This is a genomic window from Mycobacterium hippophais, assembly GCF_027529605.1.
In the GTDB taxonomy this organism is placed as follows: domain Bacteria; phylum Actinomycetota; class Actinomycetes; order Mycobacteriales; family Mycobacteriaceae; genus Mycobacterium; species Mycobacterium arseniciresistens.
Genome location: NZ_JAPZPY010000009.1, coordinates 111,266 through 168,936, shown reverse-complemented (window position 1 = coordinate 168,936; position 57,671 = coordinate 111,266). Strand labels below are relative to the sequence as shown.

The 57,671-nt window shown below is 70.1% G+C and carries 51 protein-coding genes, 1 pseudogene and 2 riboswitches (2 of these 54 running past the window's edge); of the genes and pseudogenes, 25 read left to right on the top strand and 27 right to left on the bottom strand.

The window, feature by feature from the left end; genetic code table 11:
* From lon to O6P37_RS19320, 8 genes are all read left to right on the top strand, one after another.
* On the top strand, window positions 1-313 hold the 3' portion of the coding sequence (lon, locus tag O6P37_RS19355) for an endopeptidase La (protein WP_269895590.1). 2,018 nt of this gene lie to the left of the window's left edge; the window shows 313 of its 2,331 coding nt (coding positions 2,019-2,331); its start codon lies beyond the left edge, outside the window; the stop codon is at window positions 311-313.
* Between the two features lie 94 nt (window positions 314-407).
* A complete protein-coding gene (locus O6P37_RS19350; protein ID WP_269895589.1) occupies window positions 408-1,448 on the top strand; it encodes an LLM class flavin-dependent oxidoreductase in 1,041 nt (346 codons plus the stop codon).
* 22 nt (window positions 1,449-1,470) lie between these two features.
* The gene (locus O6P37_RS19345; protein WP_269895588.1) at window positions 1,471-1,803 is read left to right on the top strand and encodes a TfoX/Sxy family protein; all 333 of its coding nucleotides are present in this window, start codon (window positions 1,471-1,473) and stop codon (window positions 1,801-1,803) included.
* A gap of 39 nt (window positions 1,804-1,842) precedes the next feature.
* Window positions 1,843-2,481: an HhH-GDP family DNA glycosylase gene (locus O6P37_RS19340; RefSeq protein WP_269895587.1), complete on the top strand. Its 639-nt coding sequence runs from the start codon at window positions 1,843-1,845 to the stop codon at window positions 2,479-2,481.
* Window positions 2,482-3,255, top strand: a complete 774-nt coding sequence (locus O6P37_RS19335; RefSeq protein ID WP_269895586.1) for a DUF72 domain-containing protein — start codon at window positions 2,482-2,484, stop codon at window positions 3,253-3,255.
* A gap of 1 nt (window position 3,256) precedes the next feature.
* Window positions 3,257-3,850, top strand: coding sequence for a hypothetical protein (locus O6P37_RS19330; RefSeq protein WP_269895585.1), 594 nt, complete (start codon window positions 3,257-3,259; stop codon window positions 3,848-3,850).
* 135 nt (window positions 3,851-3,985) lie between these two features.
* The gene (locus O6P37_RS19325; RefSeq protein ID WP_269895584.1) at window positions 3,986-4,600 is read left to right on the top strand and encodes a hypothetical protein; all 615 of its coding nucleotides are present in this window, start codon (window positions 3,986-3,988) and stop codon (window positions 4,598-4,600) included.
* The gene (locus O6P37_RS19320) at window positions 4,600-7,752 is read left to right on the top strand and encodes an ATP-binding protein (protein ID WP_269895583.1); all 3,153 of its coding nucleotides are present in this window, start codon (window positions 4,600-4,602) and stop codon (window positions 7,750-7,752) included. Before O6P37_RS19325 ends, O6P37_RS19320 begins: the two co-directional genes overlap by 1 nt.
* On the opposite strand, the gene dctA is transcribed toward O6P37_RS19320, so the two are convergent.
* From dctA to O6P37_RS19300, 4 genes are all read right to left on the bottom strand, one after another.
* Window positions 7,739-9,127 carry a C4-dicarboxylate transporter DctA gene (gene dctA / locus O6P37_RS19315; RefSeq protein ID WP_269895582.1) on the bottom strand — a complete coding sequence of 463 codons (1,389 nt, stop codon included), beginning with the start codon at window positions 9,125-9,127 and terminating at the stop codon, window positions 7,739-7,741. The two genes, O6P37_RS19320 and dctA, sit on opposite strands and share 14 nt — an antisense overlap.
* 111 nt (window positions 9,128-9,238) lie before the next feature.
* Window positions 9,239-10,288, bottom strand: a complete 1,050-nt coding sequence (locus tag O6P37_RS19310; RefSeq protein ID WP_269895581.1) for a substrate-binding domain-containing protein — start codon at window positions 10,286-10,288, stop codon at window positions 9,239-9,241.
* A gap of 61 nt (window positions 10,289-10,349) precedes the next feature.
* On the bottom strand, window positions 10,350-11,387 hold the full coding sequence (locus tag O6P37_RS19305) for an ABC transporter permease (protein ID WP_269895580.1): 1,038 nt from the start codon (window positions 11,385-11,387) through the stop codon (window positions 10,350-10,352).
* The gene (locus tag O6P37_RS19300) at window positions 11,384-12,928 is read right to left on the bottom strand and encodes a sugar ABC transporter ATP-binding protein (RefSeq protein ID WP_269895579.1); all 1,545 of its coding nucleotides are present in this window, start codon (window positions 12,926-12,928) and stop codon (window positions 11,384-11,386) included. Before O6P37_RS19300 ends, O6P37_RS19305 begins: the two co-directional genes overlap by 4 nt.
* Before the next feature lie 235 nt (window positions 12,929-13,163).
* Between O6P37_RS19300 and O6P37_RS19295 the strand changes: the two are divergent.
* Together O6P37_RS19295 and O6P37_RS19290 are read left to right on the top strand one after the other, a co-directional pair.
* A pseudogene (locus O6P37_RS19295) lies at window positions 13,164-13,847 on the top strand (sugar-binding transcriptional regulator); the annotation flags it as partial.
* 264 nt (window positions 13,848-14,111) lie between these two features.
* On the top strand, window positions 14,112-14,876 hold the full coding sequence (locus O6P37_RS19290) for a GolD/DthD family dehydrogenase (protein WP_269895578.1): 765 nt from the start codon (window positions 14,112-14,114) through the stop codon (window positions 14,874-14,876).
* Between the two features lie 4 nt (window positions 14,877-14,880).
* Here the strand turns inward: O6P37_RS19290 and O6P37_RS19285 are convergent, their stop codons facing one another.
* Window positions 14,881-16,353 (bottom strand): acetyl-CoA acetyltransferase, encoded by a 1,473-nt coding sequence (locus O6P37_RS19285; protein WP_269895577.1) that lies wholly within the window; start codon window positions 16,351-16,353, stop codon window positions 14,881-14,883.
* 36 nt (window positions 16,354-16,389) lie between these two features.
* Entirely contained in the window at window positions 16,390-18,714 is a 2,325-nt protein-coding gene (locus O6P37_RS19280) for a CaiB/BaiF CoA-transferase family protein (RefSeq protein WP_269895576.1), read from the bottom strand.
* Window positions 18,715-18,824: 110 nt separating this feature from the next.
* On the opposite strand from O6P37_RS19280, the gene O6P37_RS19275 reads away from it, so the two are divergent.
* The gene (locus O6P37_RS19275; RefSeq protein WP_269895672.1) at window positions 18,825-21,209 is read left to right on the top strand and encodes a phosphoketolase family protein; all 2,385 of its coding nucleotides are present in this window, start codon (window positions 18,825-18,827) and stop codon (window positions 21,207-21,209) included.
* Between the two features lie 33 nt (window positions 21,210-21,242).
* Window positions 21,243-21,992: a CPBP family intramembrane glutamic endopeptidase gene (locus tag O6P37_RS19270; protein WP_269895575.1), complete on the top strand. Its 750-nt coding sequence runs from the start codon at window positions 21,243-21,245 to the stop codon at window positions 21,990-21,992.
* A 165-nt stretch (window positions 21,993-22,157) separates the two neighbouring features.
* Here the strand turns inward: O6P37_RS19270 and O6P37_RS19265 are convergent, their stop codons facing one another.
* Window positions 22,158-23,195 carry an alanine and proline-rich secreted protein Apa gene (locus tag O6P37_RS19265; protein ID WP_269895574.1) on the bottom strand — a complete coding sequence of 346 codons (1,038 nt, stop codon included), beginning with the start codon at window positions 23,193-23,195 and terminating at the stop codon, window positions 22,158-22,160.
* A gap of 340 nt (window positions 23,196-23,535) precedes the next feature.
* On the opposite strand from O6P37_RS19265, the gene O6P37_RS19260 reads away from it, so the two are divergent.
* The 3 genes from O6P37_RS19260 (at window position 23,536) to O6P37_RS19250 (ending at window position 26,640) form a co-directional block, all read left to right on the top strand.
* Complete coding sequence (locus tag O6P37_RS19260; RefSeq protein WP_269895573.1) at window positions 23,536-24,207, top strand: SDR family oxidoreductase; 672 nt, start codon at window positions 23,536-23,538, stop codon at window positions 24,205-24,207.
* A gap of 18 nt (window positions 24,208-24,225) precedes the next feature.
* A complete protein-coding gene (locus O6P37_RS19255; protein ID WP_269895572.1) occupies window positions 24,226-25,155 on the top strand; it encodes an LLM class F420-dependent oxidoreductase in 930 nt (309 codons plus the stop codon).
* A 99-nt stretch (window positions 25,156-25,254) separates the two neighbouring features.
* Window positions 25,255-26,640 (top strand): NAD(P)/FAD-dependent oxidoreductase, encoded by a 1,386-nt coding sequence (locus tag O6P37_RS19250; protein ID WP_269895671.1) that lies wholly within the window; start codon window positions 25,255-25,257, stop codon window positions 26,638-26,640.
* Here O6P37_RS19250 and O6P37_RS19245 read toward each other — a convergent pair.
* From O6P37_RS19245 to O6P37_RS19210, 8 genes are all read right to left on the bottom strand, one after another.
* Window positions 26,633-27,265, bottom strand: coding sequence for an urease accessory protein UreD (locus O6P37_RS19245; RefSeq protein ID WP_269895571.1), 633 nt, complete (start codon window positions 27,263-27,265; stop codon window positions 26,633-26,635). The genes O6P37_RS19250 and O6P37_RS19245 overlap by 8 nt on opposite strands.
* Window positions 27,262-27,963, bottom strand: coding sequence for an urease accessory protein UreG (gene ureG, locus O6P37_RS19240; RefSeq protein ID WP_264011832.1), 702 nt, complete (start codon window positions 27,961-27,963; stop codon window positions 27,262-27,264). The genes O6P37_RS19245 and ureG overlap by 4 nt, the downstream gene beginning before the upstream one ends.
* A gap of 22 nt (window positions 27,964-27,985) precedes the next feature.
* Complete coding sequence (locus O6P37_RS19235) at window positions 27,986-28,621, bottom strand: urease accessory protein UreF (RefSeq protein WP_269895570.1); 636 nt, start codon at window positions 28,619-28,621, stop codon at window positions 27,986-27,988.
* Between the two features lie 3 nt (window positions 28,622-28,624).
* On the bottom strand, window positions 28,625-30,346 hold the full coding sequence (locus tag O6P37_RS19230) for an urease subunit alpha (RefSeq protein ID WP_269895569.1): 1,722 nt from the start codon (window positions 30,344-30,346) through the stop codon (window positions 28,625-28,627).
* 28 nt (window positions 30,347-30,374) lie between these two features.
* Entirely contained in the window at window positions 30,375-30,689 is a 315-nt protein-coding gene (locus tag O6P37_RS19225) for an urease subunit beta (RefSeq protein ID WP_269895670.1), read from the bottom strand.
* A 2-nt stretch (window positions 30,690-30,691) separates the two neighbouring features.
* A complete protein-coding gene (locus O6P37_RS19220; RefSeq protein ID WP_264011829.1) occupies window positions 30,692-30,994 on the bottom strand; it encodes an urease subunit gamma in 303 nt (100 codons plus the stop codon).
* A gap of 55 nt (window positions 30,995-31,049) precedes the next feature.
* Window positions 31,050-31,454, bottom strand: coding sequence for a PaaI family thioesterase (locus O6P37_RS19215; RefSeq protein WP_269895568.1), 405 nt, complete (start codon window positions 31,452-31,454; stop codon window positions 31,050-31,052).
* A 152-nt stretch (window positions 31,455-31,606) separates the two neighbouring features.
* A complete protein-coding gene (locus O6P37_RS19210) occupies window positions 31,607-32,383 on the bottom strand; it encodes an iron reductase (RefSeq protein WP_269895567.1) in 777 nt (258 codons plus the stop codon).
* 225 nt (window positions 32,384-32,608) lie between these two features.
* Between O6P37_RS19210 and O6P37_RS19205 the strand changes: the two genes are divergently transcribed.
* The 4 genes from O6P37_RS19205 (at window position 32,609) to O6P37_RS19190 (ending at window position 36,973) form a co-directional block, all read left to right on the top strand.
* Window positions 32,609-33,025, top strand: coding sequence for a BlaI/MecI/CopY family transcriptional regulator (locus O6P37_RS19205; RefSeq protein WP_264011826.1), 417 nt, complete (start codon window positions 32,609-32,611; stop codon window positions 33,023-33,025).
* 14 nt (window positions 33,026-33,039) lie between these two features.
* Entirely contained in the window at window positions 33,040-33,987 is a 948-nt protein-coding gene (locus O6P37_RS19200) for a M56 family metallopeptidase (RefSeq protein WP_269895566.1), read from the top strand.
* Window positions 33,988-34,057: 70 nt separating this feature from the next.
* The gene (gene gndA, locus O6P37_RS19195; RefSeq protein WP_269895565.1) at window positions 34,058-35,512 is read left to right on the top strand and encodes an NADP-dependent phosphogluconate dehydrogenase; all 1,455 of its coding nucleotides are present in this window, start codon (window positions 34,058-34,060) and stop codon (window positions 35,510-35,512) included.
* Window positions 35,513-35,536: 24 nt separating this feature from the next.
* Window positions 35,537-36,973, top strand: a complete 1,437-nt coding sequence (locus O6P37_RS19190) for a GuaB1 family IMP dehydrogenase-related protein (RefSeq protein ID WP_269895564.1) — start codon at window positions 35,537-35,539, stop codon at window positions 36,971-36,973.
* Here O6P37_RS19190 and O6P37_RS19185 read toward each other — a convergent pair.
* Genes O6P37_RS19185 through O6P37_RS19175 form a run of 3 tightly spaced genes read right to left on the bottom strand, consistent with a single transcriptional unit; the run spans window position 36,926 to window position 40,595 of the window.
* The gene (locus tag O6P37_RS19185; RefSeq protein ID WP_269895669.1) at window positions 36,926-37,999 is read right to left on the bottom strand and encodes an ABC transporter ATP-binding protein; all 1,074 of its coding nucleotides are present in this window, start codon (window positions 37,997-37,999) and stop codon (window positions 36,926-36,928) included. The two genes, O6P37_RS19190 and O6P37_RS19185, sit on opposite strands and share 48 nt — an antisense overlap.
* A 17-nt stretch (window positions 38,000-38,016) precedes the next feature.
* On the bottom strand, window positions 38,017-39,546 hold the full coding sequence (locus tag O6P37_RS19180) for an ABC transporter permease (RefSeq protein ID WP_269895563.1): 1,530 nt from the start codon (window positions 39,544-39,546) through the stop codon (window positions 38,017-38,019).
* Window positions 39,547-39,566: 20 nt separating this feature from the next.
* Complete coding sequence (locus O6P37_RS19175; RefSeq protein ID WP_269895562.1) at window positions 39,567-40,595, bottom strand: iron ABC transporter substrate-binding protein; 1,029 nt, start codon at window positions 40,593-40,595, stop codon at window positions 39,567-39,569.
* Window positions 40,596-40,922: 327 nt separating this feature from the next.
* Here O6P37_RS19175 and O6P37_RS19170 point away from each other — a divergent pair, with 327 nt between their 5' ends.
* From O6P37_RS19170 to O6P37_RS19145, 6 genes are all read left to right on the top strand, one after another.
* Window positions 40,923-42,293, top strand: a complete 1,371-nt coding sequence (locus tag O6P37_RS19170) for a hemolysin family protein (RefSeq protein ID WP_269895561.1) — start codon at window positions 40,923-40,925, stop codon at window positions 42,291-42,293.
* Window positions 42,293-43,345, top strand: coding sequence for a hemolysin family protein (locus O6P37_RS19165; RefSeq protein WP_269895560.1), 1,053 nt, complete (start codon window positions 42,293-42,295; stop codon window positions 43,343-43,345). Before O6P37_RS19170 ends, O6P37_RS19165 begins: the two co-directional genes overlap by 1 nt.
* Window positions 43,346-43,421: 76 nt before the next feature.
* Window positions 43,422-44,306, top strand: coding sequence for a 3-methyladenine DNA glycosylase (locus tag O6P37_RS19160; protein ID WP_408633212.1), 885 nt, complete (start codon window positions 43,422-43,424; stop codon window positions 44,304-44,306).
* A 54-nt stretch (window positions 44,307-44,360) separates the two neighbouring features.
* A complete protein-coding gene (locus O6P37_RS19155) occupies window positions 44,361-46,559 on the top strand; it encodes a malate synthase G (RefSeq protein ID WP_269895559.1) in 2,199 nt (732 codons plus the stop codon).
* Between the two features lie 101 nt (window positions 46,560-46,660).
* Window positions 46,661-48,985: a substrate-binding domain-containing protein gene (locus O6P37_RS19150; RefSeq protein ID WP_269895558.1), complete on the top strand. Its 2,325-nt coding sequence runs from the start codon at window positions 46,661-46,663 to the stop codon at window positions 48,983-48,985.
* A gap of 104 nt (window positions 48,986-49,089) precedes the next feature.
* The gene (locus O6P37_RS19145) at window positions 49,090-49,743 is read left to right on the top strand and encodes a LysM peptidoglycan-binding domain-containing protein (RefSeq protein ID WP_269895557.1); all 654 of its coding nucleotides are present in this window, start codon (window positions 49,090-49,092) and stop codon (window positions 49,741-49,743) included.
* 1 nt (window position 49,744) lies between these two features.
* Here O6P37_RS19145 and gcvP read toward each other — a convergent pair whose 3' ends face one another.
* The 9 genes from gcvP to O6P37_RS19100 form a co-directional block, all read right to left on the bottom strand.
* Window positions 49,745-52,591, bottom strand: coding sequence for an aminomethyl-transferring glycine dehydrogenase (gene gcvP / locus O6P37_RS19140; protein WP_269895556.1), 2,847 nt, complete (start codon window positions 52,589-52,591; stop codon window positions 49,745-49,747).
* Between the two features lie 52 nt (window positions 52,592-52,643).
* Window positions 52,644-52,752, bottom strand: a riboswitch (glycine riboswitch).
* Window positions 52,753-52,851: riboswitch (glycine riboswitch) on the bottom strand.
* 77 nt (window positions 52,852-52,928) lie between these two features.
* The gene (locus tag O6P37_RS19135; RefSeq protein WP_264010833.1) at window positions 52,929-53,552 is read right to left on the bottom strand and encodes a MerR family transcriptional regulator; all 624 of its coding nucleotides are present in this window, start codon (window positions 53,550-53,552) and stop codon (window positions 52,929-52,931) included.
* 238 nt (window positions 53,553-53,790) lie between these two features.
* Window positions 53,791-54,285: a bifunctional nuclease family protein gene (locus tag O6P37_RS19130; protein ID WP_264010834.1), complete on the bottom strand. Its 495-nt coding sequence runs from the start codon at window positions 54,283-54,285 to the stop codon at window positions 53,791-53,793.
* 93 nt (window positions 54,286-54,378) lie between these two features.
* Window positions 54,379-55,122 carry a transcriptional regulator FtsR gene (ftsR, locus tag O6P37_RS19125; RefSeq protein WP_269895555.1) on the bottom strand — a complete coding sequence of 248 codons (744 nt, stop codon included), beginning with the start codon at window positions 55,120-55,122 and terminating at the stop codon, window positions 54,379-54,381.
* Window positions 55,123-55,124: 2 nt separating this feature from the next.
* Window positions 55,125-55,607 carry a glycogen accumulation regulator GarA gene (gene garA, locus O6P37_RS19120; protein WP_264010837.1) on the bottom strand — a complete coding sequence of 161 codons (483 nt, stop codon included), beginning with the start codon at window positions 55,605-55,607 and terminating at the stop codon, window positions 55,125-55,127.
* A 176-nt stretch (window positions 55,608-55,783) separates the two neighbouring features.
* A complete protein-coding gene (gene gcvH, locus O6P37_RS19115; RefSeq protein WP_269895554.1) occupies window positions 55,784-56,179 on the bottom strand; it encodes a glycine cleavage system protein GcvH in 396 nt (131 codons plus the stop codon).
* 31 nt (window positions 56,180-56,210) lie between these two features.
* Window positions 56,211-57,059, bottom strand: a complete 849-nt coding sequence (locus tag O6P37_RS19110) for a DUF881 domain-containing protein (RefSeq protein WP_269895553.1) — start codon at window positions 57,057-57,059, stop codon at window positions 56,211-56,213.
* A 2-nt stretch (window positions 57,060-57,061) separates the two neighbouring features.
* On the bottom strand, window positions 57,062-57,394 hold the full coding sequence (locus O6P37_RS19105; RefSeq protein ID WP_264010840.1) for a small basic family protein: 333 nt from the start codon (window positions 57,392-57,394) through the stop codon (window positions 57,062-57,064).
* A 25-nt stretch (window positions 57,395-57,419) separates the two neighbouring features.
* On the bottom strand, window positions 57,420-57,671 hold the final stretch of the coding sequence (locus O6P37_RS19100) for a DUF881 domain-containing protein (protein ID WP_269895552.1). It continues 660 nt past the right edge of the window; 252 of the gene's 912 nt are visible here — the last part of the coding sequence; its start codon lies off the right edge, out of view; the stop codon is at window positions 57,420-57,422.

The following is a 57,671-nucleotide window of genomic DNA, read 5'->3' as shown; positions in this document are numbered from 1 at the left end:
GGCGGGTGTGACGATGGTGACCGCGCTGGTGTCGATGGCCACCGGCCGTCAGGTGCGCGCCGACGTCGGCATGACCGGTGAGGTCACACTCAACGGCCGGGTGCTGCCGATCGGCGGCGTCAAGCAGAAGCTGCTGGCCGCCCAGCGCGCCGGGCTGTCGACGGTGTTCATCCCGCAGCGCAACGAGCCCGACCTGGACGACGTCCCTGCTGAAGTCCTGGCGGTGCTCGAGGTGAAGCCGATGACCGACGTGGCCGACATCGTGGCCCAGGCGCTGGAACCGGCGGCCCAGACGGCGGCCGTCGCGGCCTGACAACCGAATACCGCGAGCAGACGCAAATGCTCCCCAATGGCCGGCGTGTCGGGGACATTTGCGTCTGCTCGCGCAGAGAGGGGTGACCAGCCACATGCCACGACGCGGAGAGCCGCTGCGCAAGCTCGGCTTCCTGACCATCGGCCGCTTCGACGCCACCGACCCGCGGCCCGGCATCGAGGAGACCCTCGAGGTGATCGAGCGGGCCGAGGCGCTCGGCTTCGACAGCGTGTGGCTGCGCTGCAGGCACCTGCAGCCCGGCATCTCCTCACCCGTGGCGATCATGGCGGCCGCCACCCAGCGCACCCGCCGCATCGAGCTCGGCACGGCGGTGATCCCGCTCGGGCTGGAGAACCCGTTCCGGCTCGCCGAGGACCTCGCCACCGTCGACCTGCTGTCGGGTGGCCGCATCAACCCGGGCGTCTCGGTCGGCGCCCCGATGCAGTACGACCACTACAAGACCGCGCTGTACCCGGAATCGCATGACGTGCAGGACTTCTCGAAGGAGCGCGTGCTGCGGCTGCTGCGGGCGCTACGCGGCGAACCGGTCAGCGACTTCGCAGGCACCGTCGGCATCGAACAGTTCACCGACCACATCCAGCCGCACTCCCCCGGCCTGGCCGACCGCGTCTGGTACGGCGGCGGGCTGTCCTCGGCGATCTGGGCGGCCGAACAGGGCATCAACTACCTCACCAGCTCGGTGGTGAGCACGCAGGACATCTCCGGGGGCACGTCCTGCGTTGACTTCGCCACCATCCAGGGCCAGCAGATCGACGCGTACCGGACACATCACCCTCATCCAGAACGGGCAAGGGTGTCACAGGGTCTGGTGGTGATCCCGACCGACTCCGCCACCGACGAGCAGGTGCGGCGTTACCGGGAGTACGCGGCGGGCCGCCTCGAACGGACGAGGGCTCCGCAGGGGCCGCGCGGCATGCTGTTCTCCCCCGACCTCGTCGGCACCTCCGACGAACTCGCCGACCGCCTGTTCGCACACGCCGGGTTCCAGCGCGCCGACGAAGTGGCGTTCGCACTGCCCTTCACCTTCCGGCCCGACGACTACGCCCAGATCATCGGCGACCTCGCCGAGCACCTCGGACCCCGGCTCGGGTGGTCGCCTGCCGACGCACGATGACGAGCCGCGTTACCGTCATGGCGTGGCCTACGACACCGAACTGGCCGACCGCATCCGGGAACTGCTCGCCGCCGAGCCGGGCGTCGACGAGAAGCGGATGTTCGGCGGCCTGGCATTCCTGATCAACGGCAACATGGCCGTGGCGGCCAGCGGCAGAGGCGGCCTGATGGTGCGCGTCCCGCCGGAGGAGACCGAGCGGCTGCTGCAGCGTGACCACGTCGCACCGATGGTGATGGCAGGCCGCGAGACCCGCGGCTGGCTTCGGGTCGGCGACGACGGCATCAAGACCATGCGCCAACTCCAGTCGTGGGTGCGCCGCGGCGCGGGCTACGCCGCGAGCCTGCCACCCAAGTGAGGACGTTTCCCGACACGGCCGACGGGTAAGCCGGAACTGATGGGAGCGAAGCCAGATCAGCTGGTCCGGCGACTGCTGGACCGCGCGGGCACCACGTACGCCGAAGAGGCCGGTGTCCACCTGAAGGACACGCCGATGCCGCTGTTCCAGCTGCTGACACTGTGCATGCTGGCCAGCAAGCCGATCGACGCCACCATCGCCATGCGGGCGGGACACGAACTGTTCGCCGCGGGCATCCGGACACCCGACACGGTGCTGGAGGCCAAGCGACAGAAGATGATCGACGCATTCGCCCACGCGGGATACGCCCGCTACGACGAGAGCTCGGCCACCCGGCTCACCGACATGGCGACCGCGGTGCGCGACGGCTACTCCGGTGACCTGCGCAACCTCGCCGAATCGGCCGGCCACGACGTGGCAGCGGCGAAGAAGCTGCTGATGGAGTTCAAGGGCATCGGCGACACCGGCGCCGACATCTTCCTGCGCGAGGTGCAGGACACCTGGACCTGGGTGCGGCCCCACTTCGACGAGCGGGCCCGCGGCGCCGCAAAGGAACTCGGGCTGCCCACCGACGCCGCGCGGCTCGGCGAACTCTCAGCCGGCGGCAACGCCGCGCTGGCGGCCGCACTGGTGCGGGTGTCCCTCGACGACGCGCTGCGCGACGAGATCGCCGGTTAGATGATCCGGATCGGCACCTCGGGCTGGTCCTACGACCACTGGGCCGGCGTGCTCTACCCGCCGAAACTGCCGGTGGCCAAGCGGCTCGCACACTATGTCGCCGAATTCGACACCGTCGAACTGAACGCCAGCTTCTACCGGTGGCCGCGCGACGCCACGTTCGAGGGCTGGCGGCAACGGCTTCCCGACGGATTCACGATGACCGTCAAGGCCCACCGCGGGCTCACCCACTACCGCAGGCTCGCGTCCCCGGAGCCGTGGGTCGAGCGGTTCGAGCGCTGCTGGACCGCGCTGGGTGACAAAAGCGAGGCGCTGCTGGTCCAGCTGCATCCCGGCCTCGCGCGTGACGACGACCGGCTCGGCCACTTCCTGACGCTGATGCCCGACCGCATCCCGGTGGCGATGGAGCTTCGCCACCCGTCCTGGAACGACGACGCGGTGTTCGCGCTGCTGGAACGCCACCGCGCCGCCTACGTCGTGATGAGCGGACCCGGCATGCCGTGTGTGCCGAGGGCGACGAGTGACCGGGTGTACGTGCGGCTGCACGGCCCCGAGGACGGCCCGCTCTATGCGGCGTCCTACTCGGACGACGCGCTGCGGCTGTGGGCGGACCGGATCGCCGGATGGGCGGGCGAGGGCAGGCGGGTGGTCGTCTACTTCAACAACGACCTGGGCGGCCACGCCGTACGCAACGCCCGCAGGCTGCGGGAGCTGCTGCGTGAACGGCACCCCGACGTGCCGCCGGAATCGGCTTCCGGCACGCTGAGGCACTGACATGCGTGCCACAACTCTGATCGCGACGGTCCTCGCGGCGCTCGCCATGGCGGGCTGCACGGCCGACACCGTCGTCACCACCGAAGAAACCGCTGCGAGCTCGGCGGCAGCGGCGCCACCACCGCCGGCCGGGCCGCCGCCCAGCAACGCACACCTGGTCAACGCCTTCTACTTCGGGGCGCCGGTGGACGGCCGCACCCGCTATTTCTTCACCACCCCGTCGGGGCGCTGGCAGTGCGCCATCGTGGCGCGGGAGAGGGCCGGCTGCCAGGCCGCTTCGGGGTCGCTGAGCATCACCGGCGCACCCGAGACGGTGCCCGACGCCACCGGCGAGCCGGCCGCGCCCACGGCCGTCGTGGTCGAACGCGAGGGCGACGCCCGGTTCGTCGCGCAGGAACAGCCCGAGTTCGGGCTGGACCCGGGCCCGGCGAACGTGCTGCCCTTCAACCGGATCCTCGCCGTCGGCGGTTTCCGGTGCAACGTGCAGGAGGCCGTCGGGATCTCGTGCCTCTCCGAGCGCAGCGGGCGCGGATTCAGCTTCTCCGACGAGGGTTTCGCGCCGCAGTACACCGACGTGCCCGCGGGTGCGCCGTAGCCTCCACTTCGCCATCGCGCCGCGGGTGTGACAAGAATGAAGGCGACACCGTGGAGGGGGTATCCGGGTGGGGCGTGAATCGTTCGGCGCTGTCGCCGGTACCCGCACGAGACGACGGCAGAAAGGCGAGCGGACGTGACCGTGGCCCCCGACGAGCTGACCGGAACCGAGCAGGCGGTGCTCCTGGTGCTGATGGCCGAGTGCCGCCCGGTGCCCAACCCGGAGCTGAAGAACCTCGGACCGGCGCTCGACCAGTCGAGCAGGAACCGGCTGCAGCGGCGTGGCCTGATCGAGGTGACCTCCGGCCGGCCGATGGTGCTCGAGCTCACCGACGACGGTTGGGCGACATGCCGATCGCTGTTCGGTGCCGCCGTGCCTGCCCGGCCCTCGGGCCAGGGCAGGGCGCTGTACACGCTGATGAGGGCGCTCGATCGGCATTTCGAGCGGACGGGTCTCTCGCTGGCCGAGGCGTTCGGGCCGGCGCAGGCCGATGACGTCGACACCCGGGTCCGCGACAGCTACCGGCAGCTGTCGCGTCGTCCCGGCGGCTGGGTGGGACTCGCGGCGCTGCGCAGGCAGCTGACCGAGGTGCCGCGTGACGAGCTCGACGCCGTACTGCTGCGGCTCGAACGGCAGCCCGGGGTGCGCCTGATACCCGAGGAGAACCGCAAAGCGCTGACCGACGACGACCGGGCCGCGGCGTTGCGCATCGGCAACGAGGACAACCATCTGATCGCGATCGAGTCCTGATGCAGACACAGCACCGGGAGGCGCTCGGCGCGCTGCGGCTCAACTCTGTGATGAGTCTCGACGACATCTGGCATTCCCAGAGCACCCACATCGGTGGTCTGCACGAGGACGCACTGGCGGACGTGATGACCGCCTTCGACGAGGTCGCTCGCTATCCCGACGCCACGCCGCTCGGCGTCGTCATCCGCGGACGGGCCGGATCGGGCAAGACCCATCTGCTGGGCCAGGTCCGCGAGCGGGTGCAGGCCGGCGGCGGCTTCTTCTTCATGGTGGAACTGCTCGACGCCACCACCTTCTGGCAGTCCGCGCGGGGCGGCATCCTGGAGAGCCTCGGCAGGCCGGGCCGCGTCGAGGAGACCCAGCTCAAGGACCTGCTGTGGCAGCTGTCCACGCCTGCGAAGATCGGTCGCGCCACCCGGCGCGACGTCGTCCGCGGTGAAGACCTCGACCCCGAGATGCTCGACGAGTTCGTGGTCGCCTGCACGAAGGCCCACGGCGACACCGTGCGGCAGTGCCGTCATGCGCTGCGGGCCCTGATCCTGCTCGGCGCCACCGATCCGTCGCTGCAGGACATGGGTGAGGCGTATCTGACGTCGACCGACGACTCCGGCGGAGACGACCGGGCGGCCTGGGGTCTGCGCCGGCCGGGCAAGACACCGCAGGAGACGGTGCGCGACATCGCACGTCTGGTGGCACTCGCGGGGCCGGCCGTGATCGGCATCGACCAGATCGACACGCTGCTCGCCCAGTCGGCGGGAAGCACCGATGCACCGGGCAGCGTCTCGGACAACCGGAATCTCGAACACGTCGCGCACGGCTTGATGTCCATCAAGGAGGCGATGCGGCGCACGGTCCCGGTGGTGGCGTGCCTGCCCAGTGTGTGGGAGCTCATCCGCGAACGCGCCACCGCCTCGGTGCCCGACCGGTTCCGGGAAACCCATGTGCTGGAACGGGTGCCGAGCGCGGCGATCGGCCGGTCGATTCTCGAACGCCGCTTCGCGACGGGATACGCGGTGTCACGCTTCGACCCGCCCTACGCGAGCTGGCCGATCCTGCCGTCCGCGTTCGACGACGCTCCGCAGTACACGCCGCGCCGGCTGTTGCAGCGGGCCGACGCGCACGTCCGCGCCTGCCTGCAGAGCGGCTCGCTGACCGAACTCGCCCACCTCAACGACGAGACCCCCGATCCCGCGCCTGCGGCCGCGGGAGATGAACCGCAGGCCGCGGACAGCCATGAGCTGGACCGCCGGTTCGCCGAATACCGCGGCGGGGCGGTGGTGGAGGCGGCACTGGACCCCGACGGCGAGGACACCACGATGCCGGGCCTGCTCGCGGCCGGCCTTGAGGCGTGGATCACCGAGCGAGGCGATGCGGGCCAGGCCTTCCGGCTCGATCCGCCGCCCGGACGGCACGTCGTGCTGCACGGGCGGCTACGGCAGAGCCTCGACGACGCGACCGACGACGAGCGGCACTGGGCCTTCCGCGCGATCGCGCACGGGAACGCCATCGCCGTTCAGAACCGGGTCCGCAAAGCCTGGGAGGCAACGGGGATCAGCTCGGACCCCGACCGCCGAAAACTCCTGCTGCTGCGCAATTCGCGGTGGCCCGGCGGAGCCAAGACGGCGGCGCTGATCGCTGAGGTCGAGGCGGCCGGCGCCCGCACGATCCCGATCGGCCGTGAGGATCTGCGCACCCTGGCCGCCCTGCGCGACCTTTTCGACGACAACCATCCCGACCTGCCCGAGTGGGTGCGCCGTCGCCGGCCCGCGCACGGGATCACGATCTTCCGCGAGGCGTTCGGTGACCTCGCCGGCGATCCGCCGCCACCGGTGCCCGAACCCGTTGCGGCACAGCCAACCACGGCCACCACCGGGCCAGGCACGCCGACCTATGCCGCGGTCGAGGAATCGGCGGGCGACGTGCCGCTGGGGGTCGACGCTGCCGGAGCGGCGCTGACGGTGAATCTGCTGGCACTGCGCAAGCACACCGCCATCTTCGCGGGCTCCGGTTCCGGCAAGACGGTGATGATCCGGCGGCTCATCGAGGAGTGCGCGCTGCGCGGGGTGTCGTCGATCGTCCTGGACGTCAACAACGACCTGTCCCGCCTCGGCGAGGCGTGGCCGACGCCGCCGCCCGGCTGGAACGCCGCGGACGACGAGCGCGCGGCGCAGTACCTCGACGGCACCGAGGTGGTCATCTGGACGCCGCGCAAGAACTCGGGCAGACCGCTGTCGTTCCAGCCGCTCCCCGACTTCGCTGGCGTTCTCGACGACGACGAGGAGTTCGACGACGCGGTGGAATCCGCGGTGGCCGCGCTCGAGGTCCGGGCCCTGATCGCGGGCAAGACCGCCAAGGCGAACCTGTCCCGGGCGGTGCTCAAGGAAGCGTTGCGGCACTACGCCCGTCGCGAACCCGACGCGACGCTGCCGGGGTTCATCGCGATGCTCGCTGACCTGCCGCAGGGTGTCACCGAACTGGCGAAGGGCCCCAAACTGGCTGCCGAGCTGGCCGAGAACCTGCACGCCGCGATGGTCAACGACCCGCTGTTCGGCGGGCGGGGAACGCCTGTCGATCCGGGCCTGCTGCTCACCCCGTCACCGGGCCGCCGGGCGCGGGTGTCGGTGATCAGCATGATCGGTTTGACCAGCGAGCAGCAGCGCGAAGGCTTCGTGAACCAGCTGCAGATGGCGTTGTTCTCCTGGATCAAGCGTCATCCCGCCGCCGACCGGCCGCTGGGCGGACTGCTCGTGATGGACGAGGCGCAGAACTTCGCGCCGTCGGACCGGCACACCGCATGCACCCGCAGCACGCTGGCGCTGGTCTCGCAGGCCCGCAAGTACGGCCTGGGACTGGTGTTCGCCACACAGGCGCCGAAGGGACTGCACCTCAACATCCCGGGCAACTCCGCGACGCAGTTCTACGGCCTGCTCAACGCGCCCGCGCAGATCGCGGTCGCCCGGGAGATGGCCCGCGCCAAGGGCGGTGAGGTGCCCGACATCAGCAAGCTGCGGGCAGGCAGTTTTTATGTCGCGCTGGAGGGCAACGCGTTCCACAAGATCCGTGCGCCGTGGTGCCTATCGCACCATCCGCAGAGTCCGCCCACCACCGAAGAGGTGCTCGACATCGCCCGCCGCGGGCTCACCGGGAGCTGATCACCGGCTCCGGCTGTGCCGCCACCTCGTCGACGTCCTCGCCGCGCAGCACGCTACGCATCCGTTCGGCGTCGAGCTGCCCCTCCCAGCGGGCCACCACCAGCGTGGCGACACAGTTGCCGAGCAGGTTGACCGACACCCGCATGGAGTCCATGATCCGGTCGGCGCCGAGCAGCAGTGCGACGGCGGCCACCGGGATGGCGCCGTGACCGATCGCGGCGACGGTGGCCGACAGTGCCAGGAACGACGAACCCGGCACACCCGCCATGCCCTTGGAGGTCAGCATCAACACCAGCACCGCCATCACCTGCTCGCCGATGCTGAGGTCGACCCCGAGGGCCTGCGCCAGGAACAGCACGCAGATGGACAGGTAGAGCGTTGCGCCGTCGAGATTGAACGAGTATCCGGTCGGGACGACGAGACCCGTTGTGGTGTGCGAACACCCGGCGTGGATCAGCTTGTCCATGATGCGGGGCAGCACGACCTCGGTGGACGCGGTGCCCAGCGCCAGGAACAGCTCGTCCTTGATGTAGGTGACGAAGCGCCACAGGTTGACCCCGGCGAGAAACCACGAGATCGCCGCCAGGATGCCGATGAACAGCGCCGCGCCGAGATAGCAGGCGGCGATCAGCTTGGCGTAGCTGCCCAGCGACGAGATGCCGTACTGGCCGATGATGTAGGCCATCGCACCGAACGCCGCGACCGGCGCGAGCCGCATGATCCAGCCGATGATGGTGAAGAAGATGGTCGACAGGTGCTCGATCAACTCGAACACCAGCTTGCCGGGGCGAGCGGAGCGACGGGATGGGTCATCGCCGTGCTCGCCGAACTTGGCCAGCGCCAGCCCGAACAGCACCGCGAAGAACAGCACCTGCAGCAGGTGGTTCTCCGCGAACGCCGACACCACGGAAGCCGGGATGATGTCGAGTAGGAACTCCACCGTGTGCGGCAGTTCGCCGTCGTTGGTCTTGGCCGCGACCGCGTCGGCGCCGGTGGCCAGGGTGTCGGCGTCGATGTCGAACCCGGCACCGGGTTTCACCAGGTTGCCGATCACCAGACCGAACAGCAGCGCGAAGGTGGTGACGACCTCGAAGTAGATGAGCGCCTTGACCCCGATGCGTCCCACCGATTTGAGGTCGCCGACGTGGGCGATGCCGATCACCACGGTGCAGAAGATGATCGGGGCGATCAGCATCTTGATCAGCTTGATGAACGCGTCGGCCACCGGTTTGAGGTCGGCGCCGAACGCCGGCCACAGCCAGCCGACCAGGATTCCCGCCACGATCGCGATCATCAGCTGGAGGAACAGCGAGGAGTACCAGGGCTTGCGCGGCGCGTCGGGGCCGGCGTGATTCTGCAGGGCGCTGTCCGTCATCGACCTTTCATAGCGACAGCGGGTTTCGGTGCGGTGAGGGTCGCGTAACGGCGGCGATAAGCGGCAGCGGGACCGGCCACCGCAGTGACCGGTCCCGCGAGTTCGTGCCCGCTAGGGCTGCTTCTGGCCCGGAATGCCCTCGTAGGCGATGTCGCCGGTCTTGAGGTTCTCGTTGATCAGGTCCGGGAGACCTTCGAGGAACTTCTCCCGCTCGGTCACCACGTGCTGGATCGCGACGTCCACGTTGTCCTTGGTGATCGCCGGCATGACGTACACCGGATTGGTGTTGACCTGCTCGCCCTTGACCAGCTTGTCGGCGACCGCGAGGCCCGCCGCCAGCTCGACGGTGCCGTTCTGCAGCGACGTGCCGATGAACTCGCCACTCTTCACGGCGTTCAGGCCGTCCTCGATGCCGTCGATGCCGACGATGGGCACGTCGCTGCGCCCCACCTCCTTGAGGGCCTGCAGGGCGCCCAGACCCATGTCGTCGTTCTGCGCGACCACACCGGTGATCTGGTTGCCGAAGCCGGAGATCCAGTTCTTCATCTTGTTGACGGCCTCGTCGCGCTTCCAGTTGGCGGTGTCGCGGGCCAGCACCTTGATGTCGGGGTACTTCTTCAGTGTCTGCTCGATGCCCTCGCTGCGGTCGAGTTCGCCGGACTGGCCGAGCGGCCCCTGCAGGATGACGATGTTGCCGCGCCCGCCGAGGCGGTCGGCCATCATCTGCATCTCCTGTGCCCCGGCCGCCACGTCGTCGGGTTGGACGTTGCCCGCGATGTCCTTGCTCTCCAGCGCGGCGTTGACCGGTACCAGCGGGATGCCCTTGGCCTTGGCCGAAGCGACCTGCGGTCCCAGCGAGTCCGCCTGCACGGGCACCACGATGATCGCGTCGACGCCCTGATTGATGTACGAGTCGATCTGACTGGCCTGGGTGGACACGTCGAGATTGGCCGAGTTCCAGACCAACTCGATGTTGTTGGCGTCGGCGTAGGTGTCCATGCCCTCCTTGCCCGCGGTGATGAAGGAGCTCATGTCGTACACCGACACGCCGATCCTCGTGGCGTCGCTGTTGGCTTCGGTGTCGCCGGCCCCGCAGGCGGTCAGCCCCAGGGCCAGCACTCCGGCCGCGCCGGCGGCGGTCCACTTCGTTCCCAGTCTCATGACGTCTCTCATTCTCGTTGTGGTGGAGGGAAAACTGCCTGTGTGGTGCGTGCGGGCCCGGTCACGTCCGTCTTCGGGTGGACCAGACGTCGACGGCCACCGCCGCGACGATCAGCACACCCTTGATGACGTCCTGCCAGTACGCGGGCACCACGAGGATGTCGAGCCCGTTGTTGAGCGTCTGGATGATGAACAGGCCCAGCACCGTTCCCCACACCGTGCCGCGGCCGCCCATCAGGCTCGCGCCACCGATCACCACCGCGGCGATCGCGTCGAGTTCGTAGCCCTGCCCCAGGTTCGGCGGCCCCGAGATGACCCGCGAGGCCAGCATCACCCCGGAGATGCCGGCCAGCAGACCCGACAACGCGTAGACGCTGAAGAGGACGTTCTTGGCGTTGATGCCGGCGATCTCGGCCGCCGACCTGTTGCCGCCGACCGCATACACCCGCATGCCGTAGGTGGTGCGCTTCATCACCACCGCCAGCACCACGATGCCCACGATCATGACGAGCACCGGGATCTGCAGGCCGAGGATCTTGGTGTTGGCGATGGAGCCGAACTCGGCGGGCAGTCCGTTGATGGGCGCACCTCCGCCGATTACATAGGCCAAGCCGGAGCCTGCCGTCAGCGTGCCCAGAGTGGCGATGAACGGCGGGACGTTGAGGCGGGACACCAGGATCCCGTTCAGCGAGCCGACCGCGAGGCCGACGATCATGGCCACCAGCACCGTCATCCACACCTGGCCGGGGTTGGCCTTCGCCGTCGCCGCTCCCGCCATCGCCGACACCGCGATCACACTGCCCACCGAGAGGTCGATCCCCCCGGTCAGCACCACCAGCGTCTGTCCGAGCGCGATGAGGGCGAACGGCGCCGCCGCGACGAGGATGGTCACCAGGTTATCGACGGTGCCGAATCGCGCACTGCGGTAACTGAAGTAGGCGATCACCAGCAGCATGATGATGACCATCGAGTACCGCAGTGCCAGACCGCTCAGCCACGCCCGGGAGAACAGTTTGACCGGTTCACCGGTGATCGGCGACGTCACCGTCGGCGGTCCTGCCTGCCCCGCGTTCTCCTCGGTGCCGGTGGGCGTGCTCACGTGTCTTCCTCCGTTGATCGAGCGGGCGTCCGGTGGCCGGGTCCGTCCAGCGCGGTCGCCATCCGGAACACCGACTCCTGCACGGAGGGGTGGTCCAGCGCCTCCCGGTCGAGCTCCCCGACCAGCGCGCCGCTGCGCATGACGAAGGCCCGGTGTGACAGCCCGATGATCTCGGGCATGTCCGACGACGCCATCACCACCGCCATCCCGGCGGCCGCGAATTCGGTGATGATGCGGTAGATCTCACTGCGCGCGCCGACGTCGACGCCGCGGGTGGGCTCGTCGAGCAGCAGGACGTTGACGTCGCCGGTCAGCCAGCGGGCCAGCACCACCTTCTGCTGGTTGCCGCCCGAGAGCGTCCCGACCTGTTGGTTCAGCCCGCGACTGCGCAGGCGTACCGAGGACATCACGTCGGAGACCGCCTTGGTGCGCGCCTTGCCGCGCAACCATCCCGCGACGCTGAACGACGACAACCGCGGCAGTGATCCGTTGTCCAGCACGCTCATCGAGAGCACCACGCCGGAGAGTTTGCGGTCCTCGGGGACCATCGCCATTCCCGCGGCGATCGCGGCGGCGGGGGCGTTGCGCTTCACCGGCCTGCCGCGGACCACGATGTCGCCTGCGGCGGTGTGCCGGGCGCCGAAGATGGCCTCGAGGAGTTCGGTGCGCCCGGCGCCCACCAGGCCCGCGAGTCCGACGATCTCGCCCGCCGACACGGAGAACGACACCGGTTCGGCCGCACCGTCGACCTGGAGATCGCGGACCTCGAGCACTGTCTCGCTACCGGGTTCGGTGCGGTCGGGGAAGAGCGCGTCGAGTTCGCGGCCGATCATCGCGGTGACGATGTCGTCGTCGGACACCTCGGCGATCGGGGCGTCGAGGATGAGGCCGCCGTCGCGCAACACCACGGCGCGGTCGGCGATGGCGCGGATCTCGGCCATCTTGTGCGTGGTGTAGACCATCGCCACGCCGTGTTCGCGCAGCCTGCGCACGATGGAGTAGAGGCCCTCCACCTCGCGTTCGGAGATCGCCGAGGTGGGCTCGTCGAGCATCACCACCTCGGCGCCGGTGCGGGCGGCCTTGACGATCTCCACGATCTGGCGCAGCCCGACCGGCAGGCTGCCCATCCGGGCCGTCGGGGAGATGGCGACGTCGAAGACGGCCAGCGTCTCGCGCGCTTCGGCGATCATCGCCCGCCGGTTCAGGAAGGGGCCACGGCGGATCTCCCGGCCGACGAACAGGTTCTCGTAGACGGTCATGTCCTCGATCGAGGCCAGTTCCTGCGGCACGATGGCCACTCCGTGCCGCACGGCGTCCCTCGGATTGCCCGCGGCGAGGTGGGTGCCGCGCACCGACACCGTCCCGGCGTCGGCGTGGTACTGGCCGCTGATGATCTTCATCAGGGTCGACTTGCCCGCACCGTTCTCTCCGGCCAGCGCGGTGACGGTGCCGGGCTGCAGCGTCAGCGTGACCCCGCGTAACACGGGCACACCGCCGAAGCTCTTCGTTATCCCGGCACACTCCAGCACCGCGCTGCTCACGATGGCATCTCCGTCGACGTCGGACCGGACCGCGGAGGCGGCGACCCGCAGACCGCCGTTACCGTCATGCCCGCCAACCCTTTCCGAACGAACCGCACCGGGCTCCTCCGATGTTGTGAGCGGGGACATCCGCCCGCTCGCTTGTGAGGTGGATCATGCTCTGGCCTATGCTCAGATGTCAACGGCTCTGCACATATGTGCACGAGGCGTCCGCGGCTGACGTGGGAGGGGCGGGATGGGGCCCGACGAACTGTTCGAGCGTGCACTGGTTGCACGCCGCTACTACCTGGAAGGCCGCACCAGGATCCAGATCGCCGAGGAGCTCGGGGTGTCCCGCTTCAAGGTGACCCGCATGCTGGACGAGGCGCTGCAATCGGGCATGGTCGAGATCAAGATCCACAACCCGGGATCCGTCGACGTCGACCTGTCCACCGCCGTGCAGCGCCGCTTCGGCCTCCAGCACGTGTACGCGGTGGCGACCGACGCGCGCAACACCGCCGACCGGGTACAAGCGGTCGCCAAGGCGATGGCGGAACTGCTGCAGTCGATCCTGCGCGACGGCGACGTGGTGGGGGTCGACTGCGGCCGCACGCTCGCCCACATCGCGCCGCACCTGACGACGCTGCCGCGGTGCGACGTCGTTCAACTCAGCGGCATGGCCGGCGCCATCACCGGCAACGGCCTCGATCTGGTGCGGCGGATCAGCGAGGTCAGCGGCGGGCAGTCCTGGCCGCTCTACGCCCCACTCGTCGTCCAGGACGGCCGCACCGCGGCGGCGCTGCGGAGTAACCAGCAGATCCGGGACACCGTGAGCCGGTACCCGGACGTGACCTGCGCCCTGGTGTCGGTCGGGGCGTGGAAGCCCGGGGCGTCGCAGACCCACCTGTCGCTGACGGACCGGGAAGTCGCGCGATTCAACGAGGCGCGGGTGTGCGCCGAGACCTGCGCGCTGCTGCTCGACGAGGACGGCCACCCGTGCCTGGTCTGGACGACCGCCGGATGGGCATCGGGGAATCGGCGCTGCGGGCGATACCGACCCGCATCGCGATCGTCACCGGTGCCGAGAAGGTCGCCGCCACCAGGGCGGTGCTGTGCTCCGGGCTCGTCACGGCGATCGTCACCGACAGCGACATCGCCGCCGCACTTTTGTGAATACCGCTCGAATGAAAGGATGCGAAATCAGATGACCTCTCCTGCAGTGGATCTCGACTTCCGGCTCGACGACAGGGTCGCGTTGGTCACCGGCGGGGCGTCGGGCATCGGTGCGGCGATCGCCGCCGCCCTCGCCGCGAAGGGCGCACGGATCGCGGTGGCGGACCTCGACGCAGCCGGCGCGCAGGCAGCGGCGCAGGCACTCGGAGCGGACAGCAGGGGCTTCGGCTGCGACGTCGCCGACGCCGGTTCGGTCGGCGCGGTCGTCGAGGACGTGATGGCGGGCTTCGGGCGGATCGACGTGCTGGTCAACAGCGCCGGCATCGTGATGCTCGGCCCCGCAGAGGAACTCGCGCTCGACGCGTGGGACAAGACGATCGACGTCAACCTCAAGGGCACCTTCCTGATGTGCCAGGCGGTCGGCACCCAGATGCTGGCGGCCGGTCGTGGCGTCATCGTCAACATGGCGTCACAAGCGGCCAGCGTGGCACTCGACCAGCACGTCGCCTACTGTGCATCCAAGTTCGGGGTGGTCGGTGTCTCGAAGGTGCTGGCGTCGGAATGGGCGGGCCGCGGCGTCCGGGTGAACACGATCTCACCGACGGTCGTGCTCACCGAACTCGGGCGCAAGGCCTGGGACGGCCCGCGAGGCGAGGCGATGAAGGAACTCATCCCCACCGGACGATTCGCCTACCCGGACGAGATCGCGGCGGCGGCGGTGTTTCTCGCCTCCGACGCGGCGGCGATGATCAACGGCGCCGACCTGGTGATCGACGGCGGCTACACGATCCGCTAGTCCGCTACAGCAGCGCCGCTGTGCCGTCCTCGCGCACGGTGACCTTGACGCCGGCGATGTCGCCCTCGACGGTGGCGGCCGCGTCGCCGGCGTCGGTGATCACCGCGAGTGTGCGGGCGTCGTCGGGCGTCCGCACGGCGAGGTAGGCCTTCTCGGGTGCGCCGTCGCGGTCGAACGGGGTGGTCCACGCCTCGACCGTGCCGGTGCCGGACCACTCGACCAGCGAGGTACGGGTGGGCTCCCTGTCAACTTCGGATTGCACGTCCTGCCAACGGAATTCGTGCGCGGGCGGCTCGGTGCCGTAGATGCCGAAGCTGTGTTTGGTGAGGTAGCCGCCGTTGGCGGTGATCAGGGCGCGCCTGCCGCGTCCGGCGGTCAGCTGCTCGGCCATGGTCGCGATGGAGTGCGTGACGTAGTTGTTCCACGGGCCACCGGCGAAGGTCAGCCCGCCGGTGATGGTCAACGGTCGCGCGGGGTCTGCCACCGGCAATCCGAGTTCGGCGGCGGCCACCTGCACGGCGGACGGGAAGCACGAGTAGACGTCGACGAGGTCGATCCGGTCGAGATCGGTGTCCGCCAGCTCCAGCACCCGCCGCCCCGCGACCCGGATCGCCGGTGACCGGTGGAACTCGGCGCGCTCGGAGATCGCATACGTGTCATGGGAGTCGGTGCCGGCGTACGGGAACACCCAGCGTTCCTCGGGCACCTGCAGCCGCCGCGCTTGCTCGACCGAGGTCAGTATCAGTGCCGCGCCCTGGTCGACCATGTTGTTCGAGTTCATCAGCTTGGTGTACGGCCAGCTGATCATCCGATTGGTCGGGCCTGGCCGCCAGATATCCTCTGCAGCAACGGGTTCGCGGCTCCACGCGTAGGGGTTGTCCCCGGCGACCGCGCTGAACTGCGCCCACAGTTCGCCGATGCGGCGGCGGTGTGACTCCGGGTCCTCCCCCGCCGCGATCCGCACCGCCTGCTCGAACATCGGATAGACGTGGGCGGGCCGCCCCAGCTCGATGCGCATCTCGGCGTCGCCGGCCATCGGCACGTCGTCGGCCCCGGGCGGCGTGGGCAGCGATTCGTCCTGACGCGTCCAGTCCGCCTTCTCGCCGCGGCGCTTCAACCGGGAACGAGTACGCCAGGTCTCGGCGCCCGCGATCAGCACCACACCGGCGTTGCCGTCCTGGATGTCCAGGCAGGCCTGATTGACCAGTGTCTGCGGGACGTTGCCGCCGATGCCCGAGTAGCGGGTGGCGGCGCCGTCGGCGCCGATACGTCCGGCGAGCAGCAGCCCGGGATCGATGTACCGCCAGGACAGCAGGTTCACCACGCGCACCGAGTCGACAGCCGCGAGCACCCGCGGGTCCGCGGCGGACCGGGCCGCGGCGGCCATCAGATCGACGGGTTCGACCGCGGGATTCTCGTCGCGCTGGTTGACCTGGCCGTATCCGATGAGCACCGGCGTGGTGGAGGCGACAGGCATGGGGACAGCATGCCGGATTGCCGCGTCGATCCGGCGTCAGGGTCGTCCGGCTGTGGTGAACAGCACGCCCTCGGCGATCAGCCGGTCCACCTCGGCGACGTCGAGCCCCAGCACCTTCTGGCAGATCTCGCGGGTGTGCTCGCCGGGCATGGGCGCAGGACGCAGGTCGGCGGGCGGGATGTGCCGGTACCGGGTGGGGCCGGTCTCGGTCGGCATCGACATCGCGAACAGCGGGTGGGTCATCTCGGAGAACAGCGCGCGGTGCCGGACCTGGGGGTCGGCCAGCACGTCGGCCGCCCGATACATCGGTGCGGCAGGCACTCCCGCCGCCTGCATCGTCTCGGCCACCTCGTTCTTGTCGCGCCGGAAGGTCCACGCCGAGATCGCCGCCGGCTCCGCCGAGCCGACGACACCGGCCACCGCGTCACGGTCGGCAGCGGTGCGCATCGAGACGACACACCATTCGTCGTCACCGGCACACGGATGGACGCCGTGCACGCCGTCGTCGTCGTCGACCGGCAGCCCGGCCGCCCGCGCGGCCTGTGCGACGTACGTGACGGCCAGTTGGTTCACCGCCGCCTCCGCCTGCGAGATGTGCACGTGTGCACCGGTTCCGGAGCGGTCGCGGTCGATGAGCGCGGCCAGCGCCGCGATGGCCGTGATCCTTGCCGCGACGTGATCGGGGAAGATGGTCGTCGCATCGAAAGGAGTCGCGTCGGCAGAGTCCGCGGTGCCGTCACTCCAGAGCCGGGTGATGCCGGTGCTCGCCCGCACCAGCGGCCCGTAGCCCATGCGCGCACTCCACGGGCCGGTCGCGCCGAACGCGCTGCTCTCGGCCAGCACGATGCGAGGATTCAGTGCGCGCAGCCGGTCGTAGGAGAACCCCAGCGCACCGAGGGTCCCCGGCTTGAAATTCGCGAACACCGCGTCGGCCCCGGCCACCAGGCCGGCGAACACGTCGGCGCCCGCGGGATGCCGCAGATCCAGACCCAGGCTGTACTCGTTGCGGTGGGTCAGGGCCCACGACCGGCTCATCGGCTGCCCCGGCGCGGTCTGACGCAGCCCGTCGGGGTACGCCGCGCTCTCCACCTTGATCACCTCGGCGCCCAGGTCCGCGAACAGCCGGCCGAGCTCACCACCGGCCACGATCACCCCGAGATCGAGGATGCGCATGCCGTCGAACGGCCGCAGCGGCCGGTCTCCTGCCGCTGCTGCTGCCGAACGGGTTGCACTCCAGCCGTATTCAGCGTCACCGAGAGTCGGCGCGGGGCGCCGGTAGCCGACATGCTCTCCGTCGACGACGAACGGACCGGCGGGCACGTCGAGCTGCCGGCCGGCCACCGGCTCGATGACCGACAGCGCGCCCACCGCGCGGAAGTGCTCACACCGCAGCGCCTCGGCGGGGGTGAGCACCGCCGCGATCGGCACGCCGCGGGCCTGGCCCTGCTCGACCAGTTCGGCGACGGACCGGGACGCGAACAGTTCGGCGATCGCCGCGTTGAGTGCCTCCGACGCGGCGTAGCGGGCGGCGATGGTCTCGAACGACGGATCGGCGAAACGTTCGGGTTCGCCGAGCCACCGCCACATCCCGCGCCACTGCCGCGCCGAGAGCAGGCAGATCCGCACGTGACCGTCGGCGCATCCGAAGATCGGGTAGATCTGCTGGTTGCGGGGCCGGCCTCGCCACAGTTCGGCGGAGGGCTTCCGGCCCACCGCGGCCTGACCTTCCGAACCGAAGGGTGGATCGAGGGCCTGCACCACCGCCTCGAACCTGGCGAAGTCGATGTGTTCGCCGTGCCCGCCGCGCAGCCGGTGGAAATGGGCGACCAGAGCCGCCCAGGCCGCCTGCACGGCCGCCGTTCCCGAGGCCAGGCCCACGGGCGGCAGCACCGGCTCACCGCTGGTCGGTCCGGACCGCGACAGCGCCGTGGACAGCGCATAGAGCACCGGATCGGTGGCCCGCCACGCCGCGCGCGGGCCCGTCGCGCCGAAGTCGCTGACCGACAGCACCACCAGATGCGGCCATCGCGCCGCGACCGTCGCCTGCGGCAGCCCGAATGCTTCCAGCCTGCTGCGGGGTCCGCTGTCCACCACGATGTCCGCGTCGGCGAGCAGATCCGCGAACCGGGTCCGGTCGGCGGGCGACTGCGGGTCCAGCACGACGCTGCGCTTGTTGGCGTTGTGCACGGCGAAGGCGATGCTCGACCCGGCTGTCGACGGCCGCGCCTCCCGGTCGGCGGAGCCGCCGGGCGGTTCGATCATCAGCACGTCGGCCCCGAGATCGGCGTACATCCGGCCGATCCCAGCGGAGTCCGCGTCGCCGGCGTCGAGCACCCGCAGCGAGGCCAGCAGTGTCCGCACCGCCACAGGCTAGTGCGTACGCGGATCCGCTTGAAGATCACGTGTTCGGGTAGACGGTCGGCACCCGAAGTTCACCCGCCGTGACCAGAATGAGCCAGATGACCAGCCAGATGACCGACGAGTCGCTGTCCCCCACTCTCACCGACGACGAACTGGACCTGATCAACGCCTACTGGCGGGCCGCCAACTACCTGTCCGTCGGCCAGATCTACCTGCTGGACAATCCGCTGCTGCGCGAGGACCTCGCCGCCGAACACATCAAGCCGCGGCTGCTCGGGCACTGGGGCACCACCCCGGGGCTCAACCTCGTCTACGCCCACCTGAACCGCATCATCCGGGAACGCGACGCCGACGTCATCTACATCACCGGCCCCGGTCACGGTGGACCCGGACTGGTGGCCAACGCCTATCTCGAGGGCACCTACAGCGAGGTCTACTCCGGCATCGAGGAAGGCGTCGACGGGCTGCGGAAATTGTTCCGCCAGTTCTCGTTTCCCGGCGGCATCCCCAGCCATGTGGCCGCCGAGACGCCGGGTTCGATCCACGAGGGCGGCGAGCTCGGCTACGCGCTCGTGCACGCCTACGGCGCCGCCTTCGACAACCCGGACCTGGTGGTGGCCTGTGTGATCGGCGACGGTGAGGCCGAGACCGGCCCGCTGGCCGCCAGCTGGCACTCCAACAAGTTCCTCGATCCGGTGACCGACGGCGCGGTGCTGCCCATCCTGCACCTCAACGGATACAAGATCGCGAACCCGACGGTGCTGTCGCGCATCCCGCAGGAGGAACTCGAAGCGCTGTTCTACGGCTACGGGTACCGGCCGATCACCGTCGCGGGCGACGACCCCGCCAACGTGCACCAGCAGCTGGCCACTGCGCTGGACGAGGCGTTCGACCAGATCGCGGCGATCCAGCGGGCCGCCCGCCTCGACGGCGAGGCCGGCAGGCCGTTGTGGCCGATGATCGTGTTGCGCACCCCCAAGGGCTGGACCGGGCCGGAGAAGGTGGACGGCAAGAAGGTGGAGGGCACCTGGCGGGCGCATCAGGTGCCGCTGTCGGAGACCCACTCCAATCCCGAGCACATGGCCCAGCTCGAGGAGTGGCTGCGCAGCTACCGGCCTGAGGAGTTGTTCGACGACGACGGCCACCTGCGGCCCGAGCTGCGGTCGCTGGCGCCGGCCGGTGACCGGCGGATGAGCGCGAATCCGCACGCCAACGGCGGAGTGCTGCGGCGTGACCTCGATCTGCCCGACTTCGCCGACTACGCGGTGGACGTGCCCGCCCCCGCGGCGGAGTCCGCTGAAGCGACGAAGGTGCTCGGCACCTTCCTGCGCGACGTCATCGTTCGCAACCCGGACCGGTTCCGGCTGATGGGACCCGACGAGACCGCGTCGAACCGGTTGTCGCCGGTGTTCGAGGCCACCGACAAGGCGTGGGTCGCAGAGCTCGACCCTGATGACGAGAACTTGGCGCCGTCGGGCCGGGTGATGGAGGTGCTCTCCGAGCACCTCTGCCAGGGCTGGCTGGAGGGCTATCTGCTGACCGGGCGGCACGGACTGTTCAACTGCTACGAGGCGTTCGTGCACATCGTCGACTCGATGCTGAACCAGCACGCGAAATGGCTGTCGAGCAGCGCCGGGATCGAGTGGCGGCGGCCGATCTCGTCGCTGAACTACCTGCTGACGTCGCATGTGTGGCGCCAGGACCACAACGGCGCGTCGCACCAGGACCCGGGATTCATCGACCACGTCGCGAACAAGCGGCCCGAGGTGGTGCGGGTGTACCTGCCGCCGGACGCCAACACGCTGCTCTCGGTGGCCGACCACTGCCTGCGCAGCAAGCACTACATCAACGTGATCGTCGCGGGTAAGCAGCCGGCGCTGAACTACCTGACGATGGACGAGGCGATCGCGCACTGCACCCGCGGCGCCGGCATCTGGGAGTGGGCGGGCAGTGGTACCGGTGAGCCCGACGTCGTGCTGGCGTGCGCAGGCGACATCCCGACGCTGGAGACCGTCGCCGCCGCGGACATCCTGCGTAAACGGTTGCCGGAGCTGAAGGTCCGCGTGGTCAACGTCGTCGACATCATGCGGCTGCAACCCGAGTCGGAGCACCCGCACGGCCTGTCGGACCGCGAGTTCAACTCGCTGTTCACCGAGGACAAGCCGATCATCTTCGCCTATCACGGCTACCCCTGGCTGATTCACAGGCTGACCTACCGGCACGCCAACCACGCCCAGTTGCATGTGCGCGGCTTCAAGGAGCGCGGCACCACCACGACGCCGTTCGACATGGTGATGCTGAACGACCTCGACCGCTTTCACCTGGTGATGGACGTGATCGACCGGGTGGAGGGGCTGGGCACCCGGGCGGCCGAACTGCGCCAGGAGATGGCCGACGCCCGGTTGGCTGCGCGGCGCTACACCCGCGAGCACGGCGAGGACGATCCGGCCATCTCCGGGTGGACCTGGGAACCGAGCGACGGTTCGGCCGACTAGGGCATCCGCCCGGCGCCGGTAGAATCACCGCAAATGACCGACCTTGCCGCGGCGCCGGCCGACGCCGACCTGACTGCGCCGCGCGGGCTCCACGTCTACGTGGACATCGCCGTGGTGGTGGCGGTCCTGGTGGTCACCAATCTCGTCGCGCACTTCACGACGCCCTGGGCCAGCATCGCGACGGTGCCCGCGGCCGCGGTCGGGCTGATGCTGCTCGTGCGCGCCCGTGGCCTCGGCTGGACCGAACTGGGCCTCGGCCGTGAGCACTGGCGTTCCGGCGCCGGCTACGCGGCCGCCGCGGTGGGCCTCGTGGTCACGGTGATCGCCATCGGCGCGCTGCTGCCGTGGACGCGGCCGATGTTCATGAACAACAACTACGCGACGATCTCCGGTGCGCTGATCGCCTCGATGGTGGTGATCCCGCTGCAGACGGTCATTCCTGAAGAGCTGGCGTTCCGCGGCGTGCTGCACGGTGCGCTGACCCGGGCGTGGGGGTTCCGCGGCGTCGCCGCCGCCGGGTCGCTGCTGTTCGGACTGTGGCACATCGCCACGTCGTTCGGCCTGACCAGCGAGAACGTCGGCTTCACCAGACTGTTCGGCGCCGGGATGTGGGGCACCGTTGCCGGGGTGGTGCTGGCCGTCGTGGCGACCGGTATCGCCGGGTTCGTCTTCACCTGGCTGCGCCGTCGCAGCGGCAGCCTGCTCGCGCCGATCGCGCTGCACTGGTCGCTCAACGGGCTGGGCGCGCTCGCCGCGGCGCTGGTGTGGCACCTGTCCATGTAGTCGAGACGTCCCAGGCGGGGCGCAATTGAATCTGCGTCCTGGCGGTCGTCACTCGCACGGTCGGGCCTGCGCGCAGAGTCGACGCGGTCATAGGCCCGAGCATGCCGAACGGGCGCCGCAGTCGATCGCTCGACGTGTGCGACGCCCGTTCGGGTCAGCTCTTGGTCAGGACGGCGGGCGCATCTCCGGTGCCGTGTTCGGATCCACCGGCACCGCGACTCCCACGCCCGGCCGCGGCGGCGGGGCGTTCGGGTCCGGCGGGGGCGCATTGGGATCGGCCGGAGGCGGCGGTGCGTCGGCAGGCGGGGGCGGCGGCGGCGACCACGGCCGGATCGAGTTGGCCAGTGCCACCGCGGCGCCCTTGTCGACGGGATTGTTCGCCGAGCCGAGCCAGACCACGAACCAGCGTTCCGGGGTGCGCTGCCCGCGCGGGGTGCCCGCGGGAGTCGGCTGGCCTACGACCCCGGCCCAGATCTGTCCGGTGGGCTTGGCGGCGTCGGTGAACTTCACCTCGTAGTACGACGCGACACCGGGCATACCCGCCGCGTCGAGCTGGACGGTCTCCTGACCGAGCCGGGTGCCCGGGAAGGGCATGAAGAACTCGCCCATGTCGGACGCGAGACGCTGTGCGGCCTTGGTGTTGTCGGCCTCGGCGCCCGCGAAGAGCTTGAGGTCCAACCGGCCGAGCAGCACGCTGGTGTCGCTCGGCGGCTCGGCGCCCTCGGGCGCGATCCGGTTGAGCAGCGCCTGGCCGTAGGACAGCTGCGTGGCGTCCGAGACCTTCCAGCCGGCGGGCACCACGTAGCTGAAACCACCCGCGGCGTTGTCGACCCGGCCGGCCTCGGCCGCGGGCGGGGCGTTGGGATCCGCGGGCGGCGGCGCCGGGGCGTTGGGGTCCGCCGGCGGAGGCGGCGGGGCATTGGGGTCCGCGGGCGGCGGCCCAGGCGCGTTCGGATCGGCCGGCGGAGGAGGCGGCGCGTTCGGATCGGCGGGAGGAGGCGGCGGCGCGTTGGGCGGGGGCGGCGGTTGCCCGATGAACGTGTTGCCCTGAGGCGGTGGGGGTGGCGGCGGCGTGGGCTCAGGCTGCGCGTTGGCGATCGGCAGGGTGAGCGCCGCCACGGCGATACTCGTCGAGGCCGCGAGCGCCAGCGTCGTCGAGAGACCCTTACGTCGTCGTGCGGAAGTCGCGTCCGGCTGCACCATGGAGAAGAAACTACCGTGTTACCGCCGTGACGCAAGTGTGAGTTGATTAAAAAGTGCTCTAATGAGCGGTTGCTGTGATCGAACCGACGCAGCTCAACGCACTCTTGGGAGATTGCTGACATGGCAGCTCCCCGGGGCGCCACGCCGGTCCCGGTGGCCGCCCGGGCCCATCGCTCGACGGGCGGTCTGCTCAATGAATCGCATCGCTGACCACCACCGTTACCGACATGTGCCGCGTCGCTCGCGCGTCGGATTTCCCGGGCTAGCTACTGTCCAGTAACATCGGCGCTTGATCGGCGCGCCACCGCGCGCGGGTCATCCGCGACGAGGAGGTCAACCGATGGACGTGCTGGTCACCGGAGGCGACACCGATCTGGGACGCGCGATCGCGGCCGGCTTCCGCACCGAGGGCCACACCGTGGTCATCTCCGGGGCGCGCCGCGACGATTTGGAGGTCGCCGCCAAGGAGCTCGACGTCGACTCGATCCTGTTCGACAACACCGACCCGGCCAGCATCGAGGACGCGCGCGGACTGTTCCCGCACCACCTCGACGCCCTGGTCAATGTCCCCGCACCGGGCTGGCAGCCCGGCGACCCCCGGACGTTCTCCCTCGCCGACACGGCGGCGGCGTGGCGTGCGGCGCTCGACGCCACCGTGCTGTCGGCCGTGCTCACCACCCAGATCGTCGGTGACCACCTGCGCTCGGGCGGCTCGATCGTCAACGTCGTGCCGGAGAGTGCGCGCCCAGGCAGTGCCGACGCCGCGGTCAAGGCCGCTCTGAGCGAGTGGACCGCCGGTCAGGCGGGCTACTTCGGCACCCGCGGCATCACCGTCAACGCCGTGGCCTCGGGCCGCAGCGCAGACGCCGGTTACGACGGCCTCAGCACCACCCCGCCGTCGGTCGCCGAGGAGTTCGCCCGGCTGGCGCTGTTCCTCAGCACGCCTGCGGCACGCCACATCACCGGGCAGACACTGCATGTCAGCCGGGGTGCGCTGGCGAACTTCGGCTAGGGGGTTAGGGTCGACGGAGTGACGATTCGACTCGGACTCCAGATCCCCAACTTCTCCTACGGCAGCGGCGTCGCCGAGATCTTCCCCACCGTCATCGCGCAGGCCCAGGAAGCCGAGGCCGCCGGCTTCGACTCGGTCTTCGTGATGGACCACTTCTATCAGCTGCCCGGCCTGGGCACCCCCGACCAGCCGATGCTCGAGGCGTACACCGCCCTCGGCGGCCTGGCCACGGCGACCGAGCGCGTCCAGCTCGGCACGCTGGTCACCGGCAACACCTACCGGAATCCGACGCTGCTGGCCAAGGCCATCACCACGCTCGACGTGATCAGCCAGGGCCGCGCGGTGCTCGGCATCGGCACCGGCTGGTTCGAGCTCGAGCACGACCAGCTCGGCTACGAGTTCGGCACCTTCACCGACCGGTTCAACAAGCTCGGCGAGGCGCTGCAGATCATCCTGCCGATGCTCGCCGGCGAGCGGCCGACGTTCAACGGCAAGTACTACCGCACCCAGGACGCGATGGCCGAGCCGCGCCTGCGCGACCACATCCCGCTGATGATCGGCGGCAGTGGCGAGAAGAAGACCATTCCGTTGGCGGCCAAGCACTTCGACCACCTCAACATCATCGCGGGCTTCGACGAGCTGCCCCGCAAGGTCCAGGTCGTCAACGAGGCCTGCGAGAAGATCGACCGCGACCCGGCGACGCTCGAGACCAGCATGCTGGTGATGGCCCTGATCGACGACAACGTCACCGCCGACATGATTCCCGACGACTTCAAGGACCGGGTGGCCTTCGGTGGCGCCGAGCAGATCGCCGAGCAGGTCAAGACCAAGGTGCTCGACGCGGGGGTCGACGGCGTCATCCTGAGCCCGGTCACGAACATCGACGGGTACCACCCCGGGCGCATAACGGATGTCGCCGCCGCGTTGAAGCCGATGCTGGCTGGGTAAACAGTCGGTGCGGTGCGCTATCTCACCGCGCCCGCGGGATGCCCGCCCACTAGCCTAGTGGTTGTACTGAACGAGAAGACGTTCGTCGAGGAGTTGCAGATGAGCCACCCCGGAGCCACCGTGTCCGACCGGCACAAGGTCGTCATCGTCGGATCGGGGTTCGGTGGATTGACCGCCGCCAAGACCCTGAAGCGTGCCGACGTCGACATCAAGCTGATCGCGCGCACCACCCACCACCTGTTCCAGCCGCTGCTGTACCAGGTGGCGACCGGGATCATCTCCGAGGGCGAGATCGCGCCCGCGACCCGGGTGGTGCTGCGCAAGCAGCGGAACGCGCAGGTGCTGCTCGGCGACGTCACCCACGTCGACCTCGAGAACAAGCTCGTGCACTCGGAGCTTCTCGGCCACGACTACGCGACGCCTTACGACAGCCTGATCATCGCTGCGGGCGCGGGCCAGTCTTACTTCGGCAACGACCACTTCGCCGAGTGGGCGCCGGGCATGAAGTCGATCGACGACGCCTTGGAGCTGCGCGGGCGGATCCTCGGCGCCTTCGAACAGGCCGAGCGGTCCAGCGACCCCGAACGCCGCGCGAAGCTGCTGACGTTCGTGGTGGTCGGCGCAGGCCCCACCGGTGTCGAGATGGCCGGTCAGATCGCCGAACTGGCCGACCACACCCTCAAGGGCACGTTCCGCCACATCGACTCCACCAGGGCCCGGGTGATCCTGCTCGACGCCGCGCCCGCGGTGCTGCCGCCGATGGGCGAGAAGCTGGGCAACAAGGCCAAGGCCCGGCTGGAAAAGATGGGCGTCGAGATCCAGCTCAACGCGATGGTCACCGACGTCGACCGCAACGGCATCACCGTCAAGGATCCCGACGGCAGCGTGCGGCGCATCGAATCGGCGTGCAAGGTGTGGTCTGCCGGTGTCTCGGCGAGCCCGCTCGGCAAGGACCTCGCTGCGCAGTCGGGTGTCGAGCTCGACCGGGCCGGCCGGGTCAAGGTGCAGCCCGACCTGTCGCTGCCCGGCCACCCGAACGTCTTCGTGGTGGGCGACATGGCGGCCGTCGAAGGCGTGCCCGGCATGGCCCAGGGCGCGATCCAGGGCGGCAAGTACGCCGCGCGGCTGATCAAGAACGAGGTCAAGGGCGCCAATCCGGCGTTCCGCGAACCGTTCGAGTACTTCGACAAGGGCTCCATGGCCACGGTCTCGCGGTTCAACGCCGTGGCGAAGATCGGCCCGCTGGAGTTCGGCGGCTTCATCGCATGGTTGGCGTGGTTGGTGCTGCACCTGGTCTACCTGGTCGGCTTCAAGACCAAGATCGTCACGCTGCTGTCGTGGACGGTGACGTTCCTCGGCCGCAACCGCGGACAGCTGACCATCACCGAACAGCAGGCCTACGCCCGCACGCGCATCGAGGAACTCGAGGAGATAGCGGCGGCGGTGACCGAGACCGAACGGGAGAGGGAGCAGGCGGCTAGTTAGTCAGCCGCTCCCCCTGCCAGGTGGTGAGCCAACCGCCGGCGGCCAGGGCGAGCTCGGTGCCGTTGGCCGCCGGTGCACGGTCCGGGTAGCTCAGTTCGCTCACGCATGCGCGCGGCGCGCCGAGGACGTCGTCGGCGACGGTGTCGTCGCCCAGTTCGATGCGGTGCCGCAACATCGGTGCGCCGTCGAGGTCGGCGTGCATGGACCCGGACCAGAAGCCTTGGCGTTCACCGGTTCTGCCGATCTGGATCCGCTCGCGAAGGCGGATGCGCCCGGCTCCGGTCAACCGCAGCCGGGTGAGCGTGACGTGCCGGGACGCACCGGCCACGACGGTCGGCTGCGGGTCGACGTCCAGCTCGCCCGCCGACTCGATGTCCCAGTGGGCCGTCGATTCCGGCGTGCCGGATCCGGGCAGCACCAGGGTCGCCGCGGCGGTGCGCACCTGCAGCCGGGCGCCGGGTTCGACGACGATGCGCACGGAGATCAGGTCGCCGCCCAGCGGCGTGGCGGCCGCGGACACCAGGTGCACGGTGTCGGGACCGGTGCGCCGGGCGGCCAGTCCCCCGCTGCACTCCAGTCGCGGCGGACGTCCCGGGCAGGCGATGATCGCGACGTCGGACCTCATGGTGCAGGCGCGGACACCGGCGCGCGCAGTTGTTCGGTGACCCAGGCCAGCACGGGGCCCGCGGTCGGGTCCTCGGTCAGCGAGATGAGCGCCGTGGGACGGTCGCCGCGGACCTTGGCCGCATCGCGGCGCATCACGTCGAGGTCCGCGCCGACCAGCGGCGCCAGGTCGGTCTTGTTGACCACCAGCAGATCGGAGAACGTGACGCCGGGTCCGCCCTTGCGCGGCACCTTGTCCCCACCGGCCACGTCGATGACGAAGATCTGCGCGTCGACCAGTCCGGAGGAGAAGGTGGCGGTCAGGTTGTCACCGCCGGACTCCACGAGGATGAGGTCGAGGCGGGCGTCCGGACGATGGTGCGCGGCGATCAGGTCGTCGATGGCGTCGAGGTTGGCGGTGATGTCGTCGCGGATCGCGGTGTGCGGGCATCCGCCGGTCTGCACCGCGGCGATCCGCTCGTCGGGGAGCACGGCGTTGCGGCGCAGGAAGTCGGCGTCCTCGGTGGTGTAGATGTCGTTGGTGAGCACGGCCAGTGACAGCTCGTCGCGCAGCTGTCGGCACAGCGCGGCCACCAGTGCGGTCTTGCCGGAGCCGACGGGTCCGCCGACACCGATCCGCAGCGGCTCCCCCGGCGTTCGTTCGCGTCGCGGGCGGTCGCGGTGGTCGTGCGGTTGGCCGTCCAGGAAATGCGGTGGCATACAGGGCCTATCGGTAGTGGAGTTACGAGGAGAACAACGGTCGTTCGCGCTGGGCGTGCCGTTCGGCGAGCACGTCGAGCATCGGATCGGACAGGTCGGCGAGTTCCTTGGCGGCCGCCGCCGCGGTCTGGCCGCACAGTGCCGACAGCGCGAAGGTCACGGCGGCGACGTCACCGGGATCCAGCGCCAGCAGTCGCTGCGCGGCGGTCGCCGATCCGGTCATCGTCGTGTACACCACCGACACCGCGGTGTGCTCGGCGCTCAGACCGCTCGCCGCGCCCACCCCGCCGGCTGCCACGGCGAGGTGCGGCCTGACCCCGAGCGGCTGCCAGTCGGCGTCCGGCCACACCCGGCGCGCCAGCCTCAGCAGCCCGCGGCCCTGGGCCCGCGATGCCGCCCGCGCCGCGGGTGACGGTGTGCGGGCGTCGGTTTCGCGGTCGGCCTGGACCACCGAGCAGGTGCCGGTGTGGACGGCGGCCGCCAGGGACGCGGTCACCAGGCCATGGGTCCTGATGCGCCGCACCAGATAAGCGCGCAGCGTTGCCAGGTCGAACACCAGCCCGGCGGTGACAGCCTCCTCGACGCCGCCGGAGTGCACGTGCCCTCCGGTGGGTAGCCGCGAGTCCGCCAGCGTCAGCAGGGTGGTCAGGGCAGTCATGCGCTAGAAGAGGAAGTAGCGCTGGGCCATCGGCAGTTCGGCGGCAGGCTGCTCCTGCCAGACGTCGCCGTCGATACGCACCGTGAAGGTGTCGGGGTCGACCTCGATGCGGGGCATGGCGTCGTTGTGCGGCATGTCCGTCTTGCCGACACCGCGCACATCGCCCACCGCGACGAGGCGCCGGCTGACCGCCAGCCGGTCGGCTAGTCTGTCCTCGATCGCCTGAGGCGCCACGAAGTGCACCGAGGTGGCGGCAGCGGCACGTGCGTCGGCGCCGAACATCGGGCGCGGCAGCACGGGCTGCGGTGTGGGGATCGACGCGTTCGCGTCGCCCATCGCCGCCCACGCGATCATCCCGCCCTTGATCACCGCATGCGGCCGGACACCGAAGAAGGCGGGTTCCCACAGCACCAGGTCGGCGAGCTTGCCGACCTCGACCGAGCCGATCTCGTGGTCCAGCCCATGGGCGACGGCCGGGCAGATCGTATACTTCGCCACGTAGCGGCGCACCCGGTTGTTGTCCGCCGCAACGTCTCCCGCCAGGGCACCACGGCGGCGCTTCATCACGTGCGCGGTCTGCCAGGTGCGCAGCACCACCTCACCGATGCGGCCCATCGCCTGGGCGTCGCTGCCGATCATCGAGATCGCACCCAGGTCGTGCAGCAGGTCCTCGGCGGCGATCGTCGACGGCCGGATGCGGCTTTCGGCGAAGGCGAGATCCTCAGGGACGCTGGGGTTGAGGTGATGGCACACCATCAGCATGTCCAGGTGCTCGTCGAGGGTGTTCACGGTGTGCGGCCGGGTCGGATTGGTCGAACTCGGCAGCACGTACGGTTCGGCCGCAACCGTGATGATGTCCGGTGCGTGCCCGCCACCAGCGCCCTCGGTGTGATACGCGTGGATGGACCGGCCCGCGATCGCGCCGACGGTGTCCTCGACGAACCCCGCCTCGTTCAGGGTGTCGGAATGCAGCGCCACCTGCACCCCGGACGCGTCGGCCACCCGCAGGCAGGCGTCGATGGCCGCGGGGGTCGAGCCCCAGTCCTCGTGCAGCTTGAAACCCGATGCACCGCCTCGCAACTGCTCCCACATCGATTCCGCGCTGACGGTGTTGCCCTTGCCGAGCAGCGCGATGTTCATCGGCCAGGAGTCCAGCGCCTCGAGCATGCGGGCCAGGTGCCAGGCGCCGGGGGTGACCGTGGTGGCCTTGCTGCCCTCCGCCGGGCCGGTGCCGCCGCCGATCAGTGTGGTGATGCCGCCGGCCAGCGCCTCGCCCATGATCTGCGGGCAGATGAAGTGCACGTGGCAGTCGATCCCGCCCGCGGTGAGGATGCGGCCGTTGCCTGCGATGATCTCGGTCGACGGCCCGACCACCAGGTCGCGGTGCACGCCGTCCATGATGTCGGGGTTGCCAGCCTTGCCGATCGCGACGATGCGGCCGTCGCGGATGCCGATGTCTGCCTTGATGATTCCCCAGTGGTCGATGATCACCGCGCCGGTGATCACCGTGTCGGGGGCACCGTCGGCGCGGGTCGCGCGGCCCTGGCCCATCGACTCCCGCAGCACCTTGCCGCCGCCGAACACCGCCTCGTCACCGGCCAGTCCCGGTCCGCCGCTGCGGTCCTCGGTGATCTCGACGAACAGGTCGGTGTCGGCCAACCGGATCCGGTCGCCGGTGGTCGGCCCGAACAGCGCGGCATACCGGGACCGCGACAGGCCGCTCATCGGTGCGCCCCGCTCTTCGCGCGAGCGCTCATCGGTCGTCCAGCCGGCCGGGCGGGGTCAGGCTGAGCCCGTGCACCTCGCGGGTCCCCCGCAACGGCACCGCCGACACCGTCTGCGCCACACCGGGTTCGAACCGCACCGCGGTACCTGCGGGGATGTCGAGCCGATGGCCGCGGGCGGCCTGCCGGTCGAAGTCGAGTGCGGCATTGGCCTGCGGCAGGTGCACGTGACTGCCCACCTGCACGGGCCGGTCGCCGGTGTTCACGACATCGAGGGACACCCGCTCGGCGCCCTCGTTGATCTCGATGTCGCCCTCGCCGTGCAGGATCTCTCCCGGGATCATGGTCACGGGATCGGATGGTGAACGGTGACCAGCTTCGTCCCGTCCGGGAAGGTGGCCTCCACCTGAACGTCCTCGAGCATTTCGGGCACTCCCTCCATCACGTCTTCCCGGGACAACACGTCGCGTCCGCTGACCATCAGTTCCGCGACGGTGCGTCCGTCACGCGCACCCTCGAGCAGGTGGTCGGTGAGGACGGCGACGGCCTCGGGGTGGTTCAGTCGCAGCCCGCGGGCCTGCCGGCGCCGCGCCAGTTCGGCGGCATAGGAGATGAGCAGCCGCTCCTGCTCATGCGGGGTCAATCGCATAGTGCGCGATCCTGCCACGACGCGGCGCGCTCAGCAGCGCTCGACGGCGGCGGGGTCAGGCGTCGGGCAGGTTCTGCAGGCGCACCTGACCGCGGGCGACCATCCGGTCGGTCTCATCGGTGATCGTGATCAGCCACAGCTGCTGGCGGCGGCCGCGGTGGATCGGGGTGGACACCGCGGTCACCGTGCCCGACCGCAGGGCGCGCAGGAAGTCGGTGTTGTTGTTGACGCCGACCACGGTTCCGCCGCCGTTCTCGGAGAGCCACACATGGGCGGAGAGGCTCGCCAGGCTCTCGATCACCGCGCAGTAGACCCCGCCGTGCACGATTCCCCAGGGCTGCAGCAGTTTGTCGGTGATGGTCAGCTGCGCGCGGCCGCCGTCGGGCGTCATCTCCAGGTAGGTCACGCCCAGTTCGGTGTCGAAACCCTCGCCGAGACCGTCGGGCAACTCGGTACTCACCCATGGATGTCTACACGTCGACCGCGCAAAGATTCGGGCGGGTCCCGCACTGTTGCGCGGGACCCGCCCTCGAGGGGACCGGGGGTCTCTGCAGCCCTCAGGACTCCGGCGCGGTCCGTTTGCCTCGTGCCTAGAGAATAGGCAAGGCTGCCCTAATTAAGCAAGCCCTTCCCTCGACCGGTCCGTCCGGCGCCACGGACCGGGAGGCCGAATCCGACCAGCGCGTCCAGCACGGCCTGGCCGCGGCGCATGCTCGTCAGCTCGCTCGAGCCGGCCAGCATGGGCACCTGGGTGGCGGCACTGACCACGGCGGCGCCGACCATGTGCCACATCGCCGCCTCCGTCATGGCCCCGCCGCTGATCTGCACCAGCCGGGTGAACAGCGGCGCGAGGGTGCGGTGGCTGCGGTGGGCGATCCAGGTCGTCAACGCGGCCTCGTTCGGCAGGGCGACGATGCCGTCCCCCGCGCCACGGCCCATCCGGCCGCGGCTGGCGCCGAAGTAGGGGTCGTCGGGCAGCGCCCGCAGCGTCGGGTCGACCACGCCCACCCAGTCGATCGCGCCCTCGGAGTCCACGTGCACCCAGAGGTTCTCCAGTCCGGTGTCCCACGCCCGGCCCTCGAGCACCACCAGCGGCACCACCCGGCCGATGACCACATGGGCCAGCGTCGCCGCCAACTGCTGGGCTACCGCTGCCCGATTCCCCGTCTCGGAGGCCGCGATGTCGAACATCACCTGCAGCCGCTCGGTGGTGAGCGCCTCGGCCAGGGGCCACCACCGGCGCCGGGAGAGGTCGCCCATCACGGCGACGCCGTAGACGCGGGGGCACTCGGGGTAGAGCTCGCGCAGCCGGCGGGATGACTCGTGCAACGGCATCGTCCGCCTGATGGCCATGCCTGCGATCAGCGGATCGTCGATCAGTACCGTCACTGCACCTCCCGGGCGTCGTCGTCTCGGGTTAGGTTAGCCTTACTATAGTGACTAGGCAACATCGGCCGTCGCCTGTGAGCCGTATCACAGGGCGGCGGGGCGAGGCCGTTGACCACGGACGGAATGCGACGCACAGAAGAGAAGGTTCATCTTCGGCGATGGATACGACGCACGGTAGTACGTCCGTAGTACCCTTGATCTACTGCTCAGGAGAGTGAACGGAACATGGCCAAGTTGACGCGTCTAGGGGAGCTCGAGCGTGAGGTGATGGATCACCTCTGGTCCGCTCCGGAGCCCCAAACAGTTCGGCAGGTGCACGAGGCACTGTCGGCGCGGCGTGATCTGGCGTACACCACGATCATGACCGTGCTCCAACGGCTCGCGAAGAAGAACCTCGTGGTGCAGCACCGCGACGACCGGGCGCACCGCTACGCCCCCACACACGGCCGCGACGAGCTGGTCGCGGGCCTGATGGTCGACGCGCTCGACCAGGTCACCGACTCCGGCAGCCGCGAGGCTGCACTGGTGCACTTCGTCGAGCGGGTGGGCGCCGGCGAGGCCGCCGCGCTGCGGCGTGCGCTCGCCGAATTGGAGACCAAGCATCGATTGACGTCGCCGGCTGGCGATCCCGGTACCGGCTGAGGGAGACTGACAGCGTGTCCGCGCTGGCCTTCACCATCGTCGCGCTGGTCCTGATCGGACCGGTGCCGGCAATGCTCGCGCGGGCGTCCTGGCCGATGCGGGCGCCGCGGGCCGCCATCGTGCTCTGGCAGTCGATCGTGCTCGCCGCGGTGCTGTCGGCGTTCAGCGCCGGGATCGCGATCGCGAGCCGGTTGTTCGTCCCCGGCCCCGACGGCCGCCCGACCGCCACCATCACCAGTGAGATCGCCGTCCTGGGCTGGCCGATGTGGCTGCTACTGGTCTTCGTCTTCGCGCTCACCCTGCTCATCGGCGCCCGGCTGATCGTCTCGGTGCTGCAGGTGGCGATCGCCACCCGCCGTCGGCGCGCCCACCACCGGATGATGGTCGACCTGCTGGACATGCCGCGCACCGCAATGCCCGACAACGTCTGCGGCACGGCCGACCTGCGGATCCTCGACGTCGCACAGCCGATGGCGTACTGCCTGCCCGGCATGCGCAGCCGGGTGGTGGTCAGCGACGGCACCCTGACCACGCTCGCCGGCGACGAGATCGCGGCGATCCTCACCCACGAACGCGCCCACCTGCGCGCCAGGCACGACCTGGTGCTCGAGATGTTCACCGCCGTGCACGCCGCCTTCCCCCGGTTCGTCCGCAGCGGCAGCGCGCTCGACGCCGTCCGGTTGCTGATCGAACTGCTCGCCGACGACGCCGCGGTCCGCGCGGCCGGCCCCACTCCCCTGGCCCGCGCCCTTGTCGCGTGCGCATCCGGCCGTACCCCGTCGGGTGCGCTCGCGGCGGGTGGTCCGACGACGGTGATCCGGGTCCGGCGCCTCGCCGGCCGGCCCAACAGCCCGCTGCTGGCCGCGACTGCCTATCTCGCCGCGGTCGCCGTGCTGGTGGTGCCCACCGTGGCCGTGGCCGTGCCGTGGCTGACCGAACTCCACCGGCTGTTCACCACCTAGATTCAGCGCCGAGGGATGCATCGCGCTCGAAGAAGCGTTCTCAGTCCACACATCGACGAAAGGCTGCCGCATGACCAACTCGGGCACCACCGGTACGGCTCAGATCGGCGTCACCGGGCTGGCGGTGATGGGATCCAACATCGCCCGCAACTTCGCCCGACACGGCTACACGGTCGCGCTGCACAACCGCTCGGTCGCCAAGACCGACGCCCTGCTCGCCGAGCACGGGTCGGATGGGAACTTCGTCCGTAGCGAGACGATCCGCGAATTCCTCGATGCGCTGGAGAAGCCGCGCCGCGTGCTGATCATGGTCAAGGCCGGCGACCCGACCGACGCCGTGATCAACGAGCTCGCCGACGCGATGGAGGAAGGCGACATCATCATCGATGGCGGCAACGCGCTCTACACCGACACGATCCGTCGGGAGAAGGCGATCCGCGAGCGCGGCCTGCACTTCGTCGGCGCAGGCATCTCCGGTGGTGAGGAAGGCGCCCTCAACGGTCCGTCGATCATGCCGGGCGGCCCCAAGGAATCTTACGAATCACTCGGCCCGCTGCTCGAGGAGATCTCCGCGCACGTCGACGGCGTGCCGTGCTGCACCCACATCGGACCCGACGGCGCAGGCCATTTCGTGAAGATGGTGCACAACGGCATCGAGTACTCCGACATGCAGCTGATCGGCGAGGCCTACCAGCTGCTGCGCGACGGCCTCGGCAAGAGCGCAGGCGAGATCGCCGACGTGTTCGACGACTGGAACAAGGGTGACCTGGACAGCTTCCTGGTCGAGATCACCGCGAAGGTGCTGCGCCAGGACGACGCCAAGACGGGCAAGCCGCTGGTCGACCTCATCCTCGACGAAGCCGAGCAGAAGGGCACCGGCCGCTGGACGGTGAAGTCCGCGCTCGATCTCGGTGTGCCCGTCACCGGTATCGCCGAGGCGGTGTTCGCCCGCGCGCTGTCGGGCTCGGTGACCCAGCGCAAGGCCACTACCGGCCTGGCCTCCGGCGACCTCGGCGGAAAGCCCTCGGACGCAGAGCAGTTCACCGAGGACATCCGCCAGGCGCTGTACGCGTCGAAGATCATCGCCTACGCCCAGGGCTTCAATCAGATCCAGGCGGGCAGCGCCGAGTACGACTGGGGCATCACCCCCGGCGACATGGCGACCATCTGGCGCGGCGGCTGCATCATCCGGGCGAAGTTCCTCAACCGCATCAAGGACGCCTTCGACAACGACGCCGACCTGCCCACCCTGATCGTCGACCCGTACTTCCGCGACGCGATCGAAGCCGCGATCGACAGCTGGCGCCGCGTGGTGGTGACCGCGACCCAGCTGGGCATTCCGATCCCCGGCTTCAGCTCGGCGCTGTCGTACTACGACGCGCTGCGCACCGAGCGGCTGCCCGCGGCGCTCACCCAGGGGCTGCGCGACTTCTTCGGCGCACACACCTACGGGCGCATCGACGCCGACCGCGACAAGCGGTTCCACACGCTGTGGAGCGGCGACCACAGCGAGGTCGAGGCCTGACGCGCCGCCATTAGACTCGGGGGTGTGCGCTTCCTCCACGACCACCGGCCGCCGTACGACCTGACGTACAACGACGTGTTCGTCGTTCCGGGCCGCTCGGAAGTGGCGTCCCGGTTCGACGTGGACCTGTCCACCGTCGACGGGTCGGGCACCACCATCCCGGTGGTGGTCGCCAACATGACCGCGGTGGCCGGACGGCGGATGGCCGAGACGGTGGCGCGCCGCGGCGGCATCGTCGTCCTGCCGCAGGACCTGCCGATCTCGGCGGTGCGGGAGACGGTCGACTTCGTCAAGAGCCGCGACCTGGTGGTCGACACCCCGGTGACCCTCGCGCCGGACGACTCCGTGTCCGATGCTGTCGCGCTGATCCACAAGCGGGCGCACGGCGCCGCGGTCGTGGTGAACGACGGCCGGCCGGTCGGGCTGGTCATCGAGGCCGACTGCGTCGGGGTGGACCGGTTCGCCAGAGTGAGCGACATCGCGATCACCGACTTCGTCACCGCGCCCGTGGGCACCGAGCCCCGCAAGGTGTTCGACCTGCTCGAGAACGCCGCCGTCGGTGTGGCGGTGCTGACCGGGCCCGACGGCACGCTGGCCGGTGTGCTGACCCGCACCGGCGCCATCCGTGCGGGCATCTACTCCCCCGCGGTCGACGCCAAGGGCCGGCTGCGGATCGCCGCCGCGGTCGGCATCAACGGCGACGTCGCCGCCAAGGCGCGGGCACTGGTCGAGGCCGGCGTCGACGTGCTGGTGATCGACACCGCCCACGGCCACCAGGTCAAGATGCTCGACGGGATCCGCGCGGTCGCGGCGCTGGACCTCGGGGTGCCGCTGGCGGCGGGCAACGTGGTGTCGGCCGAGGGCACCCGCGACCTGATCGCCGCCGGTGCGTCGATCGTCAAGGTCGGCGTCGGCCCCGGCGCCATGTGCACCACCAGGATGATGACCGGAGTCGGCCGCCCGCAGTTCTCCGCGGTGGTCGAATGTGCAGCCGCTGCAAGGGAACTCGGCGCTCACGTGTGGGCCGACGGTGGGGTGCGGCACCCGCGGGACGTCGCGCTCGCGCTGGCCGCAGGGGCCGCCAACGTGATGATCGGTTCCTGGTTCGCCGGCACCTACGAGTCGCCGGGCGACCTGATGCGCGACCGGGACGACCGGCCGTACAAGGAGAGCTACGGGATGGCCTCCAAGCGCGCGGTCGCGGCGCGCACCTCCGCCGACAGCGCGTTCGACCGCGCACGCAAGGGTCTCTTCGAAGAGGGCATCTCCACCTCGCGGATGGGTCTCGACCCGTCCCGCGGCGGGGTGGAGGACCTGCTCGACCACATCACCTCCGGGGTCCGCAGCACCTGCACCTACGTCGGTGCCACCACGCTTCCCGAACTGCACGACAAGGTGGTGCTCGGCGTGCAGTCAGCCGCCGGCTTCGCCGAGGGCCATCCGCTGCCCACCGGCTGGTGAGGGGTACGCCAGTACGGCGTCCGCCACGCTCACGCTGACCGGCTGGCCCGGCGCGACGTCGACGTCGCCGATGCGGCGCACCACCAGCGGCGTACCGTCCGCGAGCGTGACGTGCACCGAGCTGTCCGGGCCGTAGAACCGGTGCGCGGTCACCACCGCAGGCGCCCCGTCCTCGGTCAGCCGCAGCTGTTCGGGCCGCAGCACGACGACCACGTCGCCGTCGTCGACGGGCATCCGCGTCGGATGGGCGCCCAGCGCGGTGCGGACCACACCGGCGCGGCACTCGCCACCGATCTCGACGGCCGCACCGACGAACCGGGCGGCCGCCAGGGTCCGCGGCCGGTCGTAGACCTCGGTCGGCGTGCCGGCCTGCACCATCTGCCCGTTCATCAGCAGCGCCACCGAATCGGCGAGCGAGAGTCCCTCGGCCTGATCGTGGGTGACCAGTACGGCCGTGGTGCCGGTGTCCCGCAGGATTGCTGCGATGTCCTCGCGCACCCGCGTGCGCAGCCCGGCGTCGAGCGCCGCGAAGGGCTCGTCGAGCAGCACCACCCTTGGCCGCGCGGCCAGTGCACGGGCCAGCGCCACCCGCTGCTGCTGCCCGCCCGACAGCTCGTGCGGCCGGGCGTCGCCGCTGCCGTCGAGTCCCACCATGTCGAGCCAGTGCCGAACGGTGTCCGCCGCATCGGCGCGCCGCCGCCTCGGCAGCCCGAACGCGATGTTCTCCGCGGCGCTGAGGTGCGGGAACAAGGCACCCTCCTGCGGCATGAGGCCGATCCGGCGCCGGTGGGCGGGCACCGCCGCGCCGTCGCCGCACACGATCCCGTCTCCGACGCCGACCGTTCCGGCGTCGGGTTCCTCGAATCCGGCGACGATGCGCAGCAGCGTCGTCTTGCCGCAGCCCGACGGGCCGAGCACCGCGCTGATGGTGCCCGCCGCGACGTCGAGATCAAGACCGGACAGCACGCGCCGCCCGTCGAACGACTTGCCCAGCCCGCGGATGCGCACACCTGCGACGCCCGGCATCGGTTGGTCTCCCGCACTCACGTGTCACGCACCTCCACCACCTGCGCACTCCACAGGCCGATCGCGGCCGTCGGGAGCGCGGCGAGTACCACCAGCGCGGCCGCATACGGCGCCGCGGACGCGTAGTCACTGACCGAGCTGTAGGTCCACAGCCGGGTGGCCATCGTGTCGGTGCCGGTCGGCCGCAGCAGCAGCGTGATCGGCAACTCCTTCATGCAGGTGAGCAGCACCAGCGCCGCACCCGCGGCGATGCCCGGCGCGGCGCCGCGGGCGGTGATCGAGGCGAACGCGGCGAACGGCCCGCGCCCCAGCGAGCGGGCCACCTCCTCGTGCCGCACCGGCGTCGCCTCGATCGCGGCCCGGACCGACCCGACGGCCACCGGCACCAACAGCACGGCGTAAGCCAGGATCAGCAGCGGCTCACGCTGGTAGAACGGGCGCAACGCCACGATGCCGACCGACACCATGGCGATCGCGATGACGATCCCCGGCAGCCCGTGCGCCACGTAGCTCGCCCCCTCGAGCGTCCGGGTCACCGGACTGCGGTACCGCGCCACCAGCACGCCGAGCGGCACCGCCGCCGCCGTGCACACCACCGCCGCCACCGCCGACAGCCACAGCGTCGAGACCACCGCGGCCGACCACTCACCGGAATCCCAGCGCGGTCCCGCGGCAAGCAGCCAGTCGGCGAGCGCGACGACCGGAACCACCAGCGCCGCGGCGACGACGGCCAGCGCACCCGCCGCCGCGACCGGCCGCCACGGCCCCAGCGCAGCCACCGGCGCCGCCCGTGCCGAGCCGCCGCCGACCCGGTAGGCCGCCGCACGGCCGCGTGCCCGGCCTTCGAGCATCACCAGCGCGAGCGCGAACACCATCAGCACCAGCGACAGCACGGCGGCCCGCGACGGGTTGAACCCCGAGCGGTACGCGCCGTAGATCACCCACGTGAACACCTCGTAGCGCATGGCGGCGACGGCGCCGAAGTCGCTGATCACGTACAGCGCCACCAGCAGCGCGCCTGCCGCGACGGCGGCGCGTACCCGGCGCAGCGTCACCCGGAACAGCACGGCGAGGCCGGACAGCCCGAGCGAGCGGGCCACCTCCTCGTGGGCGGGGTCCATCCGGTTCAGGGCCGCCGTGGTGGTCAGCAAGACGTACGGATAGCAGCCGAGGGTGAGCACCAGGCACGCGCCCCAGAAGCCGGCCACCGCGGGCTGCACCGACAGCCACAGGAACGCCAGCAGGTAACTCGGAATCGCCAGCGGCAGGGCCAGGACGACGCCGAAGAGCCGCCGGAACGGCAGGTCGGTGCGGGTGAGCAGCACCGCGAACCCCACGCCGAGCACCACGCATCCCGCGGTCACCACGACCACCAGCAGCAGCGACCGGCCCACCAGGGCGGCCGTCCGCTGCTGGGCGAGTTCGTCGGCGACGAACGCCCAGCCGCGGGCCATCGCCCGGTCGCCGAGGTAATACAGAGGCAGCAGCGTGGCCGCTGAGACACCCGCGGCGGCGCCAAGCAGCAGCGCGGGCGGCCGACGGCGCACCCCGGCTCGCCGCACCCGGATCAGTTCGTCAGCAACCCGGTTGCGACCAGCATCTCCTGGGTCGCCTCGAGGTCGTCGAGCTGGGACAGGTCCACCGCGGGAGGCTGCAGATCGGCCAGCGGCGGCATGCCCTCGGCGGTCGGGACGCCGGCGACCAGCGGGTACTCCTTGGTCTCGCCGGCGAAGTACTCCTGGGCGGTCTTGCCCACCAGGTAGGCCGCAAACCGTTGCGCCCCAGCAGGATTCGGTGCCGACTTGAGGACGCCGACACCGGCGACGTTGACCAGGCCACCCGGGTCGCCCGGCGCCATGAAGTTGTTCTGCGCGGTCACCGCGCCCCCGCCCTTGGCGTCGATCAGCTCGTACAGGTAGTAGTGATTCACCAGACCGAGCGCGACCTCACCCTTGTCGACGGCATCGCGGACCGCGACGTTGTTCTCGTAGGCCTTCGGGTTCTGCGCCTTGAACGCGCGCAGCCACTGCTCGGCGCCCGCATCGCCGCGCACCACCCGCAGGCCGGTGACGAACGACTGCCACGACGCGTTGCTCGGCGCGAACCCGATCTTGTCCTTCCACTCCGGCGCCAGCACGCCGTCAATGGTGTCGGGCGGATTCGGTGCGAGCCGCGGATTGAACACCACCACCCGCGCGCGGCCCGACACGCCAACCCAGGTGCCGTCGGCCGCCGAGTAATTGGCCGGTACGGCTTCCAGTGTCGCGGTGTCGATCTGGGCGAACAGTCCGGCCTTGGCGACCGCGCCGAGCGCCCCGGCGTCCTGGGACAGGAACACGTCGGCGGGCGACTTGTCGCCCTCGGTGATCAGCTGGGCGGCCATCTCGCCGGAACTGGCGTAGCGCGCCTCCACGTTGAGCCCCGTCTCGGCCTTGAACTTCTCCAGCAGCGGCCCGACGAGCTCCTCGCTGCGGCCGGAGTACACCACCAGCGACTCACTCGCGTCGACGGAATCCGAGCCGCCGCACGAGGTCAGGGACAGCACGGTGGCGGCGGCGCACACCGCGGCCGTGAGGCGTGACAAGGCGAAACGCATGAATCGACCCGCTTTCGTCGTGCGCTGTGAGGCCGCTGTGAGCCGACCCGGCTCTGGCAACTTATCACCGAGCGACTGAGGACAGGCTCAGCTCTGGCGACGGGTCGCCGCCTGGTCACCACGAGCGCGCGGGCCGCACAGCGCACCGGTTACCATTGGATTCTCATTCGCCGAACGAGGAAGGGACTACGTGCCGCAGGCACCCGCCGATGGCCCCGGTACCGAACGGGCCTGCCGGGCCGAGCAGCCGTCCCCGGAGCAGTCCGACGCAGAACCCTCCCCTAGTCGGCCGGGCCTCGTGCCCGGCGCCCCCGCGGGGAGAATGGAGTGAGCGTCACCCTGTCGCTCCTGTCGGTGCTGGCCATCATCGTGCTGACCGCAGGCACCGCCGTGTTCGTGGCGGCGGAGTTCTCGCTCACCGCGCTGGAGCGCAGCACCGTCGAGGCCAACGCCCGCGACGGCGACCGCCGCGACCACATGGTCCGCCGGGCGCACCGCACGCTGTCGTTTCAGCTATCCGGGGCGCAGGTCGGCATCTCCATCACCACGCTGGCCACCGGCTACCTCGCCGAACCCGTCGTCGCGCGGCTGCTGCAACCCGGCCTTGACGCGCTCGGCCTTCCCGCCAACATCGCCGGCGGACTGGCGCTGGTGCTGGCTATCCTGATCGCCACCTCGGTGTCGATGATCTTCGGCGAACTGGTGCCCAAGAACCTGGCCGTCGCACGGCCGGTGCCGACCGCGCGCGCGTCGGCGCCGCCGCAGCTGCTGTTCTCGATGCTGGCCACCCCGCTCATCCGGATGACCAACGGCACCGCCAACTGGATCCTGCGCCGCCTCGGCATCGAACCCGCCGAGGAGCTCCGCTCGGCCCGCTCGGCGCAGGAACTGATCTCGCTGGTGCGCAACTCGGCGCGCAGCGGATCACTGGACCCGGTCACCGCGGTGCTGATGGACCGGTCGCTGCAGTTCGGTGAGCGCACCGCCGAGGAACTGATGACCCCGCGCACCGAGATCGAGGCGATGCAGGCCGACGACACCGTGGCCGACCTCATCGAGGCGGCGATCGGCACCGGGTACTCGCGCTTCCCGATCGTGGAGGGCGACCTCGACTCGACGATCGGAATGGTGCACGTCAAGCAGGTGTTCGCGATACCGCACGACGAGCGGACGAGCACCCGGCTGGCGACCTTGGCGCTGCCTGTGGCCACCGTGCCGTCGACGCTCGACGGCGACGCGGTGATGACCCAGATCCGCGCCAACGGCCTGCAGACCGCCCTGGTCGTCGACGAGTACGGCGGCACCGCGGGCATGGTCACCGTCGAGGACCTCATCGAGGAGATCGTCGGCGACGTGCGCGACGAGCACGACGACGCGACCCCCGACGTGCAGCCCGCCGGTGGCGGCTGGAAGGTGTCGGGCCTGCTGCGGATCGACGAGGTGGCCACCGAGACCGGATTCCGGGCGCCCGAAGGCGAATACGAGACGATCGGCGGACTGGTGCTGGAGGAACTCGGCCACATCCCTGAACCCGGGGAGACCGTCGAGCTCACCGCCTTCGACCCGGACACCGTCCTGGACGACCCGGTGCACTGGCTGGCGACCGTGGTGCAGATGGACGGCAGGCGCATCGATCAGCTCGAGCTGACCGAGCTGGGCCGACGCGGCGAGATCGAGGACGAGGAGCGGGACGACTGATGGGCGGCGACCTCTTCGGCGTGCTGCTGACCGTGCTGCTGCTGGCGGCCAACGCGTTCTTCGTCGGCTCGGAGTTCGCGCTGATCTCCGCGCGCCGCGACCGGCTCGAGGCGCTGGTGGAACAGGGCAAGAGCAGCGCCGTCACCGTCATCCGGGCCGGTGAGAATCTGTCGCTGATGCTGGCCGGCTCCCAGTTGGGCATCACCGTGTGCTCGATCCTCCTCGGCCGGGTGGGCGAGCCCGCGGTGGCTCACCTGCTGGAGAAGCCGTTCGGGCTCGTCGGCATCCCCGACGCGGTGCTGCACACCGTGTCGTTCGTGGTGGCACTCGGCATCGTGGTGACGCTGCACGTCCTGCTCGGTGAGATGGTCCCGAAGAACATCGCCATCGCGGGCCCGGAATCCACGGCGATGCTGTTGATCCCGGTCTACCTGATCTACATCCGGGCGGCTCGACCGTTCATCGCGTTCTACAACTGGTGCGCCAACAGCACGCTGCGGGCATTCGGGGTGGAGCCGAAGGACGAGCTGGCGGTGGCGGTGTCCACGGTGGAGCTCTCGGAGATGATCGCCGAGTCGGTGTCCGAGGGTCTGCTCGACACCGAGGAGCACACCCGGCTGACCCGCGCGCTGCAGATCCGCAACCGCGTGGTCCGCGACGTGGCGATGCCGCTCAGCGAGATCCACACCGTGTCCGCCACAGCCGCGGACTCCGGCCCGACCGTGGGCGCGGTCGAACGGGCACTCGCCGAGACCGGCTACTCACGCTTCCCCGTCGCGGGGCCGTCCGGCGAGTACGTCGGCTATCTGCACATCAAGGACGTGCTGCCGCTGGTGCACGACCCGAAGGCGGTGCTGGACCGCTCGTTGGTGCGCCCGCTGCTCACGCTGCCCGCGTCGCTTCCGCTGCCCGATGCCCTGACCCGGCTGCGGCGCGACAACAGCCACCTGGCCCTGGTCACCACCGACGGCACGGTGACGGCGATGGTGGCGCTGGAGGACCTGGTCGAGGACCTCGTGGGGACGGTGCGGGACGGCACCCACCGTGTCTGAGGTCGCGCTGCGCGCGAAGGCGGCTGACGTGCCACTGCGCGCGAAGGTGGCTGACGGGCCACTGCGCGCCGGGACCGTGCTCGCCGAATCCGACTGGCGGGCACGCGAATCGGCTCACCGGGAACGCGTCGACGCGTTCTGCGCGCCGCATCTGGCCCGCCGGCGCGCCGGCCGGGCACATCCGGTGTGGGACTTCCTGTTCACCTACTACAACCTGCGGCCGCGTCTGCTGCGCCGCTGGCACCCGGGCTTCGGGGTGGTACTCGCGGGCGAGTCCGCCGCGCGCCACCTGGACATCGCCGGCTATCACCACACGCCGCAGGGTGTCACCGTCAGCACGGAATACGTGGCCGGACGGGCCGACACCGTCGGGTTCATCGCCGACCTGCTGACGGCGACCGCCCGGCGGGCACCCCGGATGAACTGCTTCGGGCTGCACGAGTGGGCGATGGTGTACCGCGCCCCCGAGGTCCGCCACGCGCAGGTGCCGCTGCGCCTCGGCTCGACGGGCACCGACGCGGTGGTCGAGTTGATGCCGTTGCGCTGCAGCCATTTCGACGCTTTCCGATTCTTCACCGATGCTGCCGCGGGCCGCAACTCCGAACGCCTCACCCGCGACCGCCAGATCGCCACCGAGCAACCGGGTTGTGTCCATGCCGCGATGGATTGCTACAAATGGGCCTACAAGCTGGGACCGTTGGTGTCCTCCGAGCTGGTGATGGATTGTCTCGAGCTGGCCGCCGACGCGCGGGAGCTGGACATGCGGGCCAGCCCGTACGACCTCAGCGGGTACGGATTCGACCCGATCGCCGTCGAGACACCGGCGGGTCGGGCGGAGTACGTGCGCGCCCAGCAGGAGATCGCGGAGCGGGCCGCACCGCTGCGAGCCACCCTCGCCGGCAGATGTGACCTGCTGCGCACGGCGGCGCGCGGCGCGGGGGCCGACGTTACCGGTGGGTAAGGTGAGTCAACGCGCGTCGCGTCAGCGGACGTGCCGGTGAGCGAGGAGGAAACGATGACCGATCGCGTCGAGGTGGGAAATCTGCGCGTGGCCCGGGTGCTGTACGACTTCGTCAACGACGAGGCGCTGCCCGGCACCGACATCGACCCGGACAGCTTCTGGTCGGGCGTCGACAAGGTGGTCGCCGACCTCACTCCACGGAACACCGAGCTGCTGGCCCGCCGTGACGACCTGCAGGCGCAGATCGACAAGTGGCACCGCCAGCGCGCGATCGGCCCGCTCGACGCCGACGAGTACCAGCAGTTCCTCACCGACATCGGCTACCTCGCCGGCGATCCGGGTGACTTCACCATCACCACCGAGAACGTGGACGCGGAGATCACCTCGACCGCCGGTCCGCAGCTGGTCGTGCCGGTCACCAACGCCCGGTTCGCCCTCAACGCCGCCAACGCCCGCTGGGGTTCGCTGTACGACGCGCTGTACGGCACCGACGTCATCTCCGAGGAGGACGGCGCCGAACAGGGCAGCGGCTACAACCGGGTGCGTGGCGACAAGGTCATCGCCTACGCCCGCCGGTTCCTCGACGAGAGCGTGCCGCTGGCGACGGGTTCCTGGTCGGACCCGACCGGCTTCAAGATCGACGACGGGCAGCTGCTGGCCGAGCTCGGCGACGGCGAGTCCACCGGTCTGGCGGAGCCCGAACAGTTCGTCGGCTACACCGGCGACTTCGGGTCGCCGCAGTGGTCGTTCCTGCTGCGCCACCACGGACTGCACATCGAGGTCCTGATCGATCCCGACTCCCCGATCGGTTCCACCGACACCGCGGGCGTCAAGGACGTCGTGCTGGAGTCCGCGGTCACCACGATCATCGACTTCGAGGACGCCGTCGCCGCGGTCGACGCCGACGACAAGACGGCCGCCTACCGCAACTGGCTGGGACTGATGCGCGGTGACCTCTCGGCTCCGGTCAGCAAGGACGGCAAGAGCTTCACCCGGGTGCTCAACGAGGACCGCACCTACACCACCCCGGACGGCGAGGGCGAGCTCACGGTGCCCGGCCGCAGCCTGCTGTTCGTGCGCAACGTCGGTCACCTGATGACGAACGACGCGATCGTGGACGCCCAGGGCAACGAGGTCTACGAAGGCGTTCAGGACGCCCTGTTCACCAGCCTGGCCGCGGTCCACGGACTGCGCGCCGGAGGCGGCAACGGTCCGCTGGCCAACAGCCGCACCGGGTCGGTCTACATCGTCAAGCCGAAGATGCACGGACCCGACGAGGTCGCCTACACCGTCGAGCTGTTCAGCCGCGTCGAGGACGTGCTGGGCCTGCCGCAGAACACGCTCAAGGTCGGGATCATGGACGAGGAGCGGCGCACCACGGTCAACCTCAAGGCCTGCATCAAGGCCGCCGCCGACCGGGTGGTGTTCATCAACACCGGCTTCCTCGACCGCACCGGCGACGAGATCCACACCTCGATGGAAGCCGGCCCGATGATCCGCAAGGCGTCGATGAAGAGTCAGCCGTGGATCAAGGCCTACGAGGACAACAACGTCGACATCGGCCTGGCCGCGGGCTTCGTGGGCCGCGCCCAGATCGGCAAGGGCATGTGGGCGATGACCGATCTGATGGGCGACATGGTCGAGCAGAAGATCGGGCAGCCCAAGGCCGGCGCCACCACCGCGTGGGTGCCGTCGCCGACCGCGGCGACGCTGCACGCGATGCACTACCACCAGGTGGACGTGGCCGCCGTGCAGCAGGAACTGGCGGGCAAGCAGCGCGCGAGCCTGGCCGATCTGCTGACCATCCCGCTGGCCAAGGAGCTGGCGTGGGCGCCCGAGGAGATCCGCGAGGAGGTCGACAACAACTGTCAGTCGATCCTGGGCTACGTGGTGCGTTGGATCGACCAGGGAGTGGGCTCGTCGAAGGTGCCCGACATCCACAACGTGGCGCTGATGGAGGACCGTGCCACGCTGCGGATCTCCAGCCAGCTGCTGTCGAACTGGCTGCGGCACGGCGTGATCACCGAGGACGACGTGAAGACCAGCCTGCGCCGGATGGCCGCGGTGGTGGACGAGCAGAACGCGGGCGACGAGAAGTACCTGCCGATGGCGACCGACCCGGAGGGCAGCGTGGCGTTCCAGGCGGCCCAGGAGCTCATCCTGTCCGGCACTGCGCAGCCCAACGGCTACACCGAGCCGATCCTGCATCGCCGCCGGCGCGAGTTCAAGGCCGCTTCGGGCGCCCGCAGCTGACCTGACCCGGCATCCGGGGTCATCGGCGTTGACTAGACTTCGGCGTTGCATTGATGACCGGTCGGAAATGACCGGTCGACGAGACGAACACGGGAGCAGGAATGGGTAGGCACAGCATTCCGGATCCCGAGGACTCCGCGGACGAACCGGAAATCCCGCCGCAGAACGGAACTTCCGCCGAGGATCCGGGAACGCTGCATCCGCGTTCGGGGCGCGACTACGGAGAACCCGGCCCGCCTGCGGAGTACCGGCGACCGGAGTACGGGGACCGGCGCGGCCAGGATCCGGGCTACCCGGACCAGGACCCGGATCACGACGCGGACGACTATCCGGCCGACGACTTCCCGACGACCGCGCACCGCCGCACCGAGTATCCGGACGCGGGCGAGCGGGACACCGACTACCGGGACGCCGGCTACGGCGATCCCGGCCACCGGGCTCCCGGCTACCGGGACTCCGGCTACCGCGATCCCGAGCACGATCAGCCCGATCTGCAGGACCACGGATTCGGCGCGTCCCGTGACCACCGCCGCGACGAATACGGCGGCTTCCGCGGCGACGACCACCCCGATGACGACGTCGACGACGATTACGACGACGACTACGGGCCCGGCGGCGCCGCCGGCACCGGCGGACCGCCGCCGTCCACACCGGCAGGCCCCCAGCACAGCGGTGACTGGGACGGCGGGGAATGGACCGGCAGCCACCGCGCCGTCGCGTCGGGGCGGCGCGGGGTCAGCGTCGGCGTGATCGCCGCCCTGGTGACCGTCGTCGTGGTGGTGGCCGCCGTCATCCTGTGGCGCTTCTTCGGTGACGCGCTGTCCGACCGCAGCGACGTCGCCGCCGCGCGCTGCGTCGACGGTGAACTCACGGTGGCCGTGCTGGCCGACCCGTCCATCGCACCGCAGATCGAGGCATTGGCCAACGGATACAACGAGACCGCGAGCCCGGTCGGCGACCGCTGCGTGAAGATCGGTGTCAAGCCCGCAGGATCGGACCAGGTGGTCAACGGGTTCACCGGGGACTGGCCGGCCGACCTCGGCGAACGGCCCGCGCTGTGGGTCCCCGCCAGCAGCATCTCCGCGGCGCGCCTCGAGGCCGCTTCCGGTCCGCAGACCATCGACGACAGCCGGTCCCTGGTCACCTCGCCGGTGCTGCTGGCCGTCCGTCCGCAGATGAGAGCGGCGCTCGGACAGCAGAACTGGTCGACCCTGCCCAGGCTGCAGACCAACCCGACCGGTCTCGACGGGCTCAACCTGCCCGGGTGGGGTTCGCTGAAGCTGGCGCTTCCGCGCAGCGGTGACAGCGACGCGTCCTACCTCGCCGCCGAGGCGGTCGCCGCCGCGTCGGCCCCGCCGGGCGCACCGGCGAGCGGCGGGATGTCCGCGGTCAACACGCTGCTGGCGGGCCAGCCGAAACTGGCCGACGACAAAGCGGGTACGGCGATCGACGCGCTGGTGAAGGCGCCCGACCCGGCGACGGCCCCGGTGCATGCGGTCGCGGTCACCGAGCAGCAGCTGTTCCAGCGCGGCGCGTCACTGCCCAATGCGAAGAACACGCTGGTGTCCTGGCTGCCGCCCGGCCCGACGGCCACCGCCGACTACCCCACCGTCCTGCTGTCCGGAGACTGGCTGTCCAAGGAGCAGGTCGCGGCGGCCAGTGAGTTCGCCCGCTTCATGCGCAAACCCGAGGGGCTAGCCGAACTGGCCAAGGCCGGCTTCCGCGCCGAGGGCGCCACTCCGCCTGCCAGCGACGTCACCGCGTTCGCGCCGGTGTCGGCGCCGCTGTCCATCGGCGACAGCGCGATGCGCGCCACCATGGCCGACGCGTTGACCGCACCTGCGAAGGGTTCAGCGGTCACGATCATGCTCGACCAGTCGATGCCCGCCGCCGAGGGCAACAACTCGCGGATGGGCAATGTCGTCAACGCCCTGATCCCCCGCATCGACACGCTGCCGCCGACCGCGGCCGTCGGACTGTGGACCTTCGACGGCGCAGCCGGCTCCTCGCGGGTGCCGATGGGTCCGCTGTCGGAGCCCGTCGCAGGCACACCGCGTTCGCAGACCCTGACGACGACACTGGATTCGTTGGCGTCGTCGTCGGGCGGTGCCGTCTCGTTCACCACGCTGCGTCTGGTCTACAACGAGGCACTCGCGAACTTCCGGCCAGGACAACCCAATTCGGTGCTGGTGATCACCGAGGGCCCGCACACGGACCAATCGCTGGACGGGGCGGGCCTTCAGGCCTTCGTCCGGGAGGCCTTCGACCCCGCGCGCCCGGTGGCGGTGAACGTCATCGACTTCGGCTCCGACGCCGATCAGGCCACCTGGGAGGCCGTCGCGCAGACCACCCGCGGCACCTACCAGAACCTGGGCACCTCCAGTTCCCCCGACCTGACCGGCGCGATCACCCGCTTCCTCGGCTGAGCCCCGGCGACACCGGGTGACGCCGGGTGACGCCGGGTGACGCCGGGTGACTCGGGTAGCGCACTACTCGTGCCAGAGCGCTCCGGCGCGCCGACCCTGAGCGCATGGGCAACAAATACTCCGTCAAGGCAGGCGACACCCTGTGGGGCATCGCCGAACAGTTCTACGGTGACGGCCGCCGTCACAGGGTGATCGCGGTGGCCAACGACCTGGCCGACTCCGACGACATCGTCGTCGGCCAGGAGTTGGCGATCCCCTACGTCACGTACCGATACCAGGTCCGCGCCGGTGATCGGAAGGCCGATCTGGCGCGGCGCTTCTACCACGACGTGGCGATGAGCGGGGTCTACGAGATCGCCAGCGGGGCCGCGCAGCGTCCGCTCGAGGTCGGCGAATGGCTGGTGGTGCCGGACCTGGCCGACGCCGGGCACCACACGATGGCCGAGGGGGAAACCCTGGAGACCCTCGCGGGCGACTGGTACGGCGTCCCGACGTTCTGGACGATCATCGCGATCGCCAACCGGCTGGGCGGATCCGTCCACCCGCCCGGGACCCTGCTGACCCGGCCGCGGATGAACCGGCGCCGCAGCGTGATTCGCGGCGACACCCTGTGGCGGCTGGCCACCGACGAGTACGGCGACTACGGCGCAGACCGCACGCTGACCGCGGTGAAGCTGACCGCCGCGGCCAACCTGATCACCGATCCCGACCATGTCGGGGTGGGGCAGGTCGTGCACTTCCCGTCGATGTGGCCCTGACTCAGGCGAACGCCTCGACCGGCGGGCACGAGCACACCAGGTTGCGGTCGCCGTAGGCGCCGTCGATGCGGCGCACCGGTGGCCACACCTTCGGCCGGTGACCCTTGCCGAGCGGGTAGGCGGCCTCCTCGCGGGTGTACGGGTGGTCCCAGTCCGCCACCAGCAGGCACTCCGCGGTGTGCGGTGCGCCGCGCAGCGGGTTGTCGTCGACCGACCACTCCCCCGATCCGACACGGTCGATCTCCGCGCGGATGGCGATCATGGCCGCGATGAAGGCGTCGACCTCGGTCAGGCTCTCACTCTCGGTGGGCTCCACCATCAGGGTGCCGGCCACCGGGAAGCTCATCGTCGGAGCATGGAAACCGTAGTCCGCCAACCGTTTCGCGACATCGTCGACGGTGACGCCGGTCTGCTTGGTGATGGGGCGCAGATCCAGGATGCACTCGTGGGCGACCATGCCGTTCTCGCCGGTGTAGAGCACCGGGTAGTACTCGTCGAGCCGGCGGGCGATGTAGTTGGCCGAGGCGATCGCCGTCAACGACGCCGAACGCAGTCCCGCGGCCCCCATCATCCGGATGTAGGCCCAGGTGATCGGCAGGATCGACGCCGATCCGTACGGCGCGGCCGACACGGTGTAGTCGTCACCGAGTTCGTCGGCCAGCGGGTGGCCGGGCAGGTAGGGCGCCAGATGCGACCGCACCGCCACCGGACCGACGCCGGGGCCGCCGCCGCCGTGCGGGATGCAGAACGTCTTGTGCAGGTTCAGGTGGCTGACGTCGCCGCCGAACCGGCCCGGGCGCGCCAGACCCACCAGCGCGTTGAGGTTGGCGCCGTCGACGTAGACCTGACCGCCCGCGTCGTGCACGGCAGCGCAGATGTCGGCGACGTCGTGCTCGTACACCCCGTGCGTGGAGGGATAGGTGATCATCAGCGCCGCAAGGCGTTCCGCGTGCTCGGCCACCTTGGCCCGCAGGTCGTCGAGGTCCACGTCACCGTTGGGGCGGCAGGCCACCACCGCCACCCGCATACCCGCCAGCGCCGCCGACGCCGCGTTGGTGCCGTGCGCGCTCGACGGGATGAGGCAGATGTTGCGTTCGGCGTCACCGCGGCTGAGGTGGTAGGCCTGGATCGCCAGCAGTCCGGCGTATTCGCCCTGCGAGCCGGCGTTGGGCTGCAGCGAGATCTCGTCGTACCCGGTGATGTCGGTCAACCACTCCTGCAGATCGGCGATCAGCCTGCGCAGGCCCGGGGTGTCCGAGGCGGGGGCGAACGGGTGCTGACGGGCGAACTCCGGCCAGGTGATGGGTTCCATCTCGGCGGCCGCATTGAGTTTCATCGTGCACGACCCGAGCGGGATCATGCTGCGGTCCAGGGCGATGTCCTTGTCGGCCAGCGACCGCAGGTACCGCATCATCTCGGTCTCGGTGCGGTACCGCGAGAACGCCGGATGGGTCATGAATTCCGAAGTGCGGGTGGCGATCTCGGGCCCGGCGAAGGGCGCGCCGCCGCGGTCGGCGCCGAACGCCGACAGCACCGTCGCGACGTGCTCGGCGGTGGTGGCCTCGTCGCAGGAGACCGAGACGTGATCGGCGTCGACCTGCCAGACGTTGATGCCGCTCGCCTTGGCCTCGTCGCGGACCTGCGCGGCGCGACCCGGCACGCGGGCGAGCACGGTGTCGAAGAAGGCGTCGTGCACCACCTCCACCCCGGCGTCGGCCAGTCCGGTGGCGACGGCGCGGGCGTGTCCGTGCACCCGTCGCGCGATCGACGTCAGCCCCTCGGGACCGTGATAGCTGGCGTACATCGCGGCGATCACCGCAAGCAGCACCTGGGCGGTGCAGATGTTGCTGGTCGCCTTGTCACGGCGGATGTGCTGTTCGCGGGTCTGCAGCGCCAGCCGGTACGCCGGCGAGCCGTCCGCGTCCACGGACACCCCGACCAGCCGGCCGGGAAGCTGCCGGGCGTGCTTGGTGTGCACCGCGAGGTAGCCGGCGTGCGGTCCGCCGAAGCCCATCGGCACGCCGAACCGCTGGGTGGTGCCGAACGCGACGTCGGCGCCGAACTCGCCGGGCGGGGTGATCAGGGTCAGCGCGAGCAGGTCTGCGCCGAAGGCGACCAGCGCCCCGCGTTCGTGCGCCTCGGTGACCAGGGCCGACCAGTCCACCACCGCCCCGCTCGCGCCGGGCAGCTGGGCGATGACGCCGAAGAAGTCGCCGTCGGGCAGTCCGTCGCGGAGGTCCGCGGTGACGATCTCGATGCCCAGCGGTGCGGCCCGGGTGGCGAGCACCGCCGCGGTCTGGGTGTAGACGTCCACGTCGACGGCCAGCCGGTGGGACTTGCTCTTGCCCGCCCGCTGCATCAGCGTCATCGCCTCGGCGGCGGCCGTGCCCTCGTCGAGCATCGACGCGTTGGACACCTCGAGGCCGGTCAGGTCACAGACCATGGTCTGGAAGTTGAGCAGAGCCTCCAGCCGGCCCTGGCTGATCTCCGGCTGGTAAGGGGTGTAGGCGGTGTACCACGCGGGGTTCTCGAGGATGTTGCGGCGCAGCACCGGCGGCGTCAGCGTGTCGAAGTAGCCCTGCCCGATCATCGACACGGCCACGGTGTTCGAGTCCGCGAGCGCGCGCAGTTCGGCGAGCGCCTCCTGCTCGGAGGCCGCCGGCGGCAGCTGCTCCAGCCCGGGCGCCACACCGTCGGCCGACAGCGCGTCGATGATGTCCGCGGGGAGCGCCTTGTCGGCGAGTTCCTGCAGCGACGCCACACCGATGGTGTCGAGCATCGTGGCGACGGCGTCGGCATCGGGGCCGATGTGCCGGTCGGCGAAACGGGTTGGGTGGGTGTCAACCACTGGTCAGCACTCCTGACGCGTGAGGGCGGAAACCGCTGCGTACCGCTCGGGTTCCTCTCCCTCTGTCGTCGGTGCCTGAGAGATTCGGCGCGAGCGCCTTTCCCCATGGGCGGGTGGACGGCCGCCGTGCCCGGCGGGTCCACCACTTTCCAGAGGCATCGGGGTCACGCGCGGTCCTGGGTGCCTGAGAGGTTGACGGAGAGGTGTTGCTCCTTCGGCGCCCGTGACGTGCAGCCACGGAACTCTCCCGCGTGTGGGCGATGCGTCGACCAGTCTAGCGGTCGGCCGATGCCGTCGCCGTGCACCGCGTGCCGCGCGGCGCAGAAGTGGTGCCTGGTCAGCCGATCTTGCGGTCGCGGTGCTTGCGCCGCGACGCGAGCTCGTCCTCGGGAGCGGCGATCGACTCGCCGCCGTCGGCCCGCTCGCCGGGGAAGTCCGCGATCGCGCCGGTCAGTTCCCGCATCGCGCCGGAGACGGCGATACCGAACACGCCCTGGCCGCCCTGCAGCAGGTCGACCACCTCCTCGGCGGAGGTGCACTCGTAGACGGTGGTGCCGTCGGAGAACAGCGTGATGTTGGCCAGGTCGCTGACGCCGCGCTGACGCAGGTGCTCGACGGCGACCCGGATGTTGTGCAGCGAGATGCCGGTGTCCAGCAGTCGCTTGACGATCTTGAGGACCAGGATGTCCTTGAACGAGTACAGCCGCTGGCTGCCCGACCCTGCGGCGCCCCGGATGGAGGGCACCACCAGCGACGTGCGGGCCCAGTAGTCCAGCTGCCGGTAGGTGATGCCGGCGATCTGGCAGGCGCTCGGCCCGCGGTAGCCGACGAGTTCGTCGGGCACCGAGTCGTCGGGGAACAGGCCGCCCTGGACGGGTTCGCCGACCGGTGCGGTGGCCGGGTTGGCCGCCCTCTCGCCGGAGGACAGATCCAGCTGCTCCTGACGTGGCGTGTCGCCCACTATGGAATCCTCTCGCCGACCGAACCCGCTCGCGGGGAAACTGCGTTGACCTGCACTGCAGTCCACCCGCCACGAGTCCGAATGTGTCCGAGCATACGCTTTCCGACGGCCTGTGACTGCCCGTCGCCCTCAAAGTATGGCGGCCTGCTCCACCGTTGCCGGGCACCTGCGCCGCGTGTCGACGCCGGAGTCGCCAGTTGAGACGCATCCGTGACCATCGACGGAGCCACGGCCGGAATCAGGTCGCCTTGAAGTCGTCGGGCGACACGCTGTCCAGGAACTCCTTGAACTTCTCCACCTCGTCCTCACGGACGGCGCCCGCGGCCTCCTCGTCGTTCTCGTCGGGAATCAGCAGGCCGGCCTCGGCCAGCACCGCCTCCTCGACGTAGATCGGGACGCCGACGCGCAACGCGATCGCCACCGAATCCGACGGCCGCGCCGACACCTTGATGTCGCGGTCGAAGACGAGGTCGGCGTAGAAGGTGCCCTCCTGCAGGTCGACGATGCGGACCTCACGCAGTGAGTGCCCGAGTGCGGCGATCAGGTCGCGGATCAGGTCGTGGGTCAGCGGCCGGGCCGGCTCGACACCCTGCTGCTCGAGCGCGATCGCGGCGGCTTCGGACTGGCCGATCCAGATCGGCAGGTACCGGTCACCGTTGGATTCGCGCAGCAGCAGCACCGGCTGGTTCTGAGGCTGCTCCACGCGAATGCCGACCACCCGTACCTCAGCCATCAGTGTCTGCCCTCCGCACCCGGTGTGCCGCAACCGTTCGGGGCCCAGCGGGCCCCGGACGCGACGAAAAAGCCGTCACGGCGAGTCTAATCCTCACCGATCCAGTACGTCGCGTACGGCCGACTTGATCAATGACGTGTGCAAGGTGATCGCCAGCGCCGCCACCTCGCGGGCGAGGTCGTCGGCCCGGTCACGGGCCCCGGCCTGACTGCCTTTGCCGACGGGACCCGCGATCTGCGCGATCAGGTCGGACTGGCGGTCCGCCGCCGACCGGAACGCCCGCAGGTGCCGCGGCTCGACGCCGTATTCGGCGAGCGCCCGGGCGCACTGCGCGATCACCACGGAATGCTCGTCGAAGAATCCGCCGGGCCCGGTGGTGATGACGCCGCTCTTGACCAGTGCGGTCAGCAACTCCTCCGCCACACCGGATCGCGTGAGCAGGTCCTCGCGGCTCAGCCGGACCTGCGTACGCGCCACCCCCGACGCCGCGCCGTCGGCGCTATCCCCGCCGTCACCGTCCGCCGGCACCAGCCGCGGCACCCCGTAGGGCGACTTGGGTTGCGGCAGCTCGCCGTCCGGTTGTGCGTCCAGCTGCGCCTTGATCACCTTCAGGGGCAGGTACTGGTCCCGCTGGGCGGTCAGCACGAACCGCAGCCGTGCGCAGTCGTATGCCGTGAACCGCCGGTAGCCCGACGCGGTGCGCTCCGGTGTGACCAGACCCTCGGCCTCGAGGAACCGGATCTTGGAGATGGTCACGTCCGGGAAGTCCGGTCGCAGCAGATCGAGGACCGCTCCGATCGACATCCCGGAGAACGCGGGGGTGTCGGGGGCGGTCACGGTCAGCTGCCCGGGCCGCTGTCGTCGTCGGTCTTGGGGCCGGTCAGGAAGACCAGGCGGAACTTGCCGATCTGCACCTCGTCGCCATTGGCGAGCACGGCCGAGTCGACCGGTTCGCGGTTGACGTAGGTGCCGTTGAGGCTGCCGACGTCGACGACCTGGAACTCGCCGGACTCGAGCCGGAACTCTGCGTGACGGCGGCTGACCGTGACGTCGTCGAGGAAGATGTCGCTGTCGGGGTGACGGCCGGCCGACGTGGTCGGCTGGTCGAGCAGGAAGCGCGATCCGGCGTTGGGTCCCCTCTTGACGACCAGCAACGCCGAGCCGACGGGCAGTCCCTCGACCCCGGAGACCGAACCTTCGGCGCTCGCGCTCGCCGGTGCATCGAGTTCGTTGAGGAAGTCGGCGCGGAACACCGAAGTCGTCTCGACAGTGACTTCGTCAGACGTCTGATCTGCTCCGGAACTGCTGTCCTTCTCCGTCACCCGCTGCTCCTTACTGGCTGCTGTGGCGTCATCCGGCCGGTGCTCCGGCCGTCATTTGTCCTTGGTCGACCGTACCGCGCAGTGCGCCTCGTTGTACCCACCACCGCCGGATCGGCCAGTCGTGGGCCGTCACCGCGTCAGGTCGGTCGAACTTGTCCGCACGACCCTAACAACTGCTACTCGGTCACGGTGGCGCGGTAGCCGTCCGCGTCGAGCAGGCCGTCGAGGCCGCCGTCATCGGATCCGCTCGACAGCTGCAGATCGACCAACCAGCCCTCGCCGTACGGATCGGAGTTGACCAGCTGCGGCGTGCCCTCCAGATCGCCGTTGACGGCAACCACTTTCGCGGTGACGGGGGCATAGAGGTCGGAGACGGACTTCGTCGACTCCACCTCGCCGAAGGAATCGCCCGCGGCCACCTCGGTGCCGACATCGGGCAGTTGCACGAACACCACGTCGCCGAGCGCGGCCTGGGCGTAGTCGGTGATGCCGACCCGCACGGTGTCGTCACCGGTGCGCTGAACCCACTCGTGTTCCTCGGTGTACAACAGGTCGGACGGGATCTCGCTCACGCTGCTCCTCGAGGGGTCGTGCTCTGCCGGTTCACTTGACCGGCTGAGCGTATTGGCGGGGTTTCGGTTGCCGCAAGGCGGTGACGTCGACGCGCTCGGCCTGTTGTACCACCATCGTCCCGCCGACCCGTTCGACGCTGTCCATCGCACCACCCGGGATGTTCATCGCTGCCGCAAGGGTCGGCGGATCACCTATGGCCAGAACCGAATACGGCGGATTGAGGGTGACGCCGTCGACATCGAGGGCGCCAGGCGTGCCCACCATCCAGGTGTCCACCCCCACCCGCACCGCCACCGGTTGGCCGTCGCGGGTGCCGCGGATCTCCATGGCCTCCGCCCCTGCGTTGCGCAGCTCGTTGATGACGTCGAGCATCGTCTCGGCCGGCACGCCCGGTGTGGTGTCGGTGATGGTGAGCACCACGCCCGGGCCCGTCGCGGCGACCGTGCCGATCAGGATCGACAGTGCGGCGAGGCGGGCCTGGGCGTTCTCGATGGCGGCGGCGTCGCTGCTACCGGACGCCTGCAGTTGCTCCAGCGTCCGGCGCAGGTCGTTGACTTCGGTGTTGAGCGCCGCCTCGCGCTGCTGCAGCGAGTCCAGCAGCACCAGCAGGTCCGCGGGCCGCGCGGTCTCCAGCGAGTCGCCGGACTCGTTCTGCCGAACCTGCGTCACGATCGCCGCACCGAGCACCACGCACAGCAGGATCGCGAGCGTGCCGAACACGATCTGGCTGCGACCGCGCCGCAGCACGCCCGCGACGCCGCCGGGTCGCAGGTCGCCGATGGGCCGGGGCGGCTCGTCGGGGGGCAGCTCGTGGCGGCCGTGGTGTTCCGCCGGTTCCTCGTGGCGGCCGGGCGTGTCGTCAGGCGAATCGGAGCTCATGCTCAGGCGCCGAACAGTCTGCGCCGCAACGCGGCGGCGTTGCCGAAGATCCGGATGCCGAGCACCACGATGATGGCCGTCGACAGCTGGGTGCCGACGCCCAGCTGGTCGCCGACGTAGACGATGAGTGCGGCGACGAGCACGTTGAAGACGAACGAGATCACGAACACCTTCGAGTCGAAGATCCGCTCGAGGTAGGCGCGCAGTCCACCGAACACCGCGTCCAGTGCGGCCACCACGGCGATCGGCAGGTACGGCTCGACGAACTCCGGCACATCCGGCCGGAACACCAGGCCCAACACGATGCCGATGACGAGTGCCGCGATCCCGATCATGTGTGTCCGTTCATCCCCGATGTGCTCACTGCTGTCCGATCTCCTTGGCGAAGTGGATATCTCGCACCGCACCCGCAGGCAGCGCGAGGTCGTCGGCCGTCCCCACGCCGACACCGACGCCGTAGGCGGCTTCGAGCAACCGCAGCCGCTGCAGGCCCGGAGTGCGGTCGAAGATCTCCGTCATGCTCGGCGGCCCCACCGCGAGGATGGTGTACGGGCTGGTGACCGGCTGGTTGTCCACCAGGATCCCGCCGCCGGCCTGCCGCACGGTGACGTT

What these genes read in the sequence shown, in the direction of transcription:
- O6P37_RS19350 (WP_269895589.1), top strand. Translation starts at nt 408, where the DNA reads ATGCCACGACGCGGAGAGCCGCTGCGCAAGCTCGGCTTCCTGACCATC.
- O6P37_RS19340 (WP_269895587.1), top strand. Translation starts at nt 1,843, where the DNA reads ATGGGAGCGAAGCCAGATCAGCTGGTCCGGCGACTGCTGGACCGCGCG.
- O6P37_RS19335 (WP_269895586.1), top strand. Translation starts at nt 2,482, where the DNA reads ATGATCCGGATCGGCACCTCGGGCTGGTCCTACGACCACTGGGCCGGC.
- O6P37_RS19330 (WP_269895585.1), top strand. Translation starts at nt 3,257, where the DNA reads ATGCGTGCCACAACTCTGATCGCGACGGTCCTCGCGGCGCTCGCCATG.
- O6P37_RS19320 (WP_269895583.1), top strand. Translation starts at nt 4,600, where the DNA reads ATGCAGACACAGCACCGGGAGGCGCTCGGCGCGCTGCGGCTCAACTCT.
- dctA (WP_269895582.1), bottom strand. Translation starts at nt 9,127, where the DNA reads ATGACGGACAGCGCCCTGCAGAATCACGCCGGCCCCGACGCGCCGCGC.
- O6P37_RS19310 (WP_269895581.1), bottom strand. Translation starts at nt 10,288, where the DNA reads ATGAGACTGGGAACGAAGTGGACCGCCGCCGGCGCGGCCGGAGTGCTG.
- O6P37_RS19290 (WP_269895578.1), top strand. Translation starts at nt 14,112, where the DNA reads ATGACCTCTCCTGCAGTGGATCTCGACTTCCGGCTCGACGACAGGGTC.
- O6P37_RS19285 (WP_269895577.1), bottom strand. Translation starts at nt 16,353, where the DNA reads ATGCCTGTCGCCTCCACCACGCCGGTGCTCATCGGATACGGCCAGGTC.
- O6P37_RS19275 (WP_269895672.1), top strand. Translation starts at nt 18,825, where the DNA reads ATGACCGACGAGTCGCTGTCCCCCACTCTCACCGACGACGAACTGGAC.
- O6P37_RS19270 (WP_269895575.1), top strand. Translation starts at nt 21,243, where the DNA reads ATGACCGACCTTGCCGCGGCGCCGGCCGACGCCGACCTGACTGCGCCG.
- O6P37_RS19265 (WP_269895574.1), bottom strand. Translation starts at nt 23,195, where the DNA reads ATGGTGCAGCCGGACGCGACTTCCGCACGACGACGTAAGGGTCTCTCG.
- O6P37_RS19260 (WP_269895573.1), top strand. Translation starts at nt 23,536, where the DNA reads ATGGACGTGCTGGTCACCGGAGGCGACACCGATCTGGGACGCGCGATC.
- O6P37_RS19250 (WP_269895671.1), top strand. Translation starts at nt 25,255, where the DNA reads ATGAGCCACCCCGGAGCCACCGTGTCCGACCGGCACAAGGTCGTCATC.
- O6P37_RS19245 (WP_269895571.1), bottom strand. Translation starts at nt 27,265, where the DNA reads ATGAGGTCCGACGTCGCGATCATCGCCTGCCCGGGACGTCCGCCGCGA.
- ureG (WP_264011832.1), bottom strand. Translation starts at nt 27,963, where the DNA reads ATGCCACCGCATTTCCTGGACGGCCAACCGCACGACCACCGCGACCGC.
- O6P37_RS19235 (WP_269895570.1), bottom strand. Translation starts at nt 28,621, where the DNA reads ATGACTGCCCTGACCACCCTGCTGACGCTGGCGGACTCGCGGCTACCC.
- O6P37_RS19230 (WP_269895569.1), bottom strand. Translation starts at nt 30,346, where the DNA reads ATGAGCGGCCTGTCGCGGTCCCGGTATGCCGCGCTGTTCGGGCCGACC.
- O6P37_RS19225 (WP_269895670.1), bottom strand. Translation starts at nt 30,689, where the DNA reads ATGATCCCGGGAGAGATCCTGCACGGCGAGGGCGACATCGAGATCAAC.
- O6P37_RS19220 (WP_264011829.1), bottom strand. Translation starts at nt 30,994, where the DNA reads ATGCGATTGACCCCGCATGAGCAGGAGCGGCTGCTCATCTCCTATGCC.
- O6P37_RS19205 (WP_264011826.1), top strand. Translation starts at nt 32,609, where the DNA reads ATGGCCAAGTTGACGCGTCTAGGGGAGCTCGAGCGTGAGGTGATGGAT.
- gndA (WP_269895565.1), top strand. Translation starts at nt 34,058, where the DNA reads ATGACCAACTCGGGCACCACCGGTACGGCTCAGATCGGCGTCACCGGG.
- O6P37_RS19185 (WP_269895669.1), bottom strand. Translation starts at nt 37,999, where the DNA reads ATGCCGGGCGTCGCAGGTGTGCGCATCCGCGGGCTGGGCAAGTCGTTC.
- O6P37_RS19175 (WP_269895562.1), bottom strand. Translation starts at nt 40,595, where the DNA reads ATGCGTTTCGCCTTGTCACGCCTCACGGCCGCGGTGTGCGCCGCCGCC.
- O6P37_RS19165 (WP_269895560.1), top strand. Translation starts at nt 42,293, where the DNA reads ATGGGCGGCGACCTCTTCGGCGTGCTGCTGACCGTGCTGCTGCTGGCG.
- O6P37_RS19155 (WP_269895559.1), top strand. Translation starts at nt 44,361, where the DNA reads ATGACCGATCGCGTCGAGGTGGGAAATCTGCGCGTGGCCCGGGTGCTG.
- O6P37_RS19150 (WP_269895558.1), top strand. Translation starts at nt 46,661, where the DNA reads ATGGGTAGGCACAGCATTCCGGATCCCGAGGACTCCGCGGACGAACCG.
- O6P37_RS19145 (WP_269895557.1), top strand. Translation starts at nt 49,090, where the DNA reads ATGGGCAACAAATACTCCGTCAAGGCAGGCGACACCCTGTGGGGCATC.
- O6P37_RS19130 (WP_264010834.1), bottom strand. Translation starts at nt 54,285, where the DNA reads ATGGCTGAGGTACGGGTGGTCGGCATTCGCGTGGAGCAGCCTCAGAAC.
- O6P37_RS19110 (WP_269895553.1), bottom strand. Translation starts at nt 57,059, where the DNA reads ATGAGCTCCGATTCGCCTGACGACACGCCCGGCCGCCACGAGGAACCG.
- O6P37_RS19105 (WP_264010840.1), bottom strand. Translation starts at nt 57,394, where the DNA reads ATGATCGGGATCGCGGCACTCGTCATCGGCATCGTGTTGGGCCTGGTG.